Origin of the sequence: Rhodococcus sp. NPDC059179, from assembly GCF_042754885.1 — a bacterium.
Classification (GTDB): Bacteria; Actinomycetota; Actinomycetes; order Mycobacteriales; family Mycobacteriaceae; genus Rhodococcus_G.
The window spans coordinates 759,577-814,949 of sequence record NZ_JBHZBV010000001.1 but is presented as its reverse complement, the minus strand read 5'-3'; the positions used below and the strand labels follow the sequence as shown (position 1 = coordinate 814,949).

56 protein-coding genes, 4 tRNA genes and 1 other RNA gene (2 of these 61 only partly in view) are annotated in these 55,373 nt (G+C 68.9%); 31 read left to right on the top strand and 30 right to left on the bottom strand.

The genetic code is table 11. The annotated features are described in order from the left end of the window. A protein-coding gene (locus ACFXMV_RS03770) for a hypothetical protein (RefSeq protein WP_378499107.1) crosses the window boundary here: on the bottom strand, window positions 1-292 show its beginning. The gene continues 416 nt to the left of window position 1, outside the view; 292 of the gene's 708 nt are visible here — the first part of the coding sequence; the start codon lies at window positions 290-292; its stop codon lies off the left edge, out of view. Between the two features lie 256 nt (window positions 293-548). Between ACFXMV_RS03770 and ACFXMV_RS03765 the strand changes: the two genes are divergently transcribed. Both ACFXMV_RS03765 and ACFXMV_RS03760 read left to right on the top strand, forming a co-directional pair. Beyond that, the gene (locus ACFXMV_RS03765; RefSeq protein WP_378499108.1) at window positions 549-1,487 is read left to right on the top strand and encodes an acyl-ACP desaturase; all 939 of its coding nucleotides are present in this window, start codon (window positions 549-551) and stop codon (window positions 1,485-1,487) included. A gap of 99 nt (window positions 1,488-1,586) precedes the next feature. After that, window positions 1,587-2,552, top strand: coding sequence for an alpha/beta hydrolase (locus ACFXMV_RS03760; protein ID WP_378499109.1), 966 nt, complete (start codon window positions 1,587-1,589; stop codon window positions 2,550-2,552). Between the two features lie 36 nt (window positions 2,553-2,588). On the opposite strand, the gene ACFXMV_RS03755 is transcribed toward ACFXMV_RS03760, so the two are convergent. Both ACFXMV_RS03755 and ACFXMV_RS03750 read right to left on the bottom strand, forming a co-directional pair. Then, window positions 2,589-3,269, bottom strand: coding sequence for an alkylmercury lyase family protein (locus ACFXMV_RS03755; RefSeq protein WP_378499110.1), 681 nt, complete (start codon window positions 3,267-3,269; stop codon window positions 2,589-2,591). Window positions 3,270-3,328: 59 nt separating this feature from the next. Further along, window positions 3,329-5,752 (bottom strand): DNA polymerase III subunits gamma/tau, encoded by a 2,424-nt coding sequence (locus ACFXMV_RS03750; protein WP_378499111.1) that lies wholly within the window; start codon window positions 5,750-5,752, stop codon window positions 3,329-3,331. A 207-nt stretch (window positions 5,753-5,959) separates the two neighbouring features. Between ACFXMV_RS03750 and ACFXMV_RS03745 the strand changes: the two genes are divergently transcribed. Continuing rightward, window positions 5,960-7,297: an ammonium transporter gene (locus ACFXMV_RS03745; RefSeq protein ID WP_378502561.1), complete on the top strand. Its 1,338-nt coding sequence runs from the start codon at window positions 5,960-5,962 to the stop codon at window positions 7,295-7,297. Window positions 7,298-7,423: 126 nt separating this feature from the next. Beyond that, a complete protein-coding gene (locus ACFXMV_RS03740; RefSeq protein WP_378499117.1) occupies window positions 7,424-9,115 on the top strand; it encodes an alpha/beta hydrolase in 1,692 nt (563 codons plus the stop codon). A 19-nt stretch (window positions 9,116-9,134) separates the two neighbouring features. Here ACFXMV_RS03740 and ACFXMV_RS03735 read toward each other — a convergent pair whose 3' ends face one another. Together ACFXMV_RS03735 and ACFXMV_RS03730 are read right to left on the bottom strand one after the other, a co-directional pair. Further along, window positions 9,135-9,620, bottom strand: a complete 486-nt coding sequence (locus ACFXMV_RS03735) for a hypothetical protein (RefSeq protein WP_378499113.1) — start codon at window positions 9,618-9,620, stop codon at window positions 9,135-9,137. A 177-nt stretch (window positions 9,621-9,797) separates the two neighbouring features. Next, window positions 9,798-10,442 (bottom strand): TetR/AcrR family transcriptional regulator, encoded by a 645-nt coding sequence (locus tag ACFXMV_RS03730; protein ID WP_378499114.1) that lies wholly within the window; start codon window positions 10,440-10,442, stop codon window positions 9,798-9,800. Window positions 10,443-10,664: 222 nt separating this feature from the next. Between ACFXMV_RS03730 and ACFXMV_RS03725 the strand changes: the two genes are divergently transcribed. Genes ACFXMV_RS03725 through ACFXMV_RS03700 form a run of 6 tightly spaced genes read left to right on the top strand, consistent with a single transcriptional unit; the run spans window position 10,665 to window position 18,507 of the window. Next, complete coding sequence (locus tag ACFXMV_RS03725; protein ID WP_378502562.1) at window positions 10,665-12,032, top strand: flavin-containing monooxygenase; 1,368 nt, start codon at window positions 10,665-10,667, stop codon at window positions 12,030-12,032. 17 nt (window positions 12,033-12,049) lie between these two features. Next, complete coding sequence (locus ACFXMV_RS03720; protein WP_378499115.1) at window positions 12,050-13,213, top strand: serine hydrolase domain-containing protein; 1,164 nt, start codon at window positions 12,050-12,052, stop codon at window positions 13,211-13,213. After that, window positions 13,210-14,250: an NAD(P)-dependent alcohol dehydrogenase gene (locus ACFXMV_RS03715; RefSeq protein WP_378502563.1), complete on the top strand. Its 1,041-nt coding sequence runs from the start codon at window positions 13,210-13,212 to the stop codon at window positions 14,248-14,250. The genes ACFXMV_RS03720 and ACFXMV_RS03715 overlap by 4 nt, the downstream gene beginning before the upstream one ends. Before the next feature lie 35 nt (window positions 14,251-14,285). After that, a complete protein-coding gene (locus ACFXMV_RS03710) occupies window positions 14,286-15,947 on the top strand; it encodes a class I adenylate-forming enzyme family protein (protein WP_378499600.1) in 1,662 nt (553 codons plus the stop codon). Beyond that, window positions 15,947-17,695, top strand: a complete 1,749-nt coding sequence (locus ACFXMV_RS03705; RefSeq protein ID WP_378499599.1) for an amidohydrolase family protein — start codon at window positions 15,947-15,949, stop codon at window positions 17,693-17,695. Before ACFXMV_RS03710 ends, ACFXMV_RS03705 begins: the two co-directional genes overlap by 1 nt. 29 nt (window positions 17,696-17,724) lie before the next feature. After that, window positions 17,725-18,507 (top strand): SDR family NAD(P)-dependent oxidoreductase, encoded by a 783-nt coding sequence (locus ACFXMV_RS03700; RefSeq protein ID WP_378499598.1) that lies wholly within the window; start codon window positions 17,725-17,727, stop codon window positions 18,505-18,507. Window positions 18,508-18,541: 34 nt separating this feature from the next. Here ACFXMV_RS03700 and ACFXMV_RS03695 read toward each other — a convergent pair whose 3' ends face one another. Next, window positions 18,542-19,126, bottom strand: a complete 585-nt coding sequence (locus tag ACFXMV_RS03695; protein ID WP_378502564.1) for an HhH-GPD-type base excision DNA repair protein — start codon at window positions 19,124-19,126, stop codon at window positions 18,542-18,544. 109 nt (window positions 19,127-19,235) lie between these two features. Between ACFXMV_RS03695 and ACFXMV_RS03690 the strand changes: the two genes are divergently transcribed. After that, window positions 19,236-19,889 carry a DUF5701 family protein gene (locus ACFXMV_RS03690; RefSeq protein WP_378502041.1) on the top strand — a complete coding sequence of 218 codons (654 nt, stop codon included), beginning with the start codon at window positions 19,236-19,238 and terminating at the stop codon, window positions 19,887-19,889. Between the two features lie 3 nt (window positions 19,890-19,892). On the opposite strand, the gene ACFXMV_RS03685 is transcribed toward ACFXMV_RS03690, so the two are convergent. Both ACFXMV_RS03685 and ffs read right to left on the bottom strand, forming a co-directional pair. Further along, on the bottom strand, window positions 19,893-21,182 hold the full coding sequence (locus ACFXMV_RS03685; protein WP_378502040.1) for an aminotransferase class I/II-fold pyridoxal phosphate-dependent enzyme: 1,290 nt from the start codon (window positions 21,180-21,182) through the stop codon (window positions 19,893-19,895). A gap of 44 nt (window positions 21,183-21,226) precedes the next feature. Next, window positions 21,227-21,321, bottom strand: an RNA gene (gene ffs / locus ACFXMV_RS03680) — signal recognition particle sRNA small type. A 106-nt stretch (window positions 21,322-21,427) separates the two neighbouring features. On the opposite strand from ffs, the gene ACFXMV_RS03675 reads away from it, so the two are divergent. Further along, window positions 21,428-21,515: transfer RNA gene (locus ACFXMV_RS03675), tRNA-Ser, on the top strand. 90 nt (window positions 21,516-21,605) lie between these two features. Here the strand turns inward: ACFXMV_RS03675 and ACFXMV_RS03670 are convergent. Beyond that, window positions 21,606-22,832, bottom strand: coding sequence for a tyrosine-type recombinase/integrase (locus ACFXMV_RS03670; RefSeq protein ID WP_378502565.1), 1,227 nt, complete (start codon window positions 22,830-22,832; stop codon window positions 21,606-21,608). Continuing rightward, entirely contained in the window at window positions 22,816-23,475 is a 660-nt protein-coding gene (locus tag ACFXMV_RS03665) for a helix-turn-helix domain-containing protein (RefSeq protein WP_378502379.1), read from the bottom strand. The genes ACFXMV_RS03670 and ACFXMV_RS03665 overlap by 17 nt, the downstream gene beginning before the upstream one ends. Before the next feature lie 134 nt (window positions 23,476-23,609). Between ACFXMV_RS03665 and ACFXMV_RS03660 the strand changes: the two genes are divergently transcribed. The 4 genes from ACFXMV_RS03660 to ACFXMV_RS03645 all read left to right on the top strand — a co-directional run bounded on the left by ACFXMV_RS03660 (window position 23,610) and on the right by ACFXMV_RS03645 (window position 25,384). Beyond that, window positions 23,610-23,819: a helix-turn-helix domain-containing protein gene (locus tag ACFXMV_RS03660; protein ID WP_378502566.1), complete on the top strand. Its 210-nt coding sequence runs from the start codon at window positions 23,610-23,612 to the stop codon at window positions 23,817-23,819. A 38-nt stretch (window positions 23,820-23,857) separates the two neighbouring features. After that, complete coding sequence (locus ACFXMV_RS03655) at window positions 23,858-24,496, top strand: hypothetical protein (RefSeq protein WP_378502567.1); 639 nt, start codon at window positions 23,858-23,860, stop codon at window positions 24,494-24,496. Window positions 24,497-24,696: 200 nt separating this feature from the next. Further along, window positions 24,697-25,197, top strand: a complete 501-nt coding sequence (locus ACFXMV_RS03650; protein ID WP_378501691.1) for a helix-turn-helix domain-containing protein — start codon at window positions 24,697-24,699, stop codon at window positions 25,195-25,197. After that, on the top strand, window positions 25,184-25,384 hold the full coding sequence (locus tag ACFXMV_RS03645; protein WP_378501690.1) for a hypothetical protein: 201 nt from the start codon (window positions 25,184-25,186) through the stop codon (window positions 25,382-25,384). Before ACFXMV_RS03650 ends, ACFXMV_RS03645 begins: the two co-directional genes overlap by 14 nt. 1,144 nt (window positions 25,385-26,528) lie before the next feature. On the opposite strand, the gene ACFXMV_RS03640 is transcribed toward ACFXMV_RS03645, so the two are convergent. Continuing rightward, entirely contained in the window at window positions 26,529-26,966 is a 438-nt protein-coding gene (locus ACFXMV_RS03640) for an HNH endonuclease (RefSeq protein ID WP_378501689.1), read from the bottom strand. Between the two features lie 67 nt (window positions 26,967-27,033). Here ACFXMV_RS03640 and ACFXMV_RS03635 point away from each other — a divergent pair, with 67 nt between their 5' ends. Beyond that, window positions 27,034-27,942, top strand: a complete 909-nt coding sequence (locus ACFXMV_RS03635; RefSeq protein WP_378501688.1) for a hypothetical protein — start codon at window positions 27,034-27,036, stop codon at window positions 27,940-27,942. Continuing rightward, window positions 27,939-28,292, top strand: a complete 354-nt coding sequence (locus tag ACFXMV_RS03630) for a hypothetical protein (protein WP_378501687.1) — start codon at window positions 27,939-27,941, stop codon at window positions 28,290-28,292. The genes ACFXMV_RS03635 and ACFXMV_RS03630 overlap by 4 nt, the downstream gene beginning before the upstream one ends. Window positions 28,293-28,445: 153 nt before the next feature. Here the strand turns inward: ACFXMV_RS03630 and ACFXMV_RS03625 are convergent, their stop codons facing one another. The 3 genes from ACFXMV_RS03625 to ACFXMV_RS03615 are packed head-to-tail and all read right to left on the bottom strand — an operon-like array spanning window position 28,446 to window position 30,369. Continuing rightward, on the bottom strand, window positions 28,446-29,420 hold the full coding sequence (locus tag ACFXMV_RS03625; protein ID WP_378502569.1) for a hypothetical protein: 975 nt from the start codon (window positions 29,418-29,420) through the stop codon (window positions 28,446-28,448). A 5-nt stretch (window positions 29,421-29,425) separates the two neighbouring features. Continuing rightward, the gene (locus ACFXMV_RS03620; RefSeq protein ID WP_378502347.1) at window positions 29,426-30,166 is read right to left on the bottom strand and encodes a hypothetical protein; all 741 of its coding nucleotides are present in this window, start codon (window positions 30,164-30,166) and stop codon (window positions 29,426-29,428) included. After that, entirely contained in the window at window positions 30,163-30,369 is a 207-nt protein-coding gene (locus ACFXMV_RS03615) for a hypothetical protein (protein ID WP_378502346.1), read from the bottom strand. Before ACFXMV_RS03615 ends, ACFXMV_RS03620 begins: the two co-directional genes overlap by 4 nt. Before the next feature lie 567 nt (window positions 30,370-30,936). Here ACFXMV_RS03615 and ACFXMV_RS03610 point away from each other — a divergent pair. Next, on the top strand, window positions 30,937-31,494 hold the full coding sequence (locus ACFXMV_RS03610; protein ID WP_378502570.1) for a TIGR03086 family metal-binding protein: 558 nt from the start codon (window positions 30,937-30,939) through the stop codon (window positions 31,492-31,494). 719 nt (window positions 31,495-32,213) lie between these two features. Here the strand turns inward: ACFXMV_RS03610 and ACFXMV_RS03605 are convergent. Then, a complete protein-coding gene (locus ACFXMV_RS03605) occupies window positions 32,214-33,089 on the bottom strand; it encodes an SDR family NAD(P)-dependent oxidoreductase (protein WP_378501501.1) in 876 nt (291 codons plus the stop codon). A 144-nt stretch (window positions 33,090-33,233) separates the two neighbouring features. Here ACFXMV_RS03605 and gluQRS point away from each other — a divergent pair, with 144 nt between their 5' ends. The 4 genes from gluQRS (at window position 33,234) to ACFXMV_RS03585 (ending at window position 36,748) form a co-directional block, all read left to right on the top strand. Beyond that, the gene (gluQRS, locus tag ACFXMV_RS03600; protein ID WP_378501502.1) at window positions 33,234-34,157 is read left to right on the top strand and encodes a tRNA glutamyl-Q(34) synthetase GluQRS; all 924 of its coding nucleotides are present in this window, start codon (window positions 33,234-33,236) and stop codon (window positions 34,155-34,157) included. 138 nt (window positions 34,158-34,295) lie between these two features. Continuing rightward, window positions 34,296-34,817 (top strand): RDD family protein, encoded by a 522-nt coding sequence (locus ACFXMV_RS03595; RefSeq protein WP_378501503.1) that lies wholly within the window; start codon window positions 34,296-34,298, stop codon window positions 34,815-34,817. A 60-nt stretch (window positions 34,818-34,877) separates the two neighbouring features. Further along, window positions 34,878-35,915 (top strand): hypothetical protein, encoded by a 1,038-nt coding sequence (locus ACFXMV_RS03590; protein ID WP_378501504.1) that lies wholly within the window; start codon window positions 34,878-34,880, stop codon window positions 35,913-35,915. A gap of 98 nt (window positions 35,916-36,013) precedes the next feature. Next, on the top strand, window positions 36,014-36,748 hold the full coding sequence (locus ACFXMV_RS03585) for a queuosine precursor transporter (RefSeq protein WP_378502571.1): 735 nt from the start codon (window positions 36,014-36,016) through the stop codon (window positions 36,746-36,748). A gap of 48 nt (window positions 36,749-36,796) precedes the next feature. On the opposite strand, the gene tgt is transcribed toward ACFXMV_RS03585, so the two are convergent. The 4 genes from tgt to ACFXMV_RS03565 all read right to left on the bottom strand — a co-directional run bounded on the left by tgt (window position 36,797) and on the right by ACFXMV_RS03565 (window position 42,261). After that, entirely contained in the window at window positions 36,797-38,056 is a 1,260-nt protein-coding gene (gene tgt, locus ACFXMV_RS03580) for a tRNA guanosine(34) transglycosylase Tgt (RefSeq protein WP_378500602.1), read from the bottom strand. A gap of 27 nt (window positions 38,057-38,083) precedes the next feature. Further along, window positions 38,084-40,003 (bottom strand): ABC transporter ATP-binding protein, encoded by a 1,920-nt coding sequence (locus ACFXMV_RS03575; protein WP_378500601.1) that lies wholly within the window; start codon window positions 40,001-40,003, stop codon window positions 38,084-38,086. Between the two features lie 5 nt (window positions 40,004-40,008). Next, the gene (locus tag ACFXMV_RS03570) at window positions 40,009-41,742 is read right to left on the bottom strand and encodes an ABC transporter ATP-binding protein (RefSeq protein WP_378500599.1); all 1,734 of its coding nucleotides are present in this window, start codon (window positions 41,740-41,742) and stop codon (window positions 40,009-40,011) included. A gap of 63 nt (window positions 41,743-41,805) precedes the next feature. Then, a complete protein-coding gene (locus ACFXMV_RS03565; RefSeq protein WP_378500598.1) occupies window positions 41,806-42,261 on the bottom strand; it encodes an RrF2 family transcriptional regulator in 456 nt (151 codons plus the stop codon). 111 nt (window positions 42,262-42,372) lie between these two features. Here ACFXMV_RS03565 and ACFXMV_RS03560 point away from each other — a divergent pair, with 111 nt between their 5' ends. The 3 genes from ACFXMV_RS03560 to ACFXMV_RS03550 all read left to right on the top strand — a co-directional run bounded on the left by ACFXMV_RS03560 (window position 42,373) and on the right by ACFXMV_RS03550 (window position 46,064). Beyond that, a complete protein-coding gene (locus tag ACFXMV_RS03560; RefSeq protein WP_378500600.1) occupies window positions 42,373-42,447 on the top strand; it encodes a putative leader peptide in 75 nt (24 codons plus the stop codon). 96 nt (window positions 42,448-42,543) lie between these two features. Then, window positions 42,544-43,749 carry an LLM class flavin-dependent oxidoreductase gene (locus tag ACFXMV_RS03555; RefSeq protein ID WP_378500597.1) on the top strand — a complete coding sequence of 402 codons (1,206 nt, stop codon included), beginning with the start codon at window positions 42,544-42,546 and terminating at the stop codon, window positions 43,747-43,749. 152 nt (window positions 43,750-43,901) lie between these two features. Then, window positions 43,902-46,064, top strand: a complete 2,163-nt coding sequence (locus ACFXMV_RS03550; protein WP_378502099.1) for an MMPL family transporter — start codon at window positions 43,902-43,904, stop codon at window positions 46,062-46,064. 79 nt (window positions 46,065-46,143) lie between these two features. Here the strand turns inward: ACFXMV_RS03550 and ACFXMV_RS03545 are convergent, their stop codons facing one another. Further along, window positions 46,144-46,608 carry a hypothetical protein gene (locus tag ACFXMV_RS03545; protein WP_378502572.1) on the bottom strand — a complete coding sequence of 155 codons (465 nt, stop codon included), beginning with the start codon at window positions 46,606-46,608 and terminating at the stop codon, window positions 46,144-46,146. A 91-nt stretch (window positions 46,609-46,699) separates the two neighbouring features. Here ACFXMV_RS03545 and ACFXMV_RS03540 point away from each other — a divergent pair, with 91 nt between their 5' ends. Then, a complete protein-coding gene (locus tag ACFXMV_RS03540) occupies window positions 46,700-47,599 on the top strand; it encodes a sterol desaturase family protein (RefSeq protein WP_378501618.1) in 900 nt (299 codons plus the stop codon). Between the two features lie 121 nt (window positions 47,600-47,720). Continuing rightward, the gene (locus tag ACFXMV_RS03535) at window positions 47,721-47,864 is read left to right on the top strand and encodes a hypothetical protein (RefSeq protein WP_378501619.1); all 144 of its coding nucleotides are present in this window, start codon (window positions 47,721-47,723) and stop codon (window positions 47,862-47,864) included. 46 nt (window positions 47,865-47,910) lie between these two features. Here ACFXMV_RS03535 and ACFXMV_RS03530 read toward each other — a convergent pair whose 3' ends face one another. Beyond that, window positions 47,911-48,687, bottom strand: a complete 777-nt coding sequence (locus ACFXMV_RS03530) for a helix-turn-helix domain-containing protein (RefSeq protein WP_378501620.1) — start codon at window positions 48,685-48,687, stop codon at window positions 47,911-47,913. 34 nt (window positions 48,688-48,721) lie between these two features. Between ACFXMV_RS03530 and ACFXMV_RS03525 the strand changes: the two genes are divergently transcribed. Then, complete coding sequence (locus ACFXMV_RS03525; RefSeq protein ID WP_378501621.1) at window positions 48,722-49,114, top strand: hypothetical protein; 393 nt, start codon at window positions 48,722-48,724, stop codon at window positions 49,112-49,114. Here ACFXMV_RS03525 and ACFXMV_RS03520 read toward each other — a convergent pair. Then, a complete protein-coding gene (locus ACFXMV_RS03520; RefSeq protein WP_378502573.1) occupies window positions 49,095-49,778 on the bottom strand; it encodes a YceI family protein in 684 nt (227 codons plus the stop codon). The genes ACFXMV_RS03525 and ACFXMV_RS03520 overlap by 20 nt on opposite strands. 129 nt (window positions 49,779-49,907) lie before the next feature. Here ACFXMV_RS03520 and ACFXMV_RS03515 point away from each other — a divergent pair, with 129 nt between their 5' ends. Further along, window positions 49,908-50,492 carry a TetR/AcrR family transcriptional regulator gene (locus ACFXMV_RS03515; protein WP_378501623.1) on the top strand — a complete coding sequence of 195 codons (585 nt, stop codon included), beginning with the start codon at window positions 49,908-49,910 and terminating at the stop codon, window positions 50,490-50,492. A gap of 74 nt (window positions 50,493-50,566) precedes the next feature. Here the strand turns inward: ACFXMV_RS03515 and ACFXMV_RS03510 are convergent. From ACFXMV_RS03510 to ACFXMV_RS03500, 3 genes are all read right to left on the bottom strand, one after another. After that, window positions 50,567-50,657 (bottom strand) — tRNA-Ser (locus ACFXMV_RS03510). 74 nt (window positions 50,658-50,731) lie between these two features. Beyond that, a complete protein-coding gene (locus ACFXMV_RS03505) occupies window positions 50,732-51,205 on the bottom strand; it encodes a nucleoside deaminase (protein ID WP_378498669.1) in 474 nt (157 codons plus the stop codon). After that, window positions 51,206-51,745, bottom strand: a complete 540-nt coding sequence (locus tag ACFXMV_RS03500; protein ID WP_378498670.1) for a tRNA adenosine deaminase-associated protein — start codon at window positions 51,743-51,745, stop codon at window positions 51,206-51,208. A gap of 48 nt (window positions 51,746-51,793) precedes the next feature. Between ACFXMV_RS03500 and ACFXMV_RS03495 the strand changes: the two genes are divergently transcribed. Continuing rightward, window positions 51,794-52,786 (top strand): prephenate dehydrogenase, encoded by a 993-nt coding sequence (locus ACFXMV_RS03495; protein WP_378498671.1) that lies wholly within the window; start codon window positions 51,794-51,796, stop codon window positions 52,784-52,786. Window positions 52,787-52,814: 28 nt separating this feature from the next. On the opposite strand, the gene ACFXMV_RS03490 is transcribed toward ACFXMV_RS03495, so the two are convergent. From ACFXMV_RS03490 to ACFXMV_RS03470, 5 genes are all read right to left on the bottom strand, one after another. After that, entirely contained in the window at window positions 52,815-53,426 is a 612-nt protein-coding gene (locus ACFXMV_RS03490) for a putative glycolipid-binding domain-containing protein (protein ID WP_378498672.1), read from the bottom strand. Between the two features lie 76 nt (window positions 53,427-53,502). Further along, the gene (locus ACFXMV_RS03485) at window positions 53,503-54,561 is read right to left on the bottom strand and encodes a hypothetical protein (RefSeq protein ID WP_378498673.1); all 1,059 of its coding nucleotides are present in this window, start codon (window positions 54,559-54,561) and stop codon (window positions 53,503-53,505) included. Window positions 54,562-55,025: 464 nt separating this feature from the next. After that, window positions 55,026-55,098: transfer RNA gene (locus tag ACFXMV_RS03480), tRNA-Arg, on the bottom strand. A 35-nt stretch (window positions 55,099-55,133) separates the two neighbouring features. Then, window positions 55,134-55,225: transfer RNA gene (locus ACFXMV_RS03475), tRNA-Ser, on the bottom strand. An 84-nt stretch (window positions 55,226-55,309) separates the two neighbouring features. After that, on the bottom strand, window positions 55,310-55,373 hold the 3' portion of the coding sequence (locus tag ACFXMV_RS03470; RefSeq protein WP_378498674.1) for a dienelactone hydrolase family protein. It continues 665 nt past the right edge of the window; only the last 64 of its 729 coding nucleotides appear in the window; its start codon lies beyond the right edge, outside the window; its stop codon occupies window positions 55,310-55,312.

The window sequence follows — 55,373 nt, the reverse complement described above, 5'->3', positions numbered from 1 at the left end:
GACACAACCCGGCGGCGAAGACGAGCAGCAGCAGCGCCGCGCCGGTCATGGCGACGTGCTCGACCAGGATCAGGGTCCGCTGCTCGGCCATCCGGTTCATCATGGCGACGGCGTTGCCCACGACGCCCTCGTCCATGGTGGCGGAGAGGCTGGCGCTGGCCTGCATGCCGACGATCCCGGCGATACCGGCGAGCGCGCCCGTCGCGGCCCAGAGCGCGGAGCTCCGGCGCGCCGGGGCCGGAACCTGCCCGGCCGGGGCTGCGGCGCCGTCAACCGAATGGGTGGTGCTCATCTGGTAACTCCTTCGGGTCGCGGCCGCGCGGCCGGGCGCCGTTCGGCGTCCGATCAGGTTGCCGGGCCTGGCATCCCGAGGACCAGGGTCCGCTGACCCGACCTGTCGGGAATCTGCGCCCGAATCGACGCGGGAACGAATCTCGCGCTTTCCTGGAAGTGGCGCCACCCGCGGTGTTCAATGGGCGTGGATGGCCGCGGGCACCAACACGTGTCCGGGACTGGTTCTCGAGGTTCTTCCTTCCCAAGGAGTACTCATGACCATGACCTTCACCCAGCTCGACCTGCTCAGGGAGCTGGAACCGACGGTCGAAGCCAATCTCAACCGGCACCTGACGATGACCAAGGACTGGCATCCACACGACTATGTGCCCTGGGACGAGGGTCGCAACTTCGCGGCGATGGGCGGGGTGGACTGGGACCCGGACCAGTCGCGGCTCTCCGAGCTGGCCAAGGCCGCCATGATCACGAACCTGCTCACCGAGGACAACCTGCCCTCGTATCACCGCGAGATCGCCGCCAGCTTCTCGCTCGACGGTGCGTGGGGCACCTGGGTGAACCGGTGGACGGCCGAGGAGAACCGGCACGGGATCGTCATGCGCGACTACCTCGTGGTCACCCGCGCCGTCGACCCGGTGCAGCTCGAGCGGTTCCGGATGGAGCACCTGACGAACGGCCTCGACTCGCCGCTGAACGCCGCGTTCCTGCCCTCGGTGGCGTATGTGACGTTCCAGGAGCTCGCGACCCGGCTCTCGCACCGCAACACCGGCAACGCCTGCGCGGACGACGTCGCGGAGCGGATGCTCGACCGGATCGCGGCGGACGAGAACCTGCACATGGTCTTCTACCGAAACCTCGCGGGCGCCGCGCTCGACCTCGTGCCCGACGACGCCCTCGAGGCGATCACCGATGTGCTGATCAATTTCCAGATGCCGGGCCTGTCCATGCCGGGCTTCCGACGGAACGCGGTGCTCCTCGCCAAGCACGGCATCTACGATCTCAGGCAGCATCTCGACGATGTCGTCATGCCGGTGCTCCGCATCTGGAACGTGTTCGAGCGCAATGACTTCAGCGATGCAGGCGAGCGAGCGCGGGACCGTCTCGCCGCCTACCTCGACGACCTCCGGCGATCGGCCGACCGGTTCGAGGAGTCGCGGGACCGGATGCTGGCCCGCGAGGCCGCGCGCGCGGAATAACCGTCACACACCGGCCGGGCGGTGGGACGCTGGTCGCCTGCCCGTCGCCGCCCTATCGTGGTGGAACCGAAACCGGCACAAACGAGGGGCAGCAAGCCGATGCAGGGATCCACGGTGTGGCACTGGAACGTCAGCTTTCGGGCACGGCTGGTCTTCTGGTTCGCGAGAATCTTCATCAAACCGCTGTTCACGATGTGGCCGATGTCCGATCGAGGCATCCGCACACTGGCGAAACTCGATGCCTGGTCCGACCGGACGCCCGCCCCAAAGGGAGTGACCCTCGAGCCGATGACGCTCGGTGGGGTGCGGTGCGAGAAGGTCACCCATCCGCGCAGGGCCACCGATGCGTTGCAGGGCGCGACCATCCTCTACTTCCACGGCGGCGGATTCGTCTTCTGCGGGCTGGCCACCCACCGCGGCGCCTGCGGTGCGCTCGCGGCCCGCTCGGGCGTCCCGGTGGTCTCGGTGGAGTACCGGCAGCTGCCGCACGGCGGCATCGGTACCTCGCTGTTCGACGCGATGGCGGCGTACACCGCGTTGTTGGAGACCTGTGAGGACCCGACGCGAATCATCGTCGCGGGTGATTCGGCGGGCGGCTATCTCGCCATGAAGGTCGCCGAAATCTGTGCGCTGCAGGGGATCACACCCCCGGCAGCGGTCATCGGGTACTCGCCGCTGCTCAATCTCGACCTCGAGTCGCACGACCCCGCCTACATGAAGCGCGACGCCTATCTGCCGATGAGCCAGGTGCGCAAACTCAAGGACCGCTGGCTGGCTGGGCCGGAGCTGATCGTCGGGGCGCAGTCGCCGGTGCAGGCCGACCCGGCGCTGTTCCCGCCGGTGTTCCTCGCCGCAGCCGAGTACGAGCTGATGCGGCCGGACGTCGAGGTCATGACCGAACTGCTCGAGCGGGCGGGTCGGCCGGTGGAGACGCACCTGTGGAGCGGGCAGATCCACGCCTTCCCCGTGCTCGGCGTCGTCCTGGAGGAGAGCAAGACGATGATCGCGCTGAGCATCGACTTCGCCCGACGGAGCATGGCGTCAAGCGAGCGCCGTTCGGCCTAGCATTCGAGCGACCGAGTGCCGGCGCGTTCTGGTTCGCTACGGCAGCTGCCAGAACGGGCCGGCGAGCCCGCACTCGTCAAGCAGGTGCTGGTTGTGCTCGCGGCTGTGTGGCTGGAAGTCCGGGTGCAGGCGGTCGCCGTACCACGGGCCGGCCAGTCGCCAAACGGCCGTGGCGTCGGCTATGAAGCCACTGCCGGGAGCGTTGTCGGCGGTCCACTGTTCGGCGTGGTCGCGGTTGCAGAATGTGCGGATCATCGTGCAGGTGCCGACGACGTCGTCCCACCACAGCGCGGCCGGCCGCGGGAACCGGACCACAAGTTCTGCTGGCGGTGCGGTCGCAGGGCCGGATACGAAGCTGATCGCGGCACCACACCGTGGGCAGGCGGTGTCGATGCGGACCTCGAGGTTCAGGGCAGCGCTGATGCCGAAGGAGTCCCATGCGCATCCACCCCACCAGCGGCGATCGTCGTGCCCATCGGCTGGGGTAACCACGAACGCCATCGGCGCGGCGGCGAACGGGTGCGCCATGCGAACCGCATCTCGGTCGGGCGCCAGGACTACTGCATGAGCCTCGGCCAGGTCGTCGAGGTTGTGCTGAACCGATTCGACGGTGCTCTGCGTCAGCCGAGCCAGCTCGGCGACCGACGGCGCACGGCCTTCGGTCGCGAACATCTCGTAGACGAGATCGCGAATTCTGCGCGACTGCGGCGTGTCCATCACGACCCTCCGGCCTCGTGTCGATGCAATCTTCCGACCCTAGCCCGGCGGATCGACCGCTAGCCGTCGATCCGCTTGGCCCCGAGGTGGGTCTCCAGCAACTGGAGCGCCATCTCCTCCGGATCGCGACGAACGGACGGGTCGGCAGGCTCGGCGGCCTGGGCCATCATCTCTTCCTCGTCCTCCGGGGTGACCGAATCGGGCGCGGCGTACGTCGAGCCCGGATCGTCCGGGTAGTCCGGCTCGTCGGGCGGCGGGATGTCGTCGGCGGCCGGACCGGGGGCGGACTCGGTCCGCTCGGCGGGCGCGGGCGCCGCCCGTTCCTGGCTCGGACGCGAGAACCGCGGCGCTCCCGCCGGTTTCGACGGCTGCTGGCGGGCGGGCTGGGCCCTGGGCGGCGCATCGGCGGGCGCGGCGGCGCCGACCTCGCAGTCGATCGCCCAGTCCACACCGAACACGTCCCGCAGCGCGTCGCGGATCACCTCCGCGTTGCGGGGTTCCACCAGGCGCTTGGCCAGCGGGGCGGAGGCGTGCATGAGGATCAGCCGGTTGTTCTCCACCGCTCGGACGGTGGCGCCGGAGAGCATCACCTCGACGGTGCGACTGCGATCGCGCACCTTCGCCCTGACCTCCGACCACACGGTGCGGACCGCGGCGGCGTCGGGCTGGCCGGGCACGGCGGCGGGCGCCGCAGGCGCGGGCGACTGCGCAGCGACCGGCTCGGCCACCGTCGGCTCGGGTTCGGCGAGGACCTGCGGTTCCGGCTCGCGCGCAGGTGCTGGCTCGACCACGGCAGGCGCAACGAATTCGGGCACTACCGTTTCCGCCGCAACGGGTTCCACCGCAACGAATTCGGGAACATTGGACTCCGGGACAACGGGTTCCGTCGACGCGACGGCCGGCTCCGGCGACGGCGCGACCGGCTCCGGCTCCGCAATGGGGAAGGGGTCGACCACCGCCGCGGCCGGCTCGACGGACTCTCGCGCCATCGGTTCCGGCACGACCAGTTCCGGCGCGACAGGTTCGGATTCAACAGATTCCGGCGCGGCCTGTTCGGGCGCAACGGGTTCGGGCACCGCCGCAACCGGTTCGGGCGTAACGGGTTCGGCCACCGCCACAACAGGTTCAGGCGCAACCGGTTCGGGCGCAACCGGCGGGGCCGGCTCCGGCGTCGCCTGCCGGACCGGTTCCGGGTGCCTCGGCGGCGCAGCCGCACGCTGCGACGGGCGCTGATAGATCGGCTCGGGTTCCGGCGTGCTCAGCCGTACCGGCGGCTCCGCGGGCGCGCTCGATCGCGTCGCGGCCGCCTGCTCCGCGGCAGGCAGACCGACGTCGGCTCGCCGTTCGAGTCGCTCCAGCCGTTGCAGCACAGCCGATTCCGCGTCCGATGCGGACGGCAGCAGCATCCGGGCGCACATCACCTCGAGCAGCAGTCGGGGCGCCGTGGCCCCCCGCATTTCGCCGAGCCCGGAGTGCATGACCTCGGCGTAGCGAGCCAGGGTCGCGGGGCCGATACGCTCCGCCTCCTCGCGCATCCGCTCGAGCACGTCGCCGGGAGCGTCGACAAGGCCCCGCTCGCCCGCGTCGGGCACCGCCCGCATGAGGATCAGGTCGCGGATCCGTTCGAGCAGGTCCACGGCGAACCGTCGCGGGTCATGGCCGGCGTCCATCACCTTGTCCACCGTGCCGAACAGTGCGGCACCGTCGCCTGCGGCGAGGGCGTCGACCGCGTCGTCGATCAGCGCCACGTCGGTGACGCCGAGCAGGGACAGCGCGCGCTGATAGGTGACGCCCTCGTCGCCCGCGCCTGCCAGCAGCTGATCGAGCACGCTGAGCGAATCGCGCGGCGACCCGCCGCCCGCGCGGATCACCAGCGGGTAGACCGGCGCCTCGACGGCGACGTTCTCCTGCGCGCAGATCTTCTCCAGCAGTCCGCGCATCGTGTTGGGCGCCAGCAGCCGGAACGGGTAGTGGTGGGTGCGCGACCGGATCGTCGGCAGCACCTTCTCCGGCTCGGTGGTCGCGAAGACGAAGATCAGGTGCTCCGGCGGCTCCTCGACGATCTTGAGCAGCGCGTTGAAACCCGCGGTCGTGACCATGTGCGCCTCGTCCACGATGAAGATGCGGTACCGGGACTCCGCGGGCGCATAGAACGCCCGGTCACGCAGCTCTCGGGTGTCGTCGACGCCACCGTGGCTGGCCGCGTCCAGCTCGATCACGTCGAGGTTGCCGGGACCGCCGGGGGCGAGCGCCACACAGGACGAGCACACGCCGCACGGGGTGGAGGTCGGACCCTCCACGCAGTTCAGTGAGCGGGCCAGGATCCGGGCGGACGACGTCTTACCGCAGCCGCGCGGCCCGGAGAACAGGTACGCGTGGTTGATGCGTCCCGCGTCGAGGGCGGTGCTGAGGGGGTCGGTGACGTGCTCCTGCCCCACCACCTCGGCGAAGGTTGCCGGTCGATACTTCCGGTAGAGGGCCACGCGGAGAGGGTACCGGCGAGGGGCGACACCGCGTCGGCGGACCGCCGCCGCGCGCCGTCATCGGCGGAACTGCTCCGAGCTGCGGCCGGGGGCTGGTGCGGATTCCGAAACACAGCCGCAACACATTCGCCGCGCAGGCGAAACCGGAACCGACCATCGTCACCACTCGCGTGCGGCCGAGGCCCGCGCGCGTGAGGAGAAACCGACGTGCCCGAGACCATCGACGCCGGAGCCACCGCATGGCTGCTGGTGAGCACCGCCCTGGTCCTATTGATGACGCCGGGGCTGGCCCTGTTCTACGGCGGCATGGTCCGCTCCAAGGGCGTGCTCAACATGATCATGATGAGTTTCGTCTCGATCGCCCTGGTCACCGTGGTCTGGCTGGTGGTCGGCTACAGCCTCGCCTTCGGTGAGGACATCGGCGGCGGTCTGCTCGGCGGCCTCGAGCACCTGGGGATGGCGGACATCACCCCCGACACCGTGCGCAGCGGCGTCCCGGAGTTCCTGTTCGCCACCTTCCAGCTGACGTTCGCGATCCTCACAGCCGCCCTGATCAGCGGTGCGATCGCGGACCGCACGAAGTTCTCGGCGTGGATGGTGTTCGTCCCGGTGTGGGCGCTGGCCGTGTACGCCCCGGTCGCGCACTGGGTGTGGGGACCGGACGGCTGGATCGCCAAGCTGGGCGCCCTCGACTACGCGGGTGGGCTGGTCGTCGAGATCGTCTCCGGCGCGTCCGGACTGGCGTTGGCGCTGGTCCTCGGTCCGCGCATCGGTTTCCGCTCCGAACCCATGCGGCCGCACAACCTGCCGCTGGTGCTGCTCGGCGTCGGTTTGCTGTGGTTCGGCTGGTTCGGGTTCAACGCCGGTTCCGCGCTCGCCGCGAACGGCACCGCCGCGGCCGTCTTCCTCAACACCCTGGTCGCGGGCTGCGCGGGCATGCTCGGCTGGCTGCTCGTCGAGCAGAAGCGGGACGGGCACCCCACCACCTTCGGCGCGGCGTCTGGCGTGGTCGCCGGACTGGTCGCGATCACCCCGTCCTGCGGCTGGGTGACGGTCCTCGGCGCCGCTGTGGTCGGCACCCTCGCCGGCGTCGTCTGCTCGTTCGCGGTGGGCCTGAAATTCCGCTTCGGCTACGACGACTCGCTCGACGTGGTCGGCGTGCACCTGATCGGCGGCATCGTTGGCACCATCCTCATCGGCCTGCTGGCCGCCGAGGTGATGACCGGCGGGGCCGAGGGGCTGTTCTACGGCGGCGGCCTCGCCCAGCTCGGCAAGCAAACGGTGGCGATCGTCGTGGTCGGCCTCTACGCGTTCGGGGTCACCTACGCGCTCGGCAAGGCGATCGACCGGTGGATGGGCTTCCGGGTCAGCGCCGAGGAGGAGATCGCGGGCGTCGACCTGGCGCTGCACGCCGAGTCCGCCTACGAGCACGCGGTGCTCGCGCACGGCGGGCCGACCGGGCCGCCGCCCGGCCTGTTCGCCCGCGAGCATGACGAGCAGCGCCGGCGACCCGCCGAACCGGATCCGGACGAGGTCGCCGACTGACGCGGCACCGTTGAACGGGCGTCCGATACGATCCGGGCAGTCCGGCCGGTCCGGATAGCCAGGACCCTCAGCGGCCGACCCCTCCCACCGGGAGGCGTTGCCCCCGGACCAGGAACGACGATGACGATGACCCTCACCCCGGCCGGTCCGCGCCCCGCCGATGCCCCGAACGCCGACGGATTCGTCGATCGCATAGGCCGTTTCGGGCGGTCGTTTCACCCCGCGGGACTGGCCGTCGCGCTGCTCTTCTTCTGCTGGTCGATGACGCCGTCGCTGCTGCCGCGGGTGTGGTATCTGCAGGGGGTGGCCACGGGCATCAGCCTCGCGACCGGATACGGAATCGGCGTGCTGGCCGCCTGGCTGGTCCGCCGGTGCGGGGTCACCCCGAGCTACTCGGAGCGCACCCGCCGGATCGGCTGGTTGACCCTGCTCGGCCTGACGGTGGTGGCGGTGCCGACCTTCCTGGTCCTGGGCTCCTGGTGGCAGCAGATCGTGCGCGACCTCGCCGGTGTCGAACGCATCAACCGGGCGAACTATCTGCTGATCCTGCTGCTCGCACTCGTGCTCGCCGGGGTGATCCTGACCGCGGCCCGTGGTATCCGGCGAGGCACCCGGGCGTTGACGCGACTCGGTGGACGGTATGTCCCGGTCCCCGCGGCCCGGCTGGCGAGCGTCGCGCTCGTGATCGTCCTCGCCTTCTTCGTCGTGAACGGTCTTGTCTACCAAGGCCTGATCGGCATGGCGAACCGGTCGGCTGCGGTGGCCGACCAGGGCACCGCCGACGGCGTCGAGCGACCCTCGGCGCCCGAGCGATCCGGTTCACCGGCGTCCCCCGAACCCTGGGAGAGCCTCGGACAGGAGGGTCGCACCTTCGTCGCCGGCGGCCCGACCGCCGACCAGATCACCACCGTGACCGGCCGCCCGGCACTGACTCCGATCCGGGCGTACGCGGGCCGCGAATCCGCCGAGACCGTCGAGGAGACCGCGGATCTCGTCGTCGCGGAGCTCGAACGTACCGGCGCGTTCGACAGGTCCGTCGTCGCGGTCGCGACAACCACCGGTCGGGGCTGGGTCAACGCCCGGGTCGCGTCCGCGCTCGAGTACACGACCGGCGGCGATTCCGCGATCGCCGCGATGCAGTACTCCTTCCTGCCCAGCCCGCTGTCGTTCATCGCCGACCGCTCGACCCCGCTGGCGGCGGGCCGGGCGCTGTTCGAGGCCGTGGAGCGGGCGGTCGACGCACGACCCGAAGACTCCCGGCCCAGGCTGGTGACGTTCGGCGAGAGCCTCGGATCCTTCGGCGGCCAGGGCGCTTTCGGTGGGGCACAGGACATGCTGGCCCGCACCGACGGCGCACTTTGGGTCGGCACCCCGAACTTCTCCCCGCAGTGGGGGCGCATCACGGAAGGCCGAGACGCCGGTTCGCCGGAACGGCTTCCGGTCGTCGACGGCGGCGCGAACGTTCGGTTCGCAGCCTCGGCGCAGGACCTCGAGATGGCCGCGCCGTGGGGCAGCCCGCGAATCGTCTACTGGCAGCACGCGAGCGACCCGATCACCTGGTGGTCGTTTGACCTGCTGCTGCACCGGCCGGACTGGCTTCGCGAGCCGCTGGGACCGGACGTGGACCCCGGCATGCGCTGGATCCCGTTCGTGACGTTCTGGCAGGTCACCATGGACATGGTGTTCTCGGCCGACGTGCCCGCGGGCCACGGCCACACCTTCGGCGAAGACGCCGCGAACATGTGGGCGGGCATCCTCGAGCCCGACGGCTGGACGGACGCGGATACCGAGAAGGTGCGCGCGGTCCTGGCCGACTAGGTCGCTGACGCGACTGCCGCTATGGGTGCATGGTGATGGTGTACCCGGCGTTCAGGTTCGGGAAGCCGGTGTCCATCGAGCCCGCGATCCCGTAGTAGGCACCGTCGCGACCGGTCATCCGGGTCCCGTCGAGGCTCGCGTCGCCCCGATAGTTGTTCGCCATGAACACCGCCTGGGCGTCTCCCGGCAGCGAATAGGTGACGTCGACGCCGATTCCCCGCGGATCGTTGTTCGTGGCGGTGACGATCTCCGAGCTCCACGGCGCGAGCACCGCCCGCGGCCCCTGGACCCACTCGCCGTAAGGATTGTCCGAGCCCCGCAGCACCATGGGCTGACCGGTGTTGTTGGTGATCGTCATCGCGATGGTCGGGCCGGTCGTGGGCAGCGTCCCGGCGGACGCCGTCGCGCCGGTGAGGCCGAGGGCGGTGCCGGCCAGGGCCAGGGCCGCGGCGGGCAGGGTGGCGATGCGGGCGACGCGACGGCGGCGGGTTGTGGCGATGCTCATGATGAATGGTCCTGTCCGGGTGGATGTTTGATTCCTCGAGCCGGACGCTTCCGGCGATGAGTCAACTATCACCCGATTCCGCCTCCGGGTCTGTCCACCGGGCGGGCCCCGCCGGGGATGAATCGGTTGTCCCCCGATCGGCGGACACCGATGTTCGGCCGGCGTCGGCCGGGGAGGCTACTGCGCGGCGGGGGCCGTCAGCGCCGGGAACCAGATGTCCGTCAGGACCTCCGCGGCCTCCCCGCCGGAGACATCGATCGTTCCCAGCATCGCCCACCGGGTGAAGAATCGTTCGAGCTGCGTCACGAGAAGCTCGACGCGGAGCCGGGCCTCGTCGCGCTTGTCCTCGGGCCAGCGTGCGAGATAGCTCGTCATCGAGTTCGGGAGGGCGAGGATTCCGTCCCGGGCGATGGCTCGGAAGTCGGGCTCGAGTGCCGTCGCCTCGTCCCAGGCCGGGAGCATCTCCTTGTATTCGTGGAACCACGCGATGGCGCGGGTGATCCAGTCGGTGAACTCGGCGCGCGATCCGGTGTCGAGCACGCGGTCGAGGTCCTGGTAGAAGGCCAAGGCGCTCGGCGCCATGCCGTCCTCGGCCAGCGCCAGCAGGATGTCCACCTTGCCGGGGAAATGCAGGTAGAAGGTCGCCCGGCTGCACCCGACCTCGGCGGCGATGTCATCGACCGTCACGGCCGCGTAGCCCCGACCGGCGAAGAGGCCCCGCGCGGACTCCATCAGCCTGGTGCGGGTGGCCCGCTTCTGCTCGGCGCGGAGCGTGCCGCGCCTGCCGCCCGTGCCGGTCGCCTTGCTCACTGCATCCCCCACCGATCGAACTCTAGTCGCGGCCCAGTCAGTCGTCGCATCGCCATCAAATCGACCTTACGTCATTCACTTGACACATCGTCAGTCAACGCTAGTCTATGGCTCAGGTCACATCGAGTCGTACCAGCCGAGGCCGTCACGGTCGCGAAATCCACCGGTGCCGCACGCACGCCGGCGGGACGGGACGCGACCGCGGCCCATCCATCCCGGCAGAAGGAGAACTCCATGCACTCCCCGAACCTGCCTCGCGTCTGTGTCATCGGCGCAGGCCCGTCAGGAATCACCACCGCCAAGCGCCTGAAGGAGCACGGCATCCCGTACGACTGCTTCGAGGCCTCCGACGAGGTCGGCGGCAACTGGTACTTCAAGAACCCCAACGGGATGTCGGCCTGCTACCAGAGCCTGCACATCGACACCTCCAAGTGGCGGCTGGCGTTCGAGGACTTCCCGGTCCCCGCCGAGTGGCCCGACTTCCCGCACCACTCGCAGTTGTTCCAGTACTTCAAGGACTACGTCGACCACTTCGGTCTGCGGGAGACGATCACGTTCAACACCTCCGTCGAACACGCGGAGCGCGACGACGACGGGCTGTGGACCGTCACGCTGTCCAACGGCGAGGTGCGCACCTACGACGCGCTGATCGTGTGCAACGGCCACCACTGGGATCCACGGACCCCGGACTACCCCGGCGAGTTCGACGGCACGCTCATCCACAGCCACGCATACAACGACCCGTTCGACCCGATCGACATGCGCGGCAAGAACGTCGTGGTGGTCGGGATGGGCAACTCCGGCCTCGACATCGCCTCCGAGCTCTCGCAGCGCTTCCTGGCCAAGACACTGACCGTCTCCGCCCGTCGCGGGGTCTGGGTGCTGCCGAAGTACCTGAAGGGCACGGCCGGCGACAAGATGTCGATGCCCGCCTGGATACCGCGCCCGCTCTCCCTGGCTCTCAAACGACGCTTCCTGAACAAGAACCTCGGCTCCATGGAGGGCTACGGCCTGCCCAAGCCCGACCACCTGCCCTTCGAGGCGCACCCGTCCGCGAGCGGCGAGTTCCTCGGCAAGGCAGGCTCGGGCGACATCGCGTTCAAGCCGGCCATCGCCGCGCTGGAGGGCAAGCAGGTGCGCTTCACCGACGGCAGCGCCCTGGACGTCGACGTGATCGTCTGCGCCACCGGCTACCACATCAGCTTCCCGTTCTTCACCGATCCGAACCTGTTGCCCGACAGCGAGAACCGCTTCCCGCTGTTCAAGCGGATGATGAAGCCCGACATCGACAACCTGTTCTTCATGGGGCTCGCGCAACCAATGCCGACCCTGGTCAACTTCGCGGAGCAGCAGAGCAAGCTCGTCGCCGCCTACCTCGCGGGCAAGTACCTGCCGCCGGCTCCCAGTGAGATGGGCGCCGTCCTCGCCGCCGACGAGGAGTACTACCTCAAGCCGTACTACAAGTCGCCCAGGCACACCATCCAGTGCGAGTTCGACCCCTATGTGCGCAACCTGAAGAAGGAAATCGTCAACGGCGGCAAGCGCGCCCAGGCCGCGGGCAACGCGTTGCCCGTCCCGGCCCGAGCCATGCAGAACGCGTGAACGGAGGAAGATCGAACATGACACTGACACAGGGATTCTGCGCGGCGGGCTTCGAGCCGGTCCGCCAGGCGCTGGAGCAGCAGCTCGCGTCGGGCGAGGAGCTCGGGGCGGCGATCTGCGTGACCGTCGACGGGGAACCGGTCGTCGACGTCTGGGGCGGGTACGCCGATCAGGAGCGGACCACACCCTGGGCCGAGGACACGATCGTCAACGTCTTCTCGATCACCAAGACGATGACTGCGCTCAGCGCGCTGCTGCTGGTGGACCGCGGCCTCCTGGATCTGGACGAGAAGGTCGCGCACTACTGGCCCGAGTTCGCCGCGAACGGCAAGGCGGACATCAAGATCCGGCACCTGCTCTCGCACACCTCCGGGGTGTCCGGCTGGGAGCGGCCGATCGAACTCGAGGACATCTACGACACCGAGGCCGCCAGCGCCCGGCTGGCCACGCAGGCGACCTGGTGGGAGCCGGGCACCGCGTCCGGGTACCACGCCCTCAACTATGGGCACCTGGTCGGCGAGGTGATCCGGCGAGTGGACGGCCGCAGCCTGGGCCGCTTCTTCGCCGAGGAGCTGGCGGGACCGCTTGGCGCCGACTTCCACATCGGCACCGGCCCCGAGCACTTCGGCCGGATCGCACCGATGATCCCGGCGCCGGCACTCAACTTCGACATGTCAACGCTCGACCAGGACAGCATCCTGGTCAAGACGGTGGCCTCCCCGTGGCTCGACATGGAGAAGGTCAACACCGCCGACTGGCGGCAGGCGGAGCTCGGCGCCATGAACGGTCACGGCAACGCGCGCTCGGTCGCCCGCCTGCAGTCCCTGATCTCCTGCGGCGGCGAGCTGGACGGCACGCGGTTCCTCTCCCAGGCCACGATCGACCTGATCTTCGAGCAGCAGGCCGACGGCATCGACCTGGGCATCCTCACCCCACTGCGGTTCGGCATCGGCTACGGCCTGCCACACCCGCAGACCGCTCCCCTGGTGCGCGACGGCCGGGTGTGCTGGTGGGCCGGGTTCGGTGGCTCCATGCTCGTCAACGACCTCGACAACCGGGTCACCTTCGCCTACACGATGAACAAGATGGCGCCCGGACTGATTGGCTCCGACCGCAGCGACGCCTACCTGCACGCCACCAACGAGGCCGTTCGATCGGCACGAAACGAGGTCTCCCTGTGAGGGCACTACAGCTCACGGATCCGGGCGTCCTCGAGATCCGGGATGTCCCGGTGCCGGAGATCGGCCCGACCGACCTGCTGATCCGGGTCGGGGCGGCAGGCATCTGCCATTCCGACCTGCACCTGCTGCACTTCCCGGTGAAGATGCGGGAGGAGCCGCTCACGCTCGGGCACGAGATCGCGGGCACCATCGAGGCGGTCGGCAGCGAGGTCGACGCGCGGCAGGTCGGCGAGCGCGGCGTGGTCTACCTGTGCTGGTCCTGCGGGGTGTGCCGGGAGTGTGTCGCGGGCAACGAGAACGTCTGCCTGGCCGCCGGCCGCACCGCGATGCCCCCGTGCCCCGGGCTCGGCCCGGACGGCGGCATGGCCGAGTACGTCCGGGTACCGGCCCGATCGTTCGTCCCGATCGGCGACCTGGACTTCCTGCAGGCCGCACCGATCGCCGACGCGGCACTGACCAGCTATCACGCGATCCGCGGTGCGCGAGAGCACCTGCGGCCCGGTTCCACCTCCGTGGTGATCGGCATCGGCGGGCTCGGGCACGTCGCGGTGCAGATCCTGAACGCGATCAGCGCCACCCGGGTGATCGCGGTGGACATGAGTCAGGACAAGCTCGACCTCGCCAGCACGTGCGGCGCCGACCTGAGGCTGATCTCCGGTCCCGACACCGCGCAGCAGATCCTCGACCTGACCGGGGGCAGGGGCGCGGACGCCGTGTTCGACTTCGTCGGCGTCGACGCCACCGCGAAGATCGCGGTGGAATCGGTCGCGCCCAACGGCGCCTACCGGATGGTCGGACTGGGCGGCGGCGCCCCGGGGATCACCGCGGACCCCGCGGGGGGACCCGGGTGGCCGTGGGGTGCGTCGGTACGAAAGTCTTACGGGGGCACCAAGAGTGATCTGATCTCCTCCATCGCATTGGCACAGGCCGGGAAGATCACGGTCGAGGTGGAGCGGCACGACCTCGCCGCGGGCCGCGAGGCGCTCGACCGACTCGAGCGCGGCATGGTCCGCGGGCGCGCGGTCCTGGTGCCGTGAACGAGCAGATGAACATTGAATCGAAAGGCGCAACTGTGACGAAATCCTTTGATCCGCAAGCGTTCGTCGCCGACCTGATGGCCAGGATGACCGGCTCAGGCGGGCGCTTCGAGATCGTCGTCGAGGACGTCCTCGGCGCACCCATGCCGGTGATGAAGAACCGGCGCAAGACGCTCGGGGAGGTGCTCGTCGACTCCCTCGCCTACGGTGACCGCGACTATCTGGTCACCGGTGACCGACGGATGAGCTACGCAGAGCACGGGGCCGCCGCCGCCGCGCTCGCCACCGCACTGCGTGAGCGGTACGGCGTCGGCAAGGGCGACCGGGTCGGCATCCAGGCGGCGAACACGCCGGAATGGGTGCTGTCCTTCTGGGCCTGCCAGAGCATCGGCGCGGTCGCCGTCGGGTTCAACGCCTGGTGGGTGCCGCGCGAGGTCGAATACGGCATCGGCCACACCCGGCCGGCGGTGCTGATCGTCGACGCGAAGCGGGCCGCGCTGCTCGACTCGCTCGGCGTCGACGTCCCGGTGCTCACCATGGAGGAGGACATCCCCCGTCTCGTCGCCGAGTTCGCGGGCGCCGACGCGCCAACGGTCGACGTCGACGAGGACGACCCGGCCGTCATCCTGTACACCAGCGGCACCAGCGGCCGACCCAAGGGCGCGGTGCACTCGCACCGAAACCTGCTCGCGGTCATCGACTATCACCGTTTCAGCGATGCTCTCGCCGCCGCGTTCACCGGCGGTGACCCGAATTCGGATGCGCCGAGCGATCGGAGGTACCTGCTGACCTCGCCGCTGTTCCACATCGCCAGCCTGCACAACCTGGTGGTCCCCCGGCTGGCGACGGGCGGCGCCGTGATCATCCACCAGGGCTCGTTCGACGTCGATCGGGTGCTGCGCCTCGTCGAACGCGAACGGGTCACGAACTGGGGCGCCGTCCCCACCATGGCGGGCAGGCTGCTCGAGCACGGCGACCTGTCCCGCTACGACCTGTCGTCGCTGACCGCGTTCGCGCTGGCCTCGGCGCCCTCGTCGGTGGCGTTCAAGGAACGCCTGCGCGAGAACGTGCCGTTCGCCCGCGACGCCCTCGTCGACAGTTACGGCCTCACCGAGTGCAGCACGGCCGTGTCCGTGGCGACACCCCCTGAGCTGGAGGCGTTCCCCGGCACCCTCGGCAGGCCCATCATCGGGGTCAGCGTGGAGGTCCGGGATCCGTTCGGGGAGAGGGTGTCCGACGGTGTGGAGGGTGAGATCTGCGTGCGCAGCCCGTACGTCATGCTCGGCTACTGGGAGAACCCCGAGGCCACCGCCGACTCGATCACCGCCGACCGGTGGCTGCGGACCGGCGACTACGGGGTCCTCGAGGACGGCCGGCTCCGGCTCACCGGGCGACGGTCCGACCTGATCCTGCGCGGCGGCGAGAACGTGTACCCCGTCGAGATCGAGCAGTGCCTGGACGAGCATCCCGGTGTCCTCGAGTGCGCGGTGATCGGTGTGGACCACCCCGACCTCGGTCAGGAGGTGGCCGCGGTGGTCGTCGCGCGGTCCGAGAATGCGGTCACCGAGGACGAGCTGCGGACGTTCGCGGGCGAACGGCTCGCCTACTTCAAGGTCCCGGTCCGGTGGCGGATCACCACGGTGCCGTTGCCGCGCAACGCGACCGGCAAGGCCATGCGCAAGGAGATCGTCGTCTGATGAGCTACGAAGTGATCATCAAGAACGGCCGCTGGTTCGACGGCACCGGCGCCGCCTCGGCGGCCCGCCATCTCGGTATCCGCGACGGGCGGGTGGCCGTCGTGTCGGTCGATGCGCTCGACGAGTCGGACTGTCCGCAGGTGGTCGACGCCGCCTGGAAATGGGTCATCCCGGGCATGGTCGACATCCACACCCACTACGACGTCGAGGTCATCCTGAGTCCGGGGCTGAAGGAGTCTGTGCGGCACGGCGTCACCTCGATCTTTCTGGGGTCGTGCTCGCTGTCCGCAGTCCATGCCGGCCCCGCCGACGCGGGCGACCTGTTCGGCCGGGTCGAGGCCATCCCACGCAAACACGTTGTCGACACGCTCACCGAGTCCAAGAACTGGACCTCGGCGCACGAGTACGTCGAGGCGATCGAGGCGCTGCCGCTGGGCCCGAACGTGGCCTCCTTCATCGGCCATTCGGACATCCGTGCCGCGCAGATGGGCCTGGACCGGTCGACCCGCAAGGACGTCAAGCCCACGCCGGCCGAACTCGACGCGATGGCGGCCACACTCGAGGAGGCGCTCGACGCGGGCTTCATCGGCATGTCCTCGCAGGAACTGCTGTTCGACAAGCTCGACGGCGAGGTCTGCCGGTCCCGGACCCTGCCCTCGACGTACTCGACGCGGCAGGAACGTCGCCGGCTCAGTGCGATCCTGCGACGCCGGGGCCGGGCATTGCAGGCCGGCCCGGACGTGGGCCGCCCGCAGTCCATGGTCGCGTTGGCGCTGAGCAGCGTGGGACTCTTCCGCCGACCCTTGAAGGTGAGCCTGCTCTCGGCCGCCGACGTGAAGGCGATACCGGCTGTGGCGCACGTCTTCCCAGCGATGGCGCGGGCCATCAACGGGATGCGCGGCGACTTCCGATGGCAGCACCTGCCGGTGCCGTTCGAGGTGTACTCCGACGGCATCGACCTGCCGGTCTTCGAGGAGTTCGGATCCGGTGCCGCGGCCCTGGACCTGTCCAACCAGCTCGAGGCGCGGAGCGCGCTGCTGGCCGATGAGTCCTACCGCCGCCGGTTCCGCAAGGACTACGACAAGAAGTACGGGCCGCGGGTCTGGCACCGCGACTTCTTCGACGCCGAGATCGTCGAGTGCCCGGACGAATCGGTGGTCGGCAAGACCTTCGGTCAGGTCGGAGTCGACCGGGGTGGAGTGCACCCGGTGGACGCCTTCCTCGACCTGGTGGTCGAGCACGGGACCAAGGTGCGGTGGCGCACCACGATCTCGAACCACCGCCCCGAGGTGCTCAACAAGTTCGCTTCCGATCCCGGTGTGCAGCTGGGCTTCTCCGATGCCGGCGCTCACCTGCGCAACATGGCCTTCTACAACTTCGGCCTCCGCCTGCTGCGTCGCGTGCGCGACGCCGAGCAGGCGGGGAATCCGTTCATGTCCGTGGAGCAGGCGGTGCACCGGCTCACCGGCGAGCTCGCCGACTGGTACGACCTCGACGCGGGGCACCTGCGCGAGGGAGACCGGGCCGACGTGGTGGTGATCGACCCGGCGCATCTCGACGCCTCGCTCGACGCCTATGCCGAATGCCCGGTCCCCGAGTACGACGGGCTCTCCAGGATGGTCAACCGGAACGACGACGCGGTGTCGGCGGTGTTCGTCGGCGGCGAATGCGTTGTCCGAGACGGGGAACCGACGCCCGTACTCGGTGCCCGTCGCACGGGGCGGTTCCTGCGAGCGGGCGAAAGATGATCAAACCCCGATGAACGGAAGTAATACGGATGAGTGAGAACAGGTTTGCCGGAAAGACGGCGGCGGTGACCGGCGCGGCGTCCGGCATCGGCGAGGCCATCGCGATCCGCCTGATGGCCGAGGGGGCGAACGTGGTCGGAATCGACCTGGCCGCCGAGGCGCTCGACGGCATGGCCGACGAGTTCGGCAATTCATTCCTGCCCGCCACCGCCGACGTGACCAAGGAGGACGAGGTCGCGGCGGCGTTGGGCTCGGCGGTCGAGCGGTTCGGCCGGCTGGACCTGGCCTTCAATGTGGCCGGCGCCTCCCGCGTCGGTGCGATCGTCGATCTGGACGAGGCCGACTGGGACTTCACCGTCGACCTCGTGCAGAAGGGCGTCTTCCTGTGCACCAAACACGAGGCCCGGCACATGATCGCAGGCGGGCGCGGCGGCGCCATCGTCAACGTGTCCTCGCTGAACGCCCACGTGCCGATGCCGGGCGGCAGCCCCTACGCGACCGGTAAGGCCGGCGTCGAGATGTTCAGCAAGAACGCCGCCCTCGAGCTGGCATCGTCGGGCATCCGGGTCAACTCCGTGCTCCCGGGCCTCGTCGATACCCCCCTGGTCGCCCCGGTGCTGGCCTACGAGCCCGCGCGGGACATGTTCCTGGAACGTATCCCGTTGGCGCGAGCCGCAACTCCCGAACAGGTGGCCGGACCGTGCCTGTACCTGGCCAGCGAGGACGCGAGCTACATCACCGGCTCGAGCCTGGTCGTCGACGGCGGCTGGGAGGTGAGCAACTTCCCGAACCTCAGCCGACTCGCGGGGTGAGGGTCGGCGGCGAGCAGGCGCGGGAGCCCGCTGGTCACTTAGCCTTTGCCGCCTTCGCCGCCGCCTTCGCGGACTTCTTGAACTCGCGGACCTCGCCGAGCGTGCGGTCGTCGACCACGTCGGCGATGGATCGGCGGGAGCCGTCGTCGCCGTACGCGCCCGCCGCCTCCCGCCAGCCGGCAGGCGCGACGCCGATCTGCTTGCCCAGCAACGCAAGGAAGATTCGTGCCTTCTGGTCGCCGTAGCCGGGCAGCGCCTTGAGCCGCTTGAGAACCTCACGGCCGTCCGGATCACCCTCGGTCCAGATCGCCTCGGTCCGGCCGTCGTAATGCTCGACGAGGTAGATGCACAGGTCCTGGATCCGCTTGCCCATCGACCCGGGGAACCGGTGCACGGCGGGCGGGGTCGCGCAGAGCGCAAGGAACGCGTCGGGATCCATCTCCGCGATCTTGTGCACATCCAGGCCGGCCAGCCGATCGTCGAGCTTCTTCGGACCGGCGAAGGCGACCTCCATGGGGATCTGCTGATCGAGCAGCATCCCGATGAGCAGGGCGAGCGGGTCGGCGGCGAGCAGCGCGTCCGCGTCAGTGTCTCCGGCGAGGTGCAGCGTGAGTGCCATGCACCGATCCTGCCATTTCCGGCGGCGAACTTTCGACCGTCGGGGCGCCCCGAACAATCTCGCGGCGCCCCCCGTTAAGTTCGGTACACCGTACGGAAACGAGGGAATCTTGCCTGCAACTCCGACCGAGACCGAGTTCGACCGCCAGCTCAGCGTGCTCACCGGACTGGGCTATCCCGGCCTGACCGGGCTGTCCGATGCCGACTTCGCGGCCGCTCTTGAACCGCTGCGCGCGGTGGTGCTCTCGCACCAGGACATCGCCGCCGACCGCGGCGAGGATCACATCCCGTTCGTGCTGGTCGTGGCCCGCACCGCGTCGGGCGCGGCCATCGACACGCACCAGGCGATGTCGCGCACCGCCCTTGGCACCCAGCAAGGGTTCGCGGACCTCGAGCCGGCCGATCTCGCCCGGTTCCGGCCGATCGAGCCCGTCGAGATTCCGGACGGGATCGGCTACGCGCTACTCGATATCGACACCGGGACCGAGTACCTGAACGTGACGCCCGCGTCCGCGCTGGCGTCGCTGACCGCGGCGGGCCGCACCGGGCTCACCGTGGAGGAGGGCATCGCACTGATCACCGCGCGCCCGGACATGCTCCGCAAGAACAAGTGCTTCTCGCTGCTGGCCTCGCGGTGCGGCGACAAGCGGGTGCCCGCGCTGTGGATCAGCCAACGCCGACCGAAGCTGGGCTGGTGCTGGAACGGCAACCCGCACACCTGGCTGGGGTCGGCATCGACGGGCGAACGGCTCCCGTCGCGCTGAGGGTTACGCCTGTTCGAGCGACTTCTCGGTGGCGGCCAGCAGCACGCAGGTCGCCACCCCGTCCATCGCCTTCGCGAGGTCGTCGGTGGACGGGAAGCTCGGAGCGAGCCGGATGTTCTTGTCCTCCGGGTCGGTGCCGTACGGGAAGGCCGACCCGGCGGCGGTCAGCGCGATGCCGGCCTCCTTCGCCAGCCCGATGACCCGCTTCGCGGTGCCCTCGACGACGTCGAGGCTGATGAAGTAGCCACCCTTGGGCTCGGTCCAGGACGCCACCTTCGACGCCCCGAGCCGATCCTCGAGGATCTGCAGGACCAGCGCGAACTTCGGTGCGAGGATCTCCCGGTGCTTGGCCATGTGGGCACGCACCCCGTCGGCGTCCTTGAAGAACATCAGGTGCCGCAGCTGGTTGACCTTGTCCGGCCCGATGCTCTTCTTGCCCAGGTGCTGCTGGTACCAGGCCAGGTTCTGCGCGCTGCCGCCGACGAAGCTGACGCCCGCGCCCGCGAAGGTGATCTTCGAGGTCGACGCGAACACGAACGGGCGGTTCGGGTGTCCGGCCGCCGCGGCCAGGCCGAGCACGTCCAGCGGCGCCTCGAACTCCTCGACCAGCGGGTGCACCGCGTAGGCGTTGTCCCAGAACAGCCGGAAGTCGGGGGCCGCGGTCGGCATCGACGTCAGCGCCCGCACGACCTCCTCCGAGAAGACCGCACCGGTCGGGTTCGCGTAGGTGGGCACCGCCCACAGGCCCTTGATCTGCGGATCGTCGGCGACCAGCCGGGCGATCAGTTCGACGTCCGGGCCGTCGTGACGCATCGGGACGGGGATCATCTCGATCCCGTACGACTCGGTGATCGCGAAGTGCCGGTCGTAGCCGGGGCTCGGGCACAGGAACTTGATCTTCGGCTCCTGCGACCACGGCCGGGGCGAGTCGGGGGTGCCGTGCAGCAGCGCGAACACGATGACGTCGTGCATGATCTCGAGGCTCGCGTTGTTGCCCGCCAGCAGGTTCTCGGTCGGGATCCCCAGCAGCTCGCCGAAGATGGCGCGCAACTCCGGCAGCCCGGTGAGGCCGCCGTAGTTGCGGCAGTCCAGCCCGTTGCCGTCGCGGTACTCGGTGCCGGGCAACGCGAGCAGGTCCTGCGACAGGTCCAGTTGCTCGGGCGACGGCTTCCCGCGGGTCAGGTCGAGGGTGAGCTTCTCGGTCTTGAGCTGCGCGTACTTCGCGGACTGACGCTCGTGCTCCGAACGGAGTTCCTCATGGCTCATCAACCCAATTTGGGTTTGGGTAGGCATGCCGAAAGACCTTTCACCGGCGCGGCTTAGGAGATGCGCAAAAATAAAGGGGACCCCGCGCACCCGGCAGAGCCCATTGACCCTTGCTGCCTTCCGGCCCTGGGGGAGTTCACAGGATGCGCGCCGCGCGGGATCCGTCCACGAGTGTAGCCATGTCCAACCGGGGGCGGACAGGCGGCCGCGTTTTCACCCGGTTCAGGGGGCCGTTTTCATTTCGGGAGGGGTAAGCCGGTATGCTCGCCCACGGAGGATTCGCCTAGTGGCCTATGGCGCTCGCCTGGAACGCGGGTTGGGTTAACGCCCTCAGGGGTTCAAATCCCCTATCCTCCGCCAACGGGATACGCCCGTGACCAGCACACAAGCTGGTCACGGGCGTTTCTCATTCCCGGCCATGCAATGACTTATGCAACAGCGACCGTGGATCTACCCGTTCCGGCCGCCGTTGACGGCTGCGGCGAACAGGTCGGCCGCCGCCCGTCCCGCGCCGGGCATCACGTGGCTGTAGACGTCGAGCGTGATCGTCGCGGACGCGTGCCCTAGTCGTTCCTGAACCACCTTCACGGGAACGCCCGCCGCCAGCATGAGTGACGCGTGAGTGTGGCGCAGGTCGTGAAGCCTGATCGTCGGTAGCGCGTCCGCGCCCAGCTCGACGCGCGCGTTCGTGACCCGCGTTCGCCAACGTCTCGATACTTCGTTCGGCGATCGCGGATCGCCGGTTCGGATATTCGGGAACAGGTAGGCGTCGGGGCGGACGTAGTCGAGCGACACGGACGCCAGGTCCGCCCGCCAGGATCGCAGAACGCGAACCGTCCCGTCGTCGACGTCGACGACCCGCGATCCGCCCGACTTCGTGAGCTTCGTCGTCGCCCGCTGCGTCGTGTCGAGCGCCCGGCGGATCGCGACGCGGCCGTTCGTCATGTCGACGTCGCCCCACCGCAGCGCCAACGCTTCGGACCGACGCGTTCCTGTGTGGGCGATCAGGGACCACAACGGGAACAGCACGTCGTCCTGATCGCGGCACCATTGGAGGAACGCGGCCAGCTGGTCGCCGGTCCATACGTGCATTTCCGGTTTCGCCGCCCGGATCTGCCGACCGGTCGGCGGCTGGACGACGGCCCGTTTCTTCGCCGGGTTGGCGACGATCAGACCATCGGACACGGCCGCGTCGAGCACGGCCGACAACAGGGCGGCCACCTTCGCGGTCGTGTTGGCGGACAACCCGCCGCCCTTGCCGTCCCGACGGCCCTGCGCCTGTAGTTCGCGGTAGTGCTTCGCCAGCTTCGCGGACGTGAGCTTGTCGAGCTGCGTCGTCCCGAAGTACGGCCGGATGTGGTTTCGAGCAAGTCGCCGGTATCCGGCGATCGTCGAGCGTTCGAGCGCGCGGCCGTCGATCCACTGGTCGACGTACTCGGCGACCGTGGGAACCGATCGCGCAAATGTCATGCGCGCCTTAAGTTTCCGCTTCGCGTCGTCGAGCGCTTCGTCGGCGTCGGCGGCCGTCTTGAACCCGCCGCCGCCGGTCTGCCTCACGCCGTCGTCGGGATTCTCCGGGTCGATCGGGACGTACAGTTGCCAGCGCCAGCGCGTGCCCGACTTCGTTTCGTACGACGTGATCGACCCTTTGCCGCGTCGTCTACTTCCTGCGGCCACGTCGCGTTCCCTTCGGCGGTTCCGGTAGTTCTATGTCGTCGTCGAGCGCGGGCAGGATCAACCCGCGTTCGAGCATTTCGCCGCGTAGTTCGGCTAGTTCCTGTTCGGCGTACTCGCGTTGCCGTTCCCATCGCGGTTTGCTGGTGCTGCGGCGAATCCATGCCGTAGTGCTGCGGATCTCGTCGATCAGTTGCCAATGTCCTCGGTACATGTCGAGAACTTCGTAGGTCGCGCGTTCGGCCCTCGTCCTGGTCACGTCCGATACCCGGCCCTTGTCGACGACCGGCAACAGCGGCCCGCGCTCGCCGTTCCACCAGCGGACGGCGTCGGGCGTGGCGATCTGCTGGCCGGGTAGCGCTTCGGCCGTCGCCCCGTCGCCCAACCCGAACACGATCAGCGCGGGCGGTACCCGCAGCGCTTCGGCCAGTACCAGCACGTCGACCAGCGGCACGCTCGACCGACGCCCGGATTCCATGTTCGCCAGGACGCTACGCGGTACTTCGTGCCCTAGTTCGGCCGTGACGTTAGCGAGTGTCTGCGCGCTCATTTTCCAGTCGGGCCGCTCACGTAGGCGTCGGATCTGAACGCCCACGTCTGCCGCTAGACGTTCCGGCCAGGTCTCCCCTGCGCTTGTGGTTGCCATGACTGGACACAGTAACGCTCCGCCATTGACAGCAACAGGCGCAACACGGTAGACCCGTATCCATGACACAACCGAAGGATTCCACTGTGTCGACACGACACAATCGCGGTATTGACACGCTCCGGCCCCTCAGTATGTCGGCGCTTCGCAAGTCCGACGTACCCGTGTTGACCGTGAAAGAAGTTGCCGGGCTGTTCAACTGCGACCAGCGGACCGTTTCGCAGGCACTCACACAGGGCGCGCTGCCGTCGATCCGTCTCGGTAAGCGGGTGTTCGTCCCGCGCGAACCGCTGCTCGCCATGCTCACCGGCTCACCCGTACCCGACGCCGCCGCCGCGTCGTGACAGCGCTCTCCATGTTCCGAACGAAGGGAAAGCATCGAATGACGACGACAGACGCAACGACGGCCGGGTTCGTCGAGCTACCGGCCGACCACGACCAGCCGGGACCGTGGTTCATCCCCGAAGACGCCCGGACCGAATACCTCACGGTCACGCTCACGTCCGCCCAGCTCGACGCGGCCCGCCTGGCCGTGCTCGACGACGTCCGCCAGCGCGCGTGGATCGACGACCAGCACGCCGAACTTCGCCGCCGCACGCCGGGAATCAGCGATCGGGAAGTCGAACAGTGGACCTCCCCGAAGCCCGACCGCTTCGCCGCGCTGGCGCTGGCCGAACGGTTCCCGTCGCTCGACGCGGACGGCGAACGGCTGGCCGAACACGTCGCCCGTCGTCATTCTGCCGTCGAGCGAGTCCGGGCACGCCAGACGAACGAACGCCGTCGTGAGGCCGATCGCTGCGCACTGTGCGAACAGGTCCGCCCCGGCGGGTTGCGCCAGTCGACGCCGTTCGGGACCGGTCCCGACGTCATGGTGTGCCGTCCGTGCGGCCAGGTGCTCGACCATCGCGTCGGCGTGATCCTGGCCGACCAGCTCACCAGCTCCGGCGAATCCGTGTCCGACCGCGCCGACCAGTGGATTCGCGCGAACCTGGCGCGGATTTCCGATCCGGCCGCCCCGTAAGGGACCGGCCGCCCCTGATCCGGTTCGCCGCCGGGTGTCGACCTCTCCTGTCCGCCCGGCGGCGAACCGACCCACCAACACAACAAAGCGGCCCGATCCCCTGTCTACGAAACCGGGATCGGGCCGCGCTAGTTCCGAAGGGCGACCCCGAAACTGATGCACACCATACCGTCACCTACCGACACAACGCTAGGTGCATTGTGACGCGCAACGCTGCCCGTGACGACGCGAACGACGGGGCGAAGGTCTACCAGCATCCGACCGCCACGCGGGCGCAACGCGGCGGCTACGGATACCGCGCGCAATCGTGGGCACTGTCCCTGGACCTGCCGTCATCACAGAAACTTGTGCTGCTCGTACTCGCTGGCCGCGCCGATCGCTACTACTCCGCGTGGCCGTCCGTGCCAACGCTGACGAACGAAACAGGGTTGAGCGCGCGGACGGTCCGCTACGCGCTCGACGGCCTCGAAACCGCCGATCTGCTGATCCGCGCGCGACGCATTGACCCGGACTCCGGGCGCACGACGTCGACCCGCTACTACCTGAACGCGCCGGACGCGCCGCACATGGTCGACGGGATCGACCCGGCCGACGTCGAGCGGCATACGGAAGTGGCCGACGCGATCGCCCGCGCGATCGCCGTACAGAAGAACGCCCCGCCGAAACCGTGGATGAAAGGCAAGCGACGTGCGACGACGTAAGTACAGGATCGGCCGTATCTCCCCGATCGTCCCCGGCGGAATCAAGCTCGAACAGGACGCTGACGGCGTCGTGAGTATCAGTGTTGATCCGAACTTCGACCCGGAAGTCGTGGCCGAACTGCTGTCGAACGCCGTCGAGTGGGCTTGCGACGAAATGCAGATCGTCGCTAACTCGCGGGACTGGTGACCCTGTGGATAACCGCATTTCGGCGGCCCGTCCGTCTGGGGGGGAGGGTGCAACGGTTGCAGGGGGGGAGGGTGCAACGGTTGCAGGGGGGGAGGGTGCAACGGTTGCAGGGGGAGGGTGCAACGGTTGCACCCTCTTTCATGAACCGTTCACTGAACCGTCCATCCGAACCAACAACCCGACGAACCCTGTTGTCTCGTTAGGTGAGTACGTCACTTGTGCGGCTGTGGATCGTTCGGTTACCGCGCTCCGATCGCGTGCCCTGTTCGTGGACTCGCGCGCTCGATCGGGAAACCGCCCCCACGGCGTCCGTGAAGGGTTAGGGGTAGACGGACCTACCGGCGACGCCAGTTCTAGCGCCTACGGCGATCCTGGACGGCGAAGCGCCGTACCCGACGATCCGCCGGACGTGACACTGTGAGCGGGTCAGTGCTGCCACTCCGGGCCGATACCTGCCGATGGTGTGGCAACCGATCGCCGTTCATCACGTCCGGCGTATGCGGTCCGTGTCGTCGACACTGGCCGACCGTCCCCGCCGGGTTCTACTGCGCACAGTGCAGGCGGTCGCTACCGATCGTCGACCCGCTCGACTGGTCGAACACCTACGCCAGCACTCCGCCGTACCGGCGGCCCTGCCCTGCCTGCGCCGCCGGGCGGGCACCAGGCCCCGCCGACCACTGGTGAGCCACGCCCCGACCCTGTCCATGCCGACAACCTGCGCCGATCCATGCTGGACGACCGTCCGAATGATGGTGCGCCGTGGTATGATTCGGCGTCGCGTCGGACTCGAAACACGTTGCGCGACTAGGGTTCCCGGTTCGAATCGGACACGAACGAACGCGACTCGCTCGACGCTCACGAATGAATGCGAACACCGAAAACCACTGTCTCATAACGTGATTCATCCGTTTTTTTAAACCCGCAGGTCAGCGCGGCCCCGCGAGACGATCGCGTCTTATTCGGGAGGATTCAGCTAGGACTAGGGCAAACTCGCAGGTCAAACCATGAAACGGACGAAAACCGGCCTATATCAACAGGTTTCGAAAAATACCGGAGGGGGGTATTTAGAAGGGGGTCGAAACGACCAATCCGCTTGCGCTGCAACACGATTCGGAACGTGAACTCTGTTGCGCCCGTAGGTGACTCACCCGAACCACCGACGCGACGGCGTCGATCGGATCGCGTTCGGGTCGTACAGTCGCCCGCGTTCCCGCAGGTGGTCGCGGTATTCGTCGACCGATCGCGTCCCGCGCCCGATGTTGCAGGACGAACACGCCGGACGACAGTTCGCCAGCGAGTGAGCGCCGCCGTGCGACTTCGGTACGACGTGATCGACCGTCGTCGCGCTGTTCGGTCGCCCGCACAGGTGACACGTCCGCCCGTACGTCTCGAACACGTCGACCGATACCCGCTTGCCAATCCGGTTCCATTCGCGGCGCGCCGCTTCGACCTGCGGTCGTCGAGCTGCCGCGATCCGCTCCCGCTCACGGCGCCGCTCGACGTCGGTCGGCGGCCGGTTCGGGTCGTACGTCGCCGCAATGTCGTTCCGCGCCTGTCGTGGCTGTCGTCCCCTGCGTCCCATACGGCCAGCGATACCACGACCCACCGACACGCCCCGGTCTGTCGGTACCCGGCGGTACCGTCCGCGCATGTCCGACCTGTCCGCCGTCGAGCGACCCACCGGCCGCGACCGCCCGTGTCCGCGCTGCGGTGCGGCCCCGGCGACCGTCTACCCGCGTCACCCGACCGCCGGGTATATGTCCTACTGCTCGACCTGCCGACGTCCCTACGGTTCCGCCCCGCCCCGCCCGAAGCGGGAACCGAACCCGGTCCCGGCGCCCCGGCCGCTGATCGCGTCGTACACGCTCGAACAGGTCCGCTCCGCCCCGACCGAATGGGAGTACGCCGCCGCCGACCTCACGTCGACGCGGTACGCCCACCTGCGCCGACTGCTGATCGACGAAGCGGGCGGCCGTTGCACGATCCGCCGCCCCGGCTGTACCGGCGCCGCGACCGAAGTCGATCACGGCGTACCGCGATCGGTCGCCGCCGCCGTAGCCGTCGACCTGGACACGCTCCGCCCCTGCTGCCAGTCATGCAACCACGCCGAATGGCGCGCATACGCCGACCTGCACGGCCCGCCCCGCGACGTCGTCGACCTCACGGCGTCCGGGCTGGCGCTGCTGGCATGGCTCGACGACAACGACGTGTCCAGGTCGTTCGGCCGACGCAAGATCGACCGGCTACCCGGCCGACCGGCCGCGACCGGCTCGACGATCGACGACGTGTCGATCTGGCGCAGGTTCAACCCGCCCGGTACCCGGTACCCACCGCAGCGGCCCCGGCTGTCGCCGTCCGGGCGCAGCGCAGCGAACGCGAACCCGCGCCGCCCGCTCGACACGGTCGCCCACCTGGTCGACGCCCTCGACCGGCTGGCCGTCCCGCTCGACGTCGGCCCCGGACCGGCCCGCGCCGCCCTCACGGACGCGAAGATCAGCGCCGGGGCGGCGTACGTCGACGACGCGCAACGCTGGCGCAGAGTCCGGGCCGCGTCGTGACGCTCGCGCCGAACCGGCGCGGAATGCTGGTCGACCCGTCCGGCCGGATCGGGTACCCGCCCCTACCGCCCGCCACGCCGCCCGCCCGCACTGCGGACCTGTGCGCGGCCCTGCTCGTCGTGCTGCTCGACGACGACGGCGAACCGAACCCGGTCGTCGTGCTGATCGGCCGCATGTACTCCCGCCGGTTCGCCGTACCCGCCCCGCTGCTGCTCGACGACCCGGTCGGCCGCGCCCTGTTCTGCCGACGCCGGGGCGGACACCTCGACCCGGTCGCCGCGTCGACGGCCGCCCGCCTGCGCCGACTGGTCGCGACGGTTTGTGACTCGAATCATGCCGAAAACCTGTAACGCGACACTCGCCGGCGGATTGCCGAAACGCGTCTACCAGCACGGACACGAAACGGCCCCGGTACCGATCGGTACCGGGGCCGTACTCTGGTGGCTGTTCGTCGGTCCCTGGTGACTGTCATTCACCAGGGGTCGGCGTTCCTGTTTGGCGTGCTACGACTCCTTGTTGACGTCTGCCGTCGCGCCCGGGACGTCGAAGTTGGGAACGTCCTTGTCGTCCCAACCTCCGCGCGGCGTTCCGAGTCGCTTGAGTCCACGCCCGCTGGCAATCGCGTTCCACAACGTCGCAAGTAGTGCGATCTGTTCGGCCCGTGACCATCGGTCCGCCCCATTGCTGCGGACACTGTGGGCGCGCGTGGTGAACGCTTCGCGTGCTACGTGGATCGGGTCGTCCGCGTCCAGGTTCAACCCGTGCGCCAGCCCGGAGAACATCCGATCGGACAGTTCCCGGTCGATCGCTCGCGTGTAGAACCGCACGACGCCCCACACGGGCGCGGAAATGTCGAGCTTCCCAACCGCCTTGTACTTGCGATAGTCGGCCGCGATCTGCTCGACCTCGACACGGTGCGCCGGGTCCATCGCCCAAGCGGTCACGACCGGATCGGGCGCGACCGCTGCCGACTTGCTGCCCAACAGCGTTACCGGGTAGCGGTCGCCGTACTCGCGCATGATGAGGTGATAGCGGACCACGCTGGACACCTGGCGCGCTTCGGGGATTCCCTCTATCTGTAGGGCGTCGGCCGCCGATCGGCCGCTGTTGACGTCGATATACCGCATGACTGTCGGGTCCAGGTTCCACACGATCGCGGTTTCCCACGTTGTGCCCTTCGGGGCCGACAGGTGCGCGTGCGCCCTGTGCTGGCCGTCGATCATCACGCCGTTTCGATCGAACCTGATCGAATCTCCCGTGTACGGCCACGATCCCGACTCGAACTGTCGCCGGTACTTCTCGACCACGTCCGCCCGCAGACTCCGGTTACGGGTGTTCCGCGTGAGCAGCGCGGCCGTGTCCTCCTGCGTGAGGCTCACGCGGTGCGGCGAATCGTCCTCGAACATGACGTCGTCGCGGACGGGTGCGAAGATCGAACCCTGAACGCCGTTGCGCTCGCTGGTGTTGTCGTTCGACATGGTGCTTAACCCTTCGGGTTGGTGGATTCGTCGACGCCGGTCGGCGTGCGACGCGTACCGGGACCGTTGCCCGGCAAGACTGTGTAGGTCGTGGATTGCATCCGACCGTTGGTCGGGTTCAGTGCCGAATTGCGTTCACGGGCGATCAACCCGGCCGATTCCAACTCGCGCAACCACTTACCGCTGCTCGGGTTGGTTTCACGGACGCCATGCAGTGCCAGACCTGCGGGGCGTGCGATCTGGTAGAACGTTGCCGACGCTGTCCGTTCACGTGCTCGCCGGTCGATCCGGCCGATGATGTACAGGAACACCAGTCGCGCCGGTACTGACAGATCCGCCGCGAACATCGCCCCTATCGACTGCTGTTGCCACACGACGCGCGGCCGGGCCGTCCGGCTCGGTTCGGACGGTCGCGCGTTCGGGAACAACTCGACACCGGCGATGATCTGGCGTCGTCCGGCTCCTCGCTGGACTCGGACGACTCCGGTCGATTCAAGCTCTCGAACCGCATCCGCGAAGGTGCTTGATGGAGAATTCCGGTTCGCGTAAGGGCTGCCCGTCCCGACGATCACGGACCGTTCGACGGCGGCCCGACCGTTGGTCTCATACAGGAACGCGATCCACAACAGCGCCAGCACTGCCGCTTTGCCCAGACCTTCGCACCCCTGTGTGACGCGCCACCGCATCGCGTTATTCGGCAACGCCTGGTCGGGGTCGATCGGACTCGTGAGCGTGATCGTGCTCATGCCTGCGCCCCGGCGTCGGCGTCCTCGAAGTGGTCGGCCCATCCGTCGACGAATCCGCGTTCGTAGTCGAGTACCGCGCGATTGTTGACGCTCGCCGGGGCCGTGAACCACACGGCCACGTCGTCTGGTCCGGCGTTGTCGTACGCCTCACGGTAATTGGCCTCACGGACGCCAGCGGCGAATCCTGCGTCGTAGTCGTTCATATGGTGTCCCTTCGTTGGCTCGACCGGATCGCACACGGTTTGCGTTGATCCTGTGTCGGTCGAACACAACGACGGTTCTACCGGGTTGATTCCCCGGCTGTCAATGCGGGATGCACTCTGTGTGCGCGGGAGACATGCCGCGACCGTTGACGACCTGATACAACGTGAACCGGCCAGCAACTACGGGCACACCAACGCGACGTGTCGCAGGTCACACGAACAGGGCAGCCGGGACTGCGCTCCATACGGCCCGATACCGGCCCATAGACGGCCATAGGTTGCGATACGCGGCGGCCGGTCCATGCAACGACTCATGCAACGCCAGCGGTGTAATTGGATGCGTCTAGATGTATCGCCGTGTAGTTCGATGCGCGGCTATCCGCACGTAGGGCGGGTTTTCACGCCCTCCCGTGATCCCGCATGTAACGACACCAACAGGGGTTCAAATCCCCTATCCTCCGCCACACGATGGCCCCCGATCTCCGGATCGGGGGCCATCGCTGTTTTCGGGGCTCGGATGTCGCGAATCTTCAAGACTGGGTCGGCGGCAGGTCGCAGGATGGAGCCATGACCACAACGACCAGCAACGCCGACCTCTACCGGCGGCTCGCCGCCGACCTGACCCGCCGCGTCGAGGCAATTCCGGCCGACCGCTGGGACAACCCCTCCCCCTGCGAGGGCTGGACCGCCCGCGACGTGGTGCGGCACATCGTCGAGACCCACTCCTTCCCCGTCAACGCGGCGGGCATGACGCTGCCTGCGGTGCCCGACGTCGACGCCGATCCCGTCGGGGCGTGGACGCAGACCCGCGACGCCGTCCAGGAGATCCTCGACGACCCCGACCGCGCCGACCGCGAGTACGAGGGGCAGATGGGCAGGGCGAAGGTCTCCGACATTTTCGGTTCCTTCTACACCTTCGACCTGGTGGTACACGGCTGGGACCTCGCCAAGGCGACCGGCGGCGACACCAGCATCGCGTCGGAGGACCTGACGATGGTGGCCCACTTCGCCGAGCGGATGGGCGACTCACTGCACACCCCCGGCGTCTGCGGCCCCACGGTCGAGGTTCCCGCCGACGCCGACGAGCTCACGCGGGTCCTCGGCCTCGTCGGCCGCCGGGCCTGACCCGACCGACACCGCTGTGATGGTCGACACTCCGTTAAGGACTGTCCCCGGGCCGGACCACGCGTGACCACGACGATCACACCGCCGGCCGACTCTCTCCGGGTGGCGGCCGAATCGCTCGCGCTGCGCGGCGCCGGACCCTTCATTACTGTCCGCCCTGCGTCGACCGTCGACGCGAAATCCACTCGGGAGGAACCACCACGGCAGACGCCGGCAGCTCCGCACTCAACACCGGCGCCGCAACCGCCGTCGACATCGACGTCTTTCTCGGCACGACGATCAAGGCTGTGGTCGAAACACTGAACAACGTCACCATCAGCTGAACCGAGCGCTCCAAGATCGGCCCCGCCCAACAGCTTTCGGGCGGGGCTCTTTCGTTTCCAAGACCTGCCCGGCCGCCGGACGCCATCCGCGGAAGCAGGACCGCTGTGCTTTCAATTCATATTCCGTTGTGTACCAGGAAGTTTCCGCCGTCAGCGATCTTGGGCACACACGCACAGGCAGCCTGGATCTGCACCCGCCGACGATCATCCCGACTCCCTCAGCACCGCGCGGACGCGCGCTTCTACACGTACCGTTCACATTTCGAAAGGGTTGCAGCACAACTTGTTTCCCGAGATGTTGGGCACTGTCAACCGAACAGAAACCCCCCGATTTCAACGGATGCGCGCACGCGGAGCCCCCGACCCTCCGGACGGGGGCCGATGGTGCACCACCGACTACTCCAGGTCGAGCCGGGCACCCACCCGCATCGACCCGGGCGACAGCCGGCCGAGCGCCCGAAAGACGTGCGCCTCCGGCGTCACCGGCACCACCGCACGGTTTCGCTTGACCGACTTCACGATCTCGGTGGCCACTCGGTCCGGGGTGAAATTCCGCTTGCGGTAGAGATCGGTGACGCGCCGCTGCTGCGCGGACTGCTCTGCTGCGGAGGACTTGGCGAACTCGGTGGTAGCGGTGATGTTCGTGTGCACGATCCCCGGACAGATCGCGGTGACGCCGATCCCGTCCGGCAGCAGCTCGGCACGCAGGCAGTCGGACAGCATGAAGACCGCGGCCTTGCTGGTGGCGTAGGCGGCGAGCCGCTTCTGGGGTGTGAACGCCGCGGCGGAGGAGAGATTGACGATGTGGCCGCCGGTCCCGCGGGCCCGCATCTGCTCGGCGAAAGCCCTGCAGCCGTAGACGACTCCCCAGAAATTGATGTCCATCACCCGCTCAAAGCGGTCCTGCGGTGTGTCCAGGAACTTTCCGGAGTACCCGATCCCGGCATTGTTCACCACCACATCCGCGACGCCGTGGGCGGCGCGAACGGCGTCGGCGAACTCCCGTACCGCAGCCTCGTCCGCGACGTCCAACTGGTGCACGCTGACCGTGCCCCCGGCCGCCCGGATCTGATCGGCCGTCCGTTGCACTGCGGCCAGATCGATGTCGGACACCGCGACCGTCGCACCCTCCCGCGCGAACGCGAGCGCCGTCTCGCGGCCGATCCCACTTCCGGCGCCGGTGATGGCGACCACGGCTCCCGTCAGATCGCGCATGCGCCGCTGTTTCCTCGCACCAGCACGCCACTGCCTCAGCTCGCCCAGGAGGGTCATGCGATGACGATACTGAGAGCGACGCCCGCCGGGCAACGGCCGCGCCGAGCGTGCACCTTCCGGGGCATCGCCCGAGTGGCGGCGACGGTAGGTGCACACTCGACGGCCGCGGGGCAGGCGACCGCCACTCGATAGGCTGGCGTCATGCCTCAGTCGGTCCAGCGCGGTGCATCAAGCGGTGCCGGACGGTTCGCCCCGAGCCCGTCCGGCGACCTGCACCTCGGCAATCTCCGAACCGCGATGCTGGCGTGGCTGTTCGCCCGCTCCACCGGCCGACGTTTCCTGATGCGGATCGAGGACCTCGATCGGGTGCGGGTGGGCGCCGAGGCGCGACAACTCGACGACCTGGCGGCTCTCGGGCTGGACTGGGACGGTCCGGTTGTCCGTCAATCGGCCCGCCTGCCGCTCTACGGCGCGGCCATCGACAAGCTCACCGCCGCCGGTCGCACCTATGAATGCTTTTGCACCAGAAGAGAAATCCAGCAGGCCACCTCGGCGCCACACGGGCCCGACGGTCACTACCCCGGTACCTGCCGGGACCTGGGCGACGCGGAACTCGCGGCCAAACGCGGCTCCGGACGACCCCCCGCGATCCGGCTGCGCGCGGAGATCACCGAGTTCACCATTGAGGACGAACTCCACGGCAGCTACACCGGCGCCATCGACGACGTGGTGCTGCGGCGCGGCGACGGAATCCCGGCATACAACCTGGCCGTGGTCGTCGACGACGCGGAGCAGGGCATCGACCAGGTGGTGCGTGGCGATGACCTGCTCTCCTCCGCCCCGCGGCAGGCCTACCTCGCGTCACTGCTCTCGCTGACCGTGCCGCGCTATGCGCACGTCCCGCTGGCGCTGAACGCCGAGGGAAAGCGACTGGCCAAGCGGGACGGCGCCGTCACCCTGGCCGATCAGCGGGCGGTGGGGCACACGGCCGACGAGGTCAGGGGAATCCTGGCCGCTTCGCTCGGCCTGGCCGAGATCGGCGATAAGCCCGCGCTGGACGAGTTGCTGCGGACTTTCGATCCCGACACGCTCCCGCGAACCGCCTGGATATTCGCGGATTCTTAATGGATGTTTGCACAATCGAAACCGATTCGGCGAACGACAGGGTACCGGGGAATGGGGAACGCACGTAGGGTCACTAGGCACTGTTGAATGGCAAGCACCGTTAAATGGCAGCAATCAGACCGTATCCGAGGGGAACACATGACCACCGGTGGATTTGATCAGAACCAGAACCAGCCAGGCGAGCCGTCCTACCCGACCCCGCCGCAATTCAACGACCTGGGCGCAGCGAGCGCATTTCCCGGTGGTACCGAGCCCGGCAGCCTCGGCCTTCGTTTCGGTGCCCGCCTCATCGACTACATCCTCGTCGGAATCGTCACCTGGATCCTGCTGATCGCCTTCGGCGCGACCGACAACATCACCGTCAGCGGACTGATCTCCGGCATCTTGACGTTCGCGTACTTCGTGGTCTTCGACCTCAGGGGCTGGACCCCGGGAAAGAAGATGCTGGGGCTGAGCGTGCGCGGTCCTGGCGGCGGCAACCCGACCCCGCAGCAGGCCTCGATCCGCGAGGCGTTCAACCTGCTCAACGTCATCCCGTTCGTCGGCGGGATCCTGAGCCTAATCGCCGTCATCGTGATCGCGGTCACCATCAATTCGAGCCCAACCAAGCAGGGCAAGCACGACGAACTGGCGGGCGGAACCCAGGTCGTCAGGGGCTGATCACCCGCAGTTCCCGGTTTCGGAAACACAACAACTCAACCGCACAACAGAAGGACGACTGTGAGCGAAAACCCGCCGCCCGGCCAGCCTGGCAACGAGGGCACTCCGGAGAACCCGATTCCGCCGCAGAATCCGCCTGCCGGGGGCTACCCGCCCCCGCCCGGATACCCGCAGCAGGGCGGCGCTCCCCAGCCCGGCGGCTACCCACCCCCTCCCGGTGGTTACCCGCCCCCGCCAGGCGGCACCCCCGGCGGTTACCCGCCGCCGCAGCCCGGATACCCGCAGCAGGGCGCCCCGCAGCCCGGCGGCTACCCGCCCCCGCCCGGATTCCAGCAGGGCGGTGCCCCCAACATGCCAGGCGGCTACCCCCCGCCCCCCGGCTACGGCGCGGGCGGCGGCTACCCCCCGCCGCCCGGCTACGGTGCGGACGCGTTCTCGGCCCCCGGCTTCGGCGGCCCCGGCGGCACCCCGCAGCTCACGGTCGGCGACGCGCTCGGCTACGCCTGGAACAAGTTCAAGGCGAACGCCGGCATCTGGATCGGCATCGTGCTGATCGCCGCGGTCATCCAGGTGGTGCTGAGCCTGATCTTCGGGAACACCTCGACCGACTTGTCCGAGACCTTCACTGTGTGGAGCATCATCGGCACCATCGTCACCACCGTCGTTGGCTACCTCATCCAGGCCGCGATGATCCGGGGTGCCCTGCACGAGGTGGACGGCAACAAGCCGGCGATCGGTTCGTTCTTCCAGTTCAACAACGTCGGCGCGATCGTCCTCGCCAGCATCATCGTCGGTGTTCTCTCCGCGATCGGCTTCGTGCTGCTGATCATCCCGGGCCTGATCATCGTGTTCCTGACCTGGTGGACGCTGCAGTTCGTGATCGACCAGAACCAGGACGCGATCACCGCCATCAAGTCGAGCTTCAGCGCCATCTCGCAGAACGTCGGCCCGCTGCTGCTGCTCGCGCTGGCCCTGGTCGGCATCAACATCGTCGGCGCGCTGCTGTGCGGCCTCGGCCTGCTGGTGACCATCCCGGTCACCGTCATCGCCTCCACCTACGCGTACCGCGTGGTGGTCAGGGGCCCGATCGCCCCCTGATCCGGGCAACCGGACACACCGCACCCACCGCAGGGCGCGAACTCCTCCCGACAGGGTCGAGGTCGCGCCCTGCGGCGTTCTGGTGCTTGGATGGCGTCGTGACAGTGTCAGAGCACGCCGAGAAGAGTCCAGAGCACGCGACGTTCGCCCACGTCAGTCGCGGCTACTACCCCACCATCGTGGCGCTCTTCACCGCCGTGCTGCTGATCTCCAATATCTGCGCCACCAAGGGGGTGGCCTTCTTCGCGGATGCCGATCTCAGCATCGGCCCGCTGCAGATCCTGCCGATCATCACCGACGGCGGGTTCTTCCTCTTCCCGATGGCGTACATCCTCGGCGACGTGCTCAGCGAGGTGTACGGCTTCAAGGCCACCCGCCGGGCCATCTACCTGGGATTCGGGGCCATGATCCTGGCGTCCGCCTGCTTCTGGCTGCTGCTCCAGCTGCCGTCCGCGGACTTCTACGTCAACCAGGCGGCGCTCGAGGCCGTGGTCGGCGTCTATCCCCGGCTGCTGCTCGCCGGCCTGGCCGGATACCTCGTCGGCCAGTTGCTGAACTCGCTGGTGATGGTGACCATCAAGGAACGCACCAAGGAGAAGCACCTGTGGGCGCGGCTGATCGGGTCGACCGTCGTCGGCGAGTTCGCCGACACCCTGATCTTCTGCGCCATCGCGGCGGGCGCGATCGGGATCAGCACCTGGGACGACTTCTTCAATTACCTGATCGTCGGCTTCCTCTGGAAGACCCTGATCGAGGTGCTGGTCATGCCGGTCACCTACCGCGCCATCGCCTACGTCAAGAAGCGGGAACCGACGTACGTGATCGCGGCCTGACCTCACCGGCCGTTTCCCCCAGCCAGCTCCCGAATGGCAAGAGGGAGGTCAGACGCGGCTGGTGGCGTAGAACCGCCCGAGCGTCTGCGCCTTCAGGTCGTCGAAGTAGCCGCCGTCGATGCTCTCCCGGATCCGGTCCACCAGCCGGATGGTGAATCGCTCGTTGTGAATGGTCGCGAGCGTCGACGACAGCATTTCTTTGGATTTGAACAGGTGGTGCAGATACGCCCGCGAATAGTTCTTGCAGGTGTAGCAGTCACAGTCGTCGTCGATCGGGTTGTAATCGCGCCGGAATCGGCTCGTGTTGATGTTGAACCGACCGGTGGTCGTGTAAATCGCGGCATTTCGCGCCACCCGGGACGGATTCACGCAGTCGAAGGTGTCCGCCCCGTTCTCGACGGCCACGAAGAGGTCGTCCGGCTCGCTGATGCCCAGCAGGTGCCGCGGCTTGTGCTCGGGCAGCTCCTCGTTGCACCACCGCACGATGGTGCCGAGATTCTGCTTTTCCAGCGCCCCGCCGATCCCGTAGCCGTCGAATCCGCGGCCGGTCTCGCCGACGATCGACTCCAGGCCCCGGCACGCCTGCCTGCGCAGGTCCTCGTACTGCGCGCCCTGCACGACGCCGAACAGCGCCTGGTACGGACGGTGGCTGCGCTCGGCGGTCAGCCGCTCGTGCTCGGCGATGCACCGCACCGCCCAGGCCTGGGTGCGCTGCACCGACTCTTCTTGGTAGCCACGGGTGTTGAACAGGGTGGTCAGCTCGTCGAACGCGAAGATGATGTCGGCGCCGAGCTGGTGCTGGATGCTCATCGAGATCTCCGGCGTGAACCGGTGCCGGGACCCGTCCCGGTGCGACTTGAAGGTGACCCCGTCGTCGTCGACGTGCGCGAGGCGCTCCTTGCCGACCGCGATCACGTCGTCGGACTGCACCCCGACGGAGTCCATCGAGAGCACCTTCTTGAAGCCGACGCCGAGCGACATCACCTGGAAGCCGCCGCTGTCGGTGAACGTGGGCCCCGGCCAGTTCATGAACCGGCCCAGGCCCCCCACCTCGTCCACGATGTCCGGTCCCGGCTGCAGATACAGGTGGTACGCGTTGGCCAGGACCGCCTGCGTACCAAGCTCTTTCATCGTCTCCGGCAGCACCGCCTTGACGGTGGCGTTGGTGCCGACCGCAATGAACGCCGGGGTCGCGATCTCACCGTGCGGGGTGTGGATGGTGCCGGTGCGGCCGAGCTGACCCGGCAGCCGGGTGCCCACGCTGAAGAAGGGCTCAGGCGGGGTCGGCACGGTCACGGGATCATCCAGGCTCACGAACTCATCCAATCAGCCCGCTCACACCGCGGCCTCGGCCGGTCCGACGAACTGGCTGTTGTACAGGTCGAAGTACGCGCCGCGACGGCCGAGCAGATCCTCGTGGGTGCCCTGCTCGACGATGTGCCCCTCCTCCATCACCACGATCAGGTGCGCGTCGCGGATGGTCGAGAGACGGTGCGCGATGACGAAACTCGTCCGGTCGCTGCGCAGCGCGGCGGTGGCGTGCTGGACGAGCAGTTCGGTGCGGGTGTCCACCGAACTGGTGGCCTCGTCGAGGATCAGGATCGACGGCTGGGACAGGAAGGCCCGCGCGATCGTGATGAGCTGCTTCTCGCCCGCGCTGACGTTGCCGCCCTCCTCGTCGATGACGGTGTCGTACCCGGCGGGCAGCGAGTGCACGAAGCGGTCCACGTAGCTCATCCGCGCCGCCTCGCGGATCTGCGCCTCGGTGGCGTCGGGATGCCCGTAGGCGATGTTCTCCCGGATGGTGCCGCCGAACAGCCAGGTGTCCTGCAGCACCATCCCGATGCGCGAACGCAGGTCGTCGCGCGTCATAGTGGTGATGTCCGTGCCGTCCAGGCTGATTCGGCCCGAATCCACCTCGTAGAACCGCATGATCAGGTTGACCAGGGTGGTCTTGCCCGCCCCGGTCGGGCCGACGATCGCCACCATGTGTCCCGGCTCGGCGATCAGCGACAGATCCTCGATGAGCGGCTGATCCTCCTTGTAGCGGAAGGACACCCCCTCGAACTCGACGCGGCCGTTCCGGAACCACGGCGTGTCCGGCGACACCGGGTCCGGCGACTGCTCGTCCTCGTCGAGCAGCGCGAAGACCCGCTCGGCGGAGGCGACACCGGACTGCATCAGGTTCGTCATGGCGCCGATCTGGGTGAGCGGCTGGGTGAACTGGCGCGAGTACTGGATGAAGGCCTGCACGTCGCCCAGGCTCATCGAGCCCGATGCCACCCGCATGCCGCCGACCACCGCGACGGCCACGTAGTTGAGGTTGCCGAGGAAGTTGATCGCAGGCATCACCAGGCCCGAGATGAACTGGGCCTTGAACCCGGACTGGTAGAGCTGCTCGTTCTTCTCGTCGAAGGCAGCCCCGACCTCGCGTTGGCGGCCGAACGCGGTCACCAGCTCGTGGCCGGTGAAGGCCTCCTCGATCTGCGCGTTCAGTGCCCCGGTGGTGGTCCACTGGGCCACGAAGTGTTTCTGCGACCGCTTCGCGATCAGCGTGGTCGCCAGCACCGACAGCGGCACGGTGGCCACCGCGACCAGCGCCAGCAGCGGCGAGATCCACAGCATCATGGCCAGGATGCCGATCACCGAGAGCACCGACGTCAGCAGCTGGCTGATCGTCTGCTGGACGGTCTGGGCGACGTTGTCGATGTCGTTGGTGACGCGGCTGAGCAGGTCACCGCGGGCGTGGGTGTCGAAGTAGCGCAGCGGCAGCCGGTGGATCTTCGCCTCCACGTCCCCGCGCAGGCGCATGATGGTGCGCTGCACCACGATGTTGAGCACGTAGCCCTGCACCCAGCTGAACAGCGAGGCCGCCAGGTAGATCGCCAGCACGACGACGAGCACCCGGCCAAGTGCGCCGAAGTCGATCCCGACGCCGGGCACGACGTCCATCGAGGACACCATGTCCGCGAAGGTGTCCTGGCCCTGCGCCCGCAGCCCGTCGACGGCCTGGTCCTTGGTGAGCCCGTCGGGCAGCTGCCTGCCGACGACGCCGTCGAAGATGATGTTGGTGGCGTGCCCGAGGATCTTCGGGGCGATGACGCTGAGCACCACGCTCATCGCCGCGAGGGCGAGCACCAGCCCGACCGCGAACTTGTCCGGTGCCAGGCGCCGCAGCAGACGCTTCGCGGACGGGCCGAAGTCCATCGGCTTCTTCGAGGGCGGGCCCGCGGCGGCGGCCATCGGGCCGCGCATCGCGCTCACGACGCCGCCTGCGCGGCGAGCTGGGAGGAGACGATCTCCGCATACGTCGGGCAGCGGTCGACCAGCTCGGCGTGCGTGCCGATCCCGACGATGGCGCCGTCCTCGAGCACGATGATCTGGTCGGCCTCGATGATCGTCGAGACCCGCTGCGCGACGACGATCACGCAGGCGTCCCGGGTGACCGGCGCCAACGCCGCCCGCAGCCGGGCGTCGGTGCTCAGGTCCAGCGCGGAGAACGAGTCGTCGAACAGGTAGATCTCCGGCTCCCGGACCAGGGCCCGGGCGATCGCCAACCGCTGCCGTTGACCACCGGAGACGGTGGTGCCGCCCTGCGCGATCGGTGACTCGAGGCCCTCCGGCATGGCCCGGACGAAGTCGGCTGCCTGCGCGATCTCCAGACATCGCCACAGTTGGGCGTCGGTCGCGTCCGGCCTGCCGTATCGCAGGTTGCTGGCCACCGTCCCGGAGAACAGGTACGGCTTCTGCGGCACCAGGCCGATGGAGGCGCGCAGCCGGTCGGGGTCGATGAGCCGGACGTCGGCGGCCCCGACGCGGACCTCGCCGCCGGTGACGTCGATCAGCCGTGGGATCAGGTTCAGCAGGGTCGACTTTCCCGATCCGGTGCCACCGATGATGGCGGTGGTCATGCCGGGCTCGGCCAGGAAGCTGACGTTCCGGAGCACCGGCGCCTCGGCGCCGGGGAAGGCGAAGGTCGCCCCGCGCATCTCGACGATGCCGCGCTCGCGCCAGCTCGCGAGCGGCTTGGGTGAGCTCTGCACCGACGGCGCGGTGTCGAGGACCTCGGTGAGCCGCTCGGCGCACACCGAGGCGCGCGGCAGGATCACGGCGATCACGGTCACCATCATCACCGCCATCAGGATCTGCATGATGTAGGACAGGACCGCGGTCAGCGACCCGATCTGCATGGTGCCGCCGTCGATGAGGTGGCCGCCGAGCCAGAGCACGGCGACGCTGGTGACGTTCGCGATGAGCATCACCATCGGGAGCATCAGCGCCATCAGCTTGCCGACCCGCAAGGCGGTGCCCGCCAGGTCCTCGTTGGCCGCGCCGAAGCGCCGCACCTCATGCGGTTCGCGGACGAACGCCCGCACCACCCGGATCCCGGTGATCTGTTCGCGCAGCACCCGGTTGATGGCGTCGATCCTGGTCTGCATCAGCCGGAACTGCGGCACCATCTTCGAGATCACCAGGTACATCGCCAGTCCCAGCAGCGGCACCGCGACGGCGAGCACCCAGGCCAGGCCCTGCGACTCGCGGATCGACATCACGATGCCCCCGATGCCCATGATCGGGGCCGCCACCAGGATGGTGCAGCTGATCACCACCACCATCTGGATCTGCTGGACGTCGTTCGTGCTGCGGGTGATCAGCGAGGGCGCCCCGAAGTACCCGACCTCGCGGGCGGAGAACTCACCGACCTTGTGCACCACGCCCGCGCGCAGGTCGCGGCCCATGCCCATCGCGGCGCGGGCGCCGAAGAACACCGCGCCGATGCTGCACGCGACCTGCAGGCAGGTGATCAGCAGCATGGTGCCGCCGGTGGAGAGCACCACGCCGGTATCGCCCTTGGCGACGCCGTCGTCGATGATCTCGGCGTTCAGGCTCGGCAGATACAGCGAGGTCAGGGTCGAGATCAACTGGAGCGCAACGACACCCGCCAGGTCACCCGCGTATGGGCGTAGGTAGGTGCGCAGCAGTGAGTACAACATAGACTTCGAGGCTACCAATCGGCCGCCGCGACCCCGCCGATTACACCCAGGCGAACCCGCAGCTCAGCGCCTCTGCCAGGCCTGCGGGTCGGCGGTGAGCCGATCGACGAATCCGGGCAACCGGCCGCCTGCGATGTCGGCGATGCTGACCCCCTCGAGGACCGCCCGCAGGTTCACCCGCACCGCGATCCACACGTCGAGCAGCGGCGCGGCCGGCCCGTCGTAGTGCACCTCTTCTGGGCGCTGGCCGCGCACCGAGGCGAGCGGGCCCTCCACCGCGCGGATCACGTCGGCGACGGTGATCTCGGCAGCAGGCCGGGCCAGCCAGTACCCGCCGTCCGGCCCGCGCCTGCTGTGCACCATCCCGGCCCGCCTCAGGTCGCCGAGGACCGCCTCCAGGAACTTGTGCGGGATCGACTGGGCGTTCGCGAGGTACTCCGCCTTCGCGGGGGCCTCGCCCGCCGCGGCCAGCTCGACCAGGGTGCGCACGGCGTAGTCCACCTTCGCGGTGATGTGCACGGCTGCCCCCTCGCCTGACCGGTCCGTCCGGCGCTTGATTCCTACCACTGCGGTATGGAATCGGGCAAGCGCAGTTGACAGGCCCAGCCGACCACTGCCAGCCTGGACCGCATGTCCGGCAACCCTGCGCTCACGGTGCGACGCCACGTCGACCTCCTGCGCGTTGCCGCCGCGCTCTGTCGGTAGCGGTCCGCCCCGCACACCCCACCCCACGACCAGGCCCCGCAGGCCGGTCGATTCGGCAGGCGCGCGCCCGCCGCACTGACATCCCGGAGCACCTTCATGAGCGTCGATCTGCACTGGTTCCTGCCCACCGCCGGCGACGGCCGCGGCATCGTGGACAACTCGAACTCGTCCACCGCCGACCCCCGGACCGCCGGGAACCGCGCCCCCACACTCGAATACCTGACGCAGGTCGCCCGCGCCGCCGAGCAGGCCGGGTTCACGGGCGTGCTCACCCCCACCGGGACGCACTGCGAGGACGCCTGGCTCACCACCGCCGCGTTGATCCCGCTGACCGAACGGCTCAAGTTCCTGGTCGCGTTCCGGCCCGGGGTCATCTCGCCGACGCTGGCCGCGCAGATGGCCGCCAGCTACCAGCGCCTGTCCGGCGGGCGCCTGTTGCTCAACGTCGTGACCGGCGGCGACTCCGAGGAGCAGCAGCGCTACGGCGACTGGCTGACCAAGGACCAGCGCTACGCCCGCACCGCCGAATTCCTGCAGGCCCTGCGCGGGTCGTGGGGCGAGGCCCCGTTCGACTTCGACGGCGAGCACTACAAGCTGGTCGGCGCCACCACCTCCGCGCCACCGAACCCGGTGCCGCCCATCTACTTCGGCGGCTCCTCCCCCGCCGCGCTGCCGGTCGCCGCTGCACATGCCGACGTCTACCTCACCTGGGGCGAACCGCCCGCGCAGGTCGCGAAGAAGATCGCCGCCGTGCGCGAGCACGCCGAACGGGCCGGGCGCACAATCCGATTCGGCATCCGGCTGCACGTGATCACCCGCGACACCTCGCGCGAGGCGTGGGCCGTCGCGGACACGATGCTCGCCGGTCTGGATCCCGACGCGATCGCCGAGGCCAGCGCCCGATTCGCCCGGTCCGAGTCGGAGGGACAGCGGCGGATGGCCGCCCTGCACGGCGGCAGCACCGCGTCGCTGGAGATCTCCCCGAACCTGTGGGCAGGCGTCGGGCTGGTCCGCGGCGGGGCGGGCACGGCGCTGGTCGGCAGCCACGAGGAGGTCGCCGACCGGATCGAGGAGTACCACTCCCTTGGGCTGGAGGAGTTCGTGCTGTCCGGATACCCGCACCTGGAGGAGGCGTACTGGTTCGGCGAGGGCGTGCGGCCGATCCTGGCCCGCCGCGGACTGCTCCGCGGCTCCGCCGCCCGTGCGCGCGTTGCACCCCGGCTGGGGTACGAATCACTCACAGTCGAGGGATCCCCGGCCGCGACGGTTTCCGCGAACGTCGGCCCCACCACCCGGCGATAGGAGACCCGATACCGCTGCGGGGAAACAACATTCGGGCCATGCGCGACCACCTAACCCTCCGGAGACGAGGTCGCGCACGGCGGGCGTCCGACGCCATCGGTAGTGTGACCCCGAAGGGTAGGGAAGAGCTGTATCGAAGTGCGGAGGGGCACATGTTCGAGAAACTCGCTAAGTTCGTCGTTCACAATCCATGGAAAATCATTGCGGCGTGGATCGTCGCCGCCATTGCGGTGGTGGCATTCGCGCCCACGCTGAGCGATGTGCTCAACAAGGAGCAGTCGGGATTCCTTCCGGACACTTATGAATCCATCGAGGCACAGCACCTCGCGGAGGATCAGTTCGGGAAGACCGAGGACGCCACGGCGACCATCGTGATCAAGCGCGAGGACGGGCAGCCGCTCTCGGCGGAGGACCAGACCAAGATCGAGGGCCTCGCCGGCACGATCAACTCGACCGGCATCGACCGGGTCGTCGGAGCCGAGACGGGACCGCAGGCACTCGCCGAGAACAAGGAAGTCCAGCTCGTCAGCGTCGGGCTCCAGGGCCTTCCCGACGAGAAGCCGGTCGGTGAGGCGGTCAAGGAGATCCGCAAGATCGGCGGCGAGACCCTGGACGGCAGCGGGCTCCGCATGTCCGTCACCGGTGACGCCGCGCTGATGGTCGACAACGAGGAGGCGTTCAAGAACGCCGAGGCGATCATCGGCATCGTCACGGTGCTGCTGATCATCGGCCTGCTGCTGATCATCTACCGCAGCCCCATCGCGGCTCTGCTACCGATCGTCTCGGTCGGCATCGTCTCGTCCATCGCGCCCGGCATCATCGCCCTGGTCGCGAAGGGCACCGGCCTGCAGGTCGACCAGTCGCTGCAGATCATCCTGACCGTCGTCCTGTTCGGCGTGGGCACCGACTACATCCTGTTCCTGCTGTTCCGGTTCCGGGAGCGGCTGCGCGCTGGCGAGGAGAAGACCGCCGCGCTGATCCACGCGGTCGAGCGGGTCGGCGAGGTCATCGCCTCCGCGGCGGGCGCGATCATCGTCGCGTTCTGCGCGCTGCTGCTCGCGATCTTCGGTGCGTTCCGCAGCCTCGGCCCCGGCCTCGCGATCGGCGTCGGAATCATGGCGCTCGCCTCGCTCACGCTGATCCCCGCCATCGTGTCGCTGATCGGCACCAAGGTGTTCTGGCCGTCGAAGTCGTGGCAGAAGGAGCCCAAGGGCACCGTCTTCGCCAGGCTCGGCGCGTTCACCGGCCGCCGACCGGGCGTGGTCGCGCTGGTCTCCGGCGGACTGCTGGTCGTGATGGCGCTGGGCATGTTCGGCTTCAAGACGGACTACGACCAGCTCGGCCAGCTGCCGTCGACGACGGAATCGGCGCGCGGCATCAACGATCTGCAGTCCGGGTTCCCGGCGGGCGCGTTGAACCCGACGCTGGTCTACCTGAACTCCACGAACGGCACCCCGCTGGACCCGGCCGAGGTGGAGCGGGTGGCGCAGGAGCTGGCCACCTCCCCTGGCATCGGCGGCGCCATGCCGGCGAACGAGCAGGGCGGCCTCGGACTCATCTCCGAGGACGGCAGCACCGCGCAGATCAACCTGCTGCTGGAGTACAGCCCGCAGTCCAACGAGGCGCTCGACGCGATCGACCCACTGCGCGAGGCCGCGCACGCCGCCGCGCCCGAGGGCGTCGAGGTACTGGTCGGCGGGCCGACCGCGGCGTTCACGGACATCCGCGACGCGAACAACCGGGACCTGTCGGTGATCTTCCCGGTGGCGGGCGTGCTGATCGCGCTGATCCTCGCGCTGCTGCTGCGCTCGCTGGTGGCGCCGATCTACCTGATGGCATCGGTGGTGCTGGTGTTCTTTTCCACGATGGGCGCGACCACGTTCCTGTTCACCGTGGTCGGCGATCGGCCGGGCATCTCGTTCTCGCTGCCGATAATGCTGTACCTGTTCGTGGTGGCGATCGGAACGGACTACAACATCCTGATGATCGCCCGGCTCCGCGAGGAGGCGCGCGAGGGCCGAAGCCCAAGGGAGGCAGCCCGACTGGGCATCGAGCACGGCGGTCCGTCGGTGGGCGCGGCCGGCATCATCCTGGCAGGCACCTTCGGCTCGATGCTGCTGTCCGGGATCGCCTTCATGACCGAGATGGGCTTCGCGGTGGCGCTGGGCATCCTGCTCTCGTCCTTCGTGATGTCGATGTTCCTGGTGCCCGCGATCACCGCGCTGCTCGGCCACAAGGCCTGGTGGCCGGGGCATGGTGACGCCGTCGTCGAACACGGCCGCCCCGACGAGGACCTGGAGCCTGTGCGGGTCTGACCCCGCCGAGCCGGGAACAACTCAGGGCCCGCCCTTTCCGTCACCGCGGAGGGGCGGGCCCTGCTCGTTGTCGAAGGAGCTAGCTTGCCCAGGCGGCCCGGCGGCTGTCGGCCTGCTGCGCCGGATCCCAGTTCTCGGCCTGGAAGTCGATCGTGTGGACGGTGTCTCCCCCGACCTCCGTGACGGTCAGCACGCCGATCATGGATCCGAGCAGCGACGGCTTGATGGTCACGGCGATCGCGGTGGCGGTGTCCTTTAGCGCGTCGCCGTCGAGGTCGCTCGCGCAGACCCGAACGGTGAGGTCAACGGTCGCCGGGTTCTGCCCACTGTTCAGCTTGGTGACGGCACCGTCGACGGTGACGCCCGCGGGCAACGCCGCGGACTTCGCGATCACGGTCGCGGTGGGATCGTCGGCGCTCGCGTCGCCGGGGCAGGTGGCGGCGGGAGCGTCGGAGGCCTCGGCCGCGGACGAGGTGTCCTCGGAGCTGCAGCCGGCAAGGAGGAGAGTGGCCCCGAGTGCAAGGGCGGTCACAGTGCGTTTCACCCGGTCATTGTGGATGCAAATGTCGTCGCCCGCATCACGGGGGGTGAGCTTCCGGTGACACGGCACCCGATCACCGGTCAGACTGCAGTACATGTGGGAATCTCTGCCGGAATTGTGGAACTCGCTGCCGGGGCCGCTGCGTGACCCGGTCGCGTTCGCCATTCCGTTCTTTGCCCTGCTCCTCGCCCTGGAATGGGCGGCCGCCCGGTTCCTCGCCGGTACCGAAGTCGGGCCGGACGGGCGGGCACATCCGCCGCGCGGCGGCTACGACGCCGTGGACGCGCGGACCAGCATCTCGATGGGCCTGGTGTCCATCCTGACCAGCGCGGCGTGGAAGGCCCTCGCCCTGGTCGGCTACGCGGCGATCTACGCGTACCTGGCGCCGTGGCATCTGCCGGTCGACGCCTGGTACACCTGGGTGATCCTGATCGTCGGCGTCGACCTGTTGTTCTACTGGTACCACCGGATCGCGCACCGCTCCCGGATCGTGTGGGCCACCCACCAGGCTCACCATTCCAGCGAGTACTTCAACTTCGCGACCGCGCTGCGCCAGAAATGGAACAACAGCGGCGAGATCCTGATGTGGATCCCGTTGCCGCTCATCGGGATACCGCCGTGGATGGTGTTCGTCGGGTTCTCTGTGAATCTGGTCTACCAGTTCTTCGTGCACACCGAGCGGGTGGACCTGTTGCCCCGGCCGATCGAGCTGGTGTTCAACACGCCGTCACACCACCGGGTGCATCACGGCTGCGATCCCGAGTACCTCGACAAGAACTACGCAGGCATCCTGATCATCTGGGACCGCATGTTCGGCACCTTCACACCCGAAACACACCGCCCCACCTACGGTCTCACCACTCCGGTGCGCACGCACAACATCCTCACGCTGCAGGGGCACGAGTACGCCGCCATCGGCCGCGACGTGCGGGCCGCGGGGTCGTGGCGGGAGCGGCTGGGGTACGTGTTCGGGCCGCCGGGGTGGACTCCGTAGCGACCGGTGACGAGTTTCCACCCTGGTGGTGATTCCCTCCAGGGGGTCCGGGGCTCAGGATTGGGTTCGCACCGACACCGAACTCCGGTCCTCCCGACCGCCCTTCGAAAGGAACGCGCCAATGTCCCCTCTCGGCTTGCTGTTCGGACCCGGCCTCGAGCCGCCCGGCCTGTACTTCGGACCCGGCCTCGAGCCGCCCGCCCAGCTCTTCGGCGATCTCAACAGGCTCGGCCCGTCCCTCTTCTTGGGTATCGCACACCTGTGAACATGGAAAGTTTTCCTGCATAACGGGTCTCGCGCGGAGGATGCCGTCAGCTGCCGCCCTCGACCACGATCTCGACCCCGCCGCCCAGCAGGGCGGTCGCAGTCAGCCCGAACATCCGATGGAATGCGTCGCTGAAATGCGAGGGGGTCGCGAAGCCTGCGTCGACGGCGGCGCGGGTGAGGTCCGATCCCTTCGCCACAGCCGCCGCGACGTGCAGCATCCGAGCCCACAGCCGGTACCGCCGAAAACTGGTGCCGGTCTCGGCGGCGAACAGTCGGAGGAAGTACGGCGTCGACAGGTGCGCGTCCCGGGCGAATTCCACCGCGGTGACCGCCGCCGCGGGTTGCGCGCGGATCGTCCGGATCACCCCGCCGATCCGCTCGTCGACCGGACCGCGGACCGGGCCCGCCGCCGCGTCCATGATCCGCCGGGCGTCGGGGACCGGGGCATTGCAGAGCTCGACCAACTCCGATTCCGACCGGTGCCCGATCCCGAACCCGTCCGCCGTCGACATCATCCGGCCGAGGCACCCTCTGGCGAGCGCCGAGCCGGGATCGAAGTAACAGAACAACATTCGCCGTCCGGCCGAAACGATCTGGTGCGTGGTCCGCGGCGGGACGAGCACCGATCGGAGCGTCACGTCAGCACTCCCCTCGACTCGGAGGATCAGCGGCGCATCCACGCCGACCGCGAGGCAGTAGACGGCCGTCGAGTGGGGATCCAGGCGCAGCGACGGGCCGAGATAGGCGGCGTGGCCGCACCACACCCACAGCGTGGGTACTGCGCACGTTTCTGGAAGCGGCCGCCTGTCCACAACCGCCATGCTGACACAACAACCACGGACGGAAGGGGCAACCATGTGGGCCAAGCGGATCGCGCGGGGACTGCTGGTCGGGGTCGGACTGGTCAACCTGGCGCCCGGCGCGGCGGCCTTCTCGGCGTCGCGGGTCGAATCGCTCTACGGCGTGCGGGTCGTCGGCGCCGACCTGGAACTGCTGCTGCGCCACCGGGCGGCGCTGCTGGCCCTCGTCGGCGGCGGGCTCCTGGCAGGCGCGTTCGTGCCGTCGATCCGCGTCCCCACCGTGGCCGCCGCCGCGACGAGCATGGGCAGCTACGTCGCGCTGACCACGGCGGTGGGACAGACGAACCCGCAGTCGTCGCGGGTGCGTGCGGTGGACGTCGCCGCGCTCGCGGCGCTGGCGCTGGCCGTCGGGCTCGAGGCGAGCGCGCTCAGTCCCGCCGCAGGCTGACCAGGAAGTCGACGGTTCCGGATCCGTCGACCGTGACGAACCCCAGCGACGGGGGTTGCACGCCGAAGTCCGTCCACGTCACCGGGATGCCCCCCGAGGCGATCAGCGATTCGCCCGACCGCAGCACCTCGAGGTCGACGGCCACCGGCCGCGCGGCGCCCTTGAGCGTGAGCGTCCCGGTCGCGGTGACGGTCGCAGTGGTGCCGTCGAGGGGCAGGCCGGACAGATCGACGGGGCCGTCGAGGGTGAACGTCGCCGTCGGGAAGTTGCTCGCCGACATGACATTCCCGGTGAACTGCCCGTCGCGACGGGTGTTGTCGGTGGTGATCGACGCGACCTGCACGGTGATCTCGGCCGCCGTCAGCTTGTCGGCCTCGACGGTGGCCGAGCCGCTGACCTCGCCGGTCGAGCCGACCACGGTGACGCTGGCGCCGTTGAGGATCTCGTGCACCGTGTAGCCGGCGGCACTCTGATTCGGCGCGGTCCCGGGGTCGACCGACCACTGCCCGTTGATGTCCCCGGTCGCGGGCGTGGCGCCTTCGGTGGACACCGCGGCGGCGGGGGCGTCGTCCTCGGCGATCCAGTTGCCGTACACCCACGGCCCGGCCGCCAGGGCCACCACCAGCGCGAGCACTCCGAGCAGGATCCACCGCAGTTTGGACATGATCGTCAGCCTAGTTGACGCTTCAAGGAAATCGGGGTGCTCCCTCTGGGGCTCACTCAGGTCGGCGACTCCGCCCGGCGCGGCCGCCGAACTATGCTGACCGACATAGGCAGCTAGGGAGAACCGCACATGAATCACCTACCCACCGCCCGCGACCGGATGCTGACGAGCGCGATCACCCTCTTCCGCGAGCGTGGCATCGACGCGACGTCCTTCGCCGACGTCATCGAGCGCGCCGACGCACCGCGCGGGTCGATCTACCACCACTTCCCCGGCGGCAAGACCCAGCTCGCGGAGGAGGCCACCCGGACGGCGGGCACCCTGATGGGAACGCTCATCGCGTCGAGCCTCGAGCAGGGCGAGCCGTCCGAGATGCTGGCGCTGATCATCGGTGGCTTCCGCCAACGGCTGCTCGACTCGGACTTCCGGTCGGGCTGCCCGGTGGTCGCGGGCGCCCTGGAAGGCGGGGACTTCCCGGCGGCACGGGAGGTCGCGGGCGAGACCTTCACGTCCTGGGAGGGCACCATCGCGGCGGCGCTCGAGCAGCGCGGCGTCCCGGCGGCCCGTGCCGAGTCCCTGGCGACCACGGCCATCACCGCCATCGAGGGCGCCCTGCTCGTGGCCAAGGCGCAGCACAGTGTCCAGGCCCTCGACCGGGTCGCCGCCGAACTGGGCGGGCTGATCGATTCGGTGGTCGACGGGGCCCAGCGGTAGTCGCGGCCGCGTTCAGCGCGCCCGAGGTCACAAATGCGGAAGACCCCCGACCGGAATCCGGTCGGGGGTCTTCGTGGCGGTGGCGGAGGGATTTGAACCCTCGGACGGGGGTTACCCGTCACACGCTTTCGAGGCGTGCTCCTTAGGCCGCTCGGACACGCCACCGCCGGTGACTTTACCCGACTCCGGGCCTGGCGCTAAATCGGGCGTCCAGCGCCCACTCCGACCCGGGCCGGGGATCAGCGCTGCCCGCGGAAGAAGCCCTCCAGCAGGGCAGCGCACTCGCCCTCCAGCACGCCGCCGCGGACCTGCGGGCGATGGGTGAGCCTGCGGTCGCGGACCACGTCCCACAGCGACCCGACGGCCCCGGTCTTGGGCTCCCACGCCCCGAACACGACCTTCTCGATCCGGGCCAGCACCAGCGCCCCCGCGCACATCGTGCACGGCTCGAGGGTCACCGCCAGCGTCGCGCCCTCCAGCCGCCAACCGTCGCCATGGACCAGAGCCGCCGCGCGCAGCGCCAGGATCTCGGCGTGGGCGGTCGGGTCGGCGTTGGCCTCGCGGGCGTTCGCGGCCCGGGCGAGCTCGACACCGTTCGCGTCGAAGACCACCGCGCCGACCGGGACGTCGGCGGTGTCGGCGGCGGCCGCGGCGTCGATCGCCGCCCGGACCATCGCCTCGTCGCGGTCCCTCGCCCCGCTGGGCAGCGACATCTACCGGGGCAGGGTGTCGAGCACCGAGGACAGCTCGGTGGCGAACCCGAGCCGCTGCGCGATCATGCCCAGCTGCTCGTCCGGGTACAGCTCGGTCTCCGCGAGGATCACCCCGAGCACCGGCTCCGGCAGGCCGAGATCCGCCAGCAGGCTGAGGTCGCCCTCCTCCCACGGCTCGACGTCGTCGATCTCGTCGGGGTCGAGGTCCGGGGTCTCGACGTTGAGCGCGTCGAGCACGTCGGAGGCGATGTCGTAGTCGAGCGCCGCGGTGGCGTCCGAGAGCAGCAGCCGGGTGCCCGTCGGCGCCGGGCGGAGGATGACGAAGAACTCGTCGTCGATGTCGAGCAGACCGAACACGGCGCCGGAGCTACGCATCTCGCGCAGCTCGGTCTCCGCCGCCTCGAGGCTGTTCAACGCGGCGGAGGTGAGTGCCGTGCACTTCCACTTGCCGTCGTCGAGGACCACCGCGACGCCGAAGCCATCGAGATCCTCGAACTGGTCCGAGGGGGCGCTGTTGTCACCCGCGCGCTGAGCAGCCATGCCGTCACCGTAGTCCGCCGGGCGCCGGTAAATGAAGTCCGCAGGCAAATGTGCCAACCTATCCGGGTGTCTGCTGAAGCGACTGACCCGCCGGTGTGCGTTCTGGGACTCGGACTGATCGGCGGATCGGTGTTGCGGGCCGCGGTCGCGGCGGGCCGGACGGCCTGGGGCTACAACCGCTCCGCAGGCGCCGTCGAGGACGCCCGCGCCGACGGATACGACGCCGACACGGACCTCGAGGCGGTGCTGCGACGGGCGCAGCGGTCGGGCGCGCTGATCGTCGTCGCGGTGCCCGTGCCCGCCCTCGACGCCGTGCTCACCCAGGTCGCCGCGCACGCACCCGATTGCGCACTGACCGACGTGGTGAGCGTGAAGCGGGCGGTTCTGGACGCGGTGCGCGCGCACGGCCTCGGCACACGGTTCGTCGGGGGGCATCCGATGGCGGGGACCTCCCAGTCCGGCTGGGCGGCGGGCGACGTCGCCCTCTTCCGGGACGCGGTGTGGGTGGTCGGCACCGACCACGGCGTCGACCCCGGGGTGTGGGGTCAGGTGGCCGCGCTGGCCGTGGACTGCGGCTCGGTGGTGGTGCCCGCCGCCGCGGACGAGCACGACGCGGCGGCCGCCCGCATCTCGCACCTGCCGCACCTGCTGGCGGAGGCGCTCGCGGCGGTCGCGGCGTCGGGCGGCGACCTCGCGCTGGGGCTGGCGGCTGGCTCGTTCCGTGACGGCACCCGGGTGGCGGGCACCGCGCCGGACCTGGTGCGCGCGATGTGCGAGGCGAACGCTGGCGCGCTCACCGTCGCGCTGGACGAGGCGCTGCGGCTGCTCACCGAGGCCCGCGCCGCCCTCGCGGACAGTGGCAGCACCGAGGCCCTGGTGACGGCCGGGTACGCCGCGCGGCAGCGCTACGAGAGCGTGGACCGCTGGGAGATCACCGACGTCGCGGTCGGCGAGGACGGCTGGGTGGAGCGGATGCGCGACGCCGGCCGACGCGGAGGCGTGCTCCGGAACCGTGCGCGAGTTGTACCCCGGTTGGGGTGAAACACGCGCACAGGCGCCGCAGGCGCGCCTAGATCCGCTCGGCCAGGCCCTGGTAGTCGAGGATGAAGCCGTCGCGGTCGATGGTGACCGAGGAGCTCGACACCGGCGAGAGGACATGGATGCCGTCCGCGCCGCTGCTGTAGGTCAGGCTCGCCTCCTGCACGCTCAGGTCGGGCAGGTAGACGTAGACGACCGGGACCTGGATGTCCTCGGAGCCCGTGTGCATGCCGAACCGACGGATCGGCAGGGTGTTGAAGAACGGGCTGAGCACCACGTCCACGTCCAGCGCGCCGCCGAAGGTGGAGCGCTTGGGGTTGGTGCCGTCCTCGACCATCCAGTTGCCCTGCGAGTCCCGACTGATCGAGACCTGCCGCTCCCCTGACGCCAGACTGGTCCGCAGCGAGAGCCTGCGCGTCACCCCGTTCTCGTCCGTGACGAGGTCGTATGACGCGCTGAAGGCGGGGTGCTCTGCGCACTGGCCACCGATGATCCGGCCTGCCGCCTTGATCCGGTTGCCGACGAGCTGAACACGAACCGACTCCATCCGAGGAGCGGTGTGCGCCCGCCAGGTGAGCACCGCCGGCCAGGCCGATTCGGCGGCCGCTGACGCGGCCTCGGCACCATGAGCTGGATTGGTCACCTGCTTACGGTAAGCGACGTGACGCCGCCTGGCACTGGTGGCGTCGAACCCGGCGTGGTCGCCGCGCGCCGAGCACTCACGCGGCCTCCGCTGCGCGCCGGTCGAGCACCGCGATCCTGGCCGACATCACCGCAAGGGCGAACAACCCGACCACCACGTTGAGCAGCGCTCCGAATTCCTGTGCGACGAAGTCGAACACCTGCGTCAGCAGCACCGTGACCAGTGCCGCCGCCCGCAGGAACTGCAGGGGCCACACCTTGCCGTTGCGGAGCCGGGCGACGCCGACCCAGCTCAGCACGCAGGCCACGGCGGTCCCGGCGAGCTGGCCGAGGGTGGTGATCGTGCCTGCCTCGTTCTCGAGATCGGCTGCCAGGGTGGCGATGGCGTTGATCAGCCCGGTCGTCGAGAAGAACACCAGCACGAACGCGGCCACCCCGACGGCGGCGCGGCTGCTCAGCGCGACCGGGATCCGCCGGGAGCCCCAGGCCCGCACTCCCCCGAACCGGCCGGGGTCGCGGGGGTCGCAGCGCGCGAGCAGGTCCCCGATGTCCGCGATCGCGGTCCGGTCGGCGCCCGCCACCTCGGCGCGGTGCAGCTGCGCCGCGGCGAGCTCCCTGCGGCTCGGCCGCAGCCCGCGGATCAGGCCGTCCACCGCGATGGCGGCGGCGTTGCTGATGTCCTCCGCCACGCTCGGCGGCCTGGCGTCGTGCAACCACCGGTTGAGCAACAGCAGCAGCACGACGACGACGTACATGATCGCGACGGCGGGACGATAGAAGTAGTCGTTGGTCTTGGTGACGAACTTGCCGACCTCGTCGAGGAAGAGCCCGAATCCGATGCCGCCCAACACGACCGCGAGCAGCCGCGGCCGCAGGCCGAGGAACGAGAACACCACGACCAGGGCGACGACCATCAGCAGTCCGCCCCACAGCACGTGCGCGACGTGCAGCGTCGCGCCGCCGACCTGTGGGTAGCCGGTGAGGTGCAGATAGGCACGGGTGATCAGGATCGTCAGCACCCCGATGATGACGAAGGCCTCCACCAGGGCGCTGGCCTGGGCGTCGCGGAGCATCACCGGCCTGCGCCGGGCACGCCCGGTCTCGGACTGACCGATCAGAGAAGACGCCAGGGTCATCGCTGCGTTCCCTTCCGGACGTGCTCCTCAGTGTCCCCCAACCGGCCGCGGTCCGTCCCGGCTTCTCACCGAGCCCCACCGGCACGCTTCGCGGTCGTCACCCCGTGAGGCGCGATCGCGGTTTGTCCACAGCTGTGGACTAATCCTGTTAACACCCGATGGCGGACTGTGGACAATGTGGACGAATCTGTGGATTACATCGATGTAATTAGCCTGGAACTGCCCGTTCTCTGTCCACAGGGCTGTGGACAGAGCGCCGGCACAGGGGTCGGAGACGGTCGATCCCCAGCCCGACTGGTCGCTCGTCCACAGGTGGCACACAGGTTTTGCTTTCCGCGCCCAAAGGCAAGCGCTGTGCGCTCCCGCGAATCGGTGTGTGAAGTCACGACCGGAACCCAGCCCGAACCCGTGCGCGGCGCCGAAACCAAAACACCCCCCGCGTCGCCGCGGGGGGTGTTTCTCTGTGCGCCCGAAGGGATTCGAACCCCTAACCTCTTGATCCGTAGTCAAGTGCTCTATCCGTTGAGCTACGGGCGCATGTCTTCAGTTGTGCTGGCCTACGTGCACCAGCGTGGCGGAAGCGAGAGGATTTGAACCTCCGGTCCCCTTTGAGGAGGACAACTCATTAGCAGTGAGTCCCATTCGGCCGCTCTGGCACGCTTCCTAGGCTCAGGTCCTTTCGGAACCGCCGGATGGAAAGGTTACACAGGCACGGCGTTAAGGGCAAAACGACTGGTCAAATCGATTTCTAGCGCAGATTGCCGTCGAACCAGTCGAAGATCCGGCGCTGCGCGTCCATCATCGCCTGCGCC

Excerpts from the sequence above, each read along its gene's own strand:
- ACFXMV_RS03505 (WP_378498669.1), bottom strand. The coding sequence starts at position 51,205 with ATGTCGCTGCCCAGCGGGGCGAGGGACCGCGACGAGGCGATGGTCCGG.
- ACFXMV_RS03495 (WP_378498671.1), top strand. The coding sequence starts at position 51,794 with ATGTGCCAACCTATCCGGGTGTCTGCTGAAGCGACTGACCCGCCGGTG.
- ACFXMV_RS03625 (WP_378502569.1), bottom strand. The coding sequence starts at position 29,420 with ATGTCGAACGACAACACCAGCGAGCGCAACGGCGTTCAGGGTTCGATC.
- ACFXMV_RS03740 (WP_378499117.1), top strand. The coding sequence starts at position 7,424 with ATGACCCTCACCCCGGCCGGTCCGCGCCCCGCCGATGCCCCGAACGCC.
- ACFXMV_RS03540 (WP_378501618.1), top strand. The coding sequence starts at position 46,700 with ATGTGGGAATCTCTGCCGGAATTGTGGAACTCGCTGCCGGGGCCGCTG.
- ACFXMV_RS03500 (WP_378498670.1), bottom strand. The coding sequence starts at position 51,745 with ATGGCTGCTCAGCGCGCGGGTGACAACAGCGCCCCCTCGGACCAGTTC.
- ACFXMV_RS03660 (WP_378502566.1), top strand. The coding sequence starts at position 23,610 with ATGTCGGCGCTTCGCAAGTCCGACGTACCCGTGTTGACCGTGAAAGAA.
- ACFXMV_RS03605 (WP_378501501.1), bottom strand. The coding sequence starts at position 33,089 with ATGACCCTCCTGGGCGAGCTGAGGCAGTGGCGTGCTGGTGCGAGGAAA.
- ACFXMV_RS03520 (WP_378502573.1), bottom strand. The coding sequence starts at position 49,778 with ATGTCCAAACTGCGGTGGATCCTGCTCGGAGTGCTCGCGCTGGTGGTG.
- ACFXMV_RS03665 (WP_378502379.1), bottom strand. The coding sequence starts at position 23,475 with ATGGCAACCACAAGCGCAGGGGAGACCTGGCCGGAACGTCTAGCGGCA.
- ACFXMV_RS03485 (WP_378498673.1), bottom strand. The coding sequence starts at position 54,561 with ATGACCCTGGCGTCTTCTCTGATCGGTCAGTCCGAGACCGGGCGTGCC.
- ACFXMV_RS03515 (WP_378501623.1), top strand. The coding sequence starts at position 49,908 with ATGAATCACCTACCCACCGCCCGCGACCGGATGCTGACGAGCGCGATC.
- ACFXMV_RS03550 (WP_378502099.1), top strand. The coding sequence starts at position 43,902 with ATGTTCGAGAAACTCGCTAAGTTCGTCGTTCACAATCCATGGAAAATC.
- ACFXMV_RS03575 (WP_378500601.1), bottom strand. The coding sequence starts at position 40,003 with ATGCGCGGCCCGATGGCCGCCGCCGCGGGCCCGCCCTCGAAGAAGCCG.
- ACFXMV_RS03655 (WP_378502567.1), top strand. The coding sequence starts at position 23,858 with ATGACGACGACAGACGCAACGACGGCCGGGTTCGTCGAGCTACCGGCC.
- ACFXMV_RS03725 (WP_378502562.1), top strand. The coding sequence starts at position 10,665 with ATGCACTCCCCGAACCTGCCTCGCGTCTGTGTCATCGGCGCAGGCCCG.
- ACFXMV_RS03705 (WP_378499599.1), top strand. The coding sequence starts at position 15,947 with ATGAGCTACGAAGTGATCATCAAGAACGGCCGCTGGTTCGACGGCACC.
- ACFXMV_RS03695 (WP_378502564.1), bottom strand. The coding sequence starts at position 19,126 with ATGGCACTCACGCTGCACCTCGCCGGAGACACTGACGCGGACGCGCTG.
- ACFXMV_RS03760 (WP_378499109.1), top strand. The coding sequence starts at position 1,587 with ATGCAGGGATCCACGGTGTGGCACTGGAACGTCAGCTTTCGGGCACGG.
- ACFXMV_RS03700 (WP_378499598.1), top strand. The coding sequence starts at position 17,725 with ATGAGTGAGAACAGGTTTGCCGGAAAGACGGCGGCGGTGACCGGCGCG.
- ACFXMV_RS03530 (WP_378501620.1), bottom strand. The coding sequence starts at position 48,687 with ATGGCGGTTGTGGACAGGCGGCCGCTTCCAGAAACGTGCGCAGTACCC.
- gluQRS (WP_378501502.1), top strand. The coding sequence starts at position 33,234 with ATGCCTCAGTCGGTCCAGCGCGGTGCATCAAGCGGTGCCGGACGGTTC.
- ACFXMV_RS03755 (WP_378499110.1), bottom strand. The coding sequence starts at position 3,269 with ATGGACACGCCGCAGTCGCGCAGAATTCGCGATCTCGTCTACGAGATG.
- ACFXMV_RS03610 (WP_378502570.1), top strand. The coding sequence starts at position 30,937 with ATGACCACAACGACCAGCAACGCCGACCTCTACCGGCGGCTCGCCGCC.
- ACFXMV_RS03535 (WP_378501619.1), top strand. The coding sequence starts at position 47,721 with ATGTCCCCTCTCGGCTTGCTGTTCGGACCCGGCCTCGAGCCGCCCGGC.
- ACFXMV_RS03735 (WP_378499113.1), bottom strand. The coding sequence starts at position 9,620 with ATGAGCATCGCCACAACCCGCCGCCGTCGCGTCGCCCGCATCGCCACC.
- ACFXMV_RS03720 (WP_378499115.1), top strand. The coding sequence starts at position 12,050 with ATGACACTGACACAGGGATTCTGCGCGGCGGGCTTCGAGCCGGTCCGC.
- ACFXMV_RS03570 (WP_378500599.1), bottom strand. The coding sequence starts at position 41,742 with ATGTTGTACTCACTGCTGCGCACCTACCTACGCCCATACGCGGGTGAC.
- ACFXMV_RS03615 (WP_378502346.1), bottom strand. The coding sequence starts at position 30,369 with ATGAACGACTACGACGCAGGATTCGCCGCTGGCGTCCGTGAGGCCAAT.
- ACFXMV_RS03640 (WP_378501689.1), bottom strand. The coding sequence starts at position 26,966 with ATGGGACGCAGGGGACGACAGCCACGACAGGCGCGGAACGACATTGCG.
- ACFXMV_RS03685 (WP_378502040.1), bottom strand. The coding sequence starts at position 21,182 with ATGCCTACCCAAACCCAAATTGGGTTGATGAGCCATGAGGAACTCCGT.
- ACFXMV_RS03765 (WP_378499108.1), top strand. The coding sequence starts at position 549 with ATGACCATGACCTTCACCCAGCTCGACCTGCTCAGGGAGCTGGAACCG.
- ACFXMV_RS03525 (WP_378501621.1), top strand. The coding sequence starts at position 48,722 with ATGTGGGCCAAGCGGATCGCGCGGGGACTGCTGGTCGGGGTCGGACTG.
- ACFXMV_RS03635 (WP_378501688.1), top strand. The coding sequence starts at position 27,034 with ATGTCCGACCTGTCCGCCGTCGAGCGACCCACCGGCCGCGACCGCCCG.
- ACFXMV_RS03595 (WP_378501503.1), top strand. The coding sequence starts at position 34,296 with ATGACCACCGGTGGATTTGATCAGAACCAGAACCAGCCAGGCGAGCCG.
- ACFXMV_RS03555 (WP_378500597.1), top strand. The coding sequence starts at position 42,544 with ATGAGCGTCGATCTGCACTGGTTCCTGCCCACCGCCGGCGACGGCCGC.
- ACFXMV_RS03620 (WP_378502347.1), bottom strand. The coding sequence starts at position 30,166 with ATGAGCACGATCACGCTCACGAGTCCGATCGACCCCGACCAGGCGTTG.